This window comes from Streptomyces sp. NBC_00210 (assembly GCF_045160975.1).
Lineage (GTDB): Bacteria > Actinomycetota > Actinomycetes > Streptomycetales > Streptomycetaceae > Streptomyces.
This window is the reverse complement of record NZ_CP108120.1, coordinates 3058877-3113687: the sequence shown is the minus strand read 5'-3', so window position 1 is coordinate 3113687 and position 54811 is coordinate 3058877. Positions and strand designations below refer to the sequence as shown.

The 54811-nt window shown below is 69.4% G+C and carries 59 protein-coding genes and 1 pseudogene (1 of these 60 only partly in view); 33 read left to right on the top strand and 27 right to left on the bottom strand.

What is annotated here, in order from left to right:
• Both OG729_RS13985 and OG729_RS13980 read left to right on the top strand, forming a co-directional pair.
• Positions 1 to 455: the 3' portion of an RICIN domain-containing protein gene (locus OG729_RS13985; RefSeq protein WP_405806301.1), read on the top strand. The gene continues 34 nt to the left of window position 1, outside the view; only the last 455 of its 489 coding nucleotides appear in the window; its start codon lies beyond the left edge, outside the window; its stop codon occupies positions 453 to 455.
• A 180-nt stretch (positions 456 to 635) separates the two neighbouring features.
• Positions 636 to 1205 (top strand): TlpA family protein disulfide reductase, encoded by a 570-nt coding sequence (locus OG729_RS13980; RefSeq protein WP_405806299.1) that lies wholly within the window; start codon positions 636 to 638, stop codon positions 1203 to 1205.
• Positions 1206 to 1307: 102 nt separating this feature from the next.
• Here OG729_RS13980 and OG729_RS13975 read toward each other — a convergent pair whose 3' ends face one another.
• Both OG729_RS13975 and OG729_RS13970 read right to left on the bottom strand, forming a co-directional pair.
• Positions 1308 to 1670 carry a helix-turn-helix transcriptional regulator gene (locus tag OG729_RS13975; protein WP_405806298.1) on the bottom strand — a complete coding sequence of 121 codons (363 nt, stop codon included), beginning with the start codon at positions 1668 to 1670 and terminating at the stop codon, positions 1308 to 1310.
• Between the two features lie 76 nt (positions 1671 to 1746).
• Positions 1747 to 2115 (bottom strand): hypothetical protein, encoded by a 369-nt coding sequence (locus tag OG729_RS13970; RefSeq protein WP_405806297.1) that lies wholly within the window; start codon positions 2113 to 2115, stop codon positions 1747 to 1749.
• Between the two features lie 321 nt (positions 2116 to 2436).
• On the opposite strand from OG729_RS13970, the gene OG729_RS13965 reads away from it, so the two are divergent.
• A complete protein-coding gene (locus OG729_RS13965) occupies positions 2437 to 3144 on the top strand; it encodes a hypothetical protein (protein WP_360882582.1) in 708 nt (235 codons plus the stop codon).
• Positions 3145 to 3398: 254 nt separating this feature from the next.
• On the opposite strand, the gene OG729_RS13960 is transcribed toward OG729_RS13965, so the two are convergent.
• From OG729_RS13960 to OG729_RS13945, 4 genes are all read right to left on the bottom strand, one after another.
• Positions 3399 to 4580 carry a hypothetical protein gene (locus tag OG729_RS13960; protein ID WP_405806295.1) on the bottom strand — a complete coding sequence of 394 codons (1182 nt, stop codon included), beginning with the start codon at positions 4578 to 4580 and terminating at the stop codon, positions 3399 to 3401.
• A 643-nt stretch (positions 4581 to 5223) separates the two neighbouring features.
• Positions 5224 to 5484: a hypothetical protein gene (locus OG729_RS13955; protein ID WP_360873677.1), complete on the bottom strand. Its 261-nt coding sequence runs from the start codon at positions 5482 to 5484 to the stop codon at positions 5224 to 5226.
• Positions 5485 to 5747: 263 nt separating this feature from the next.
• On the bottom strand, positions 5748 to 6611 hold the full coding sequence (locus OG729_RS13950) for a transglutaminase-like domain-containing protein (protein WP_360873674.1): 864 nt from the start codon (positions 6609 to 6611) through the stop codon (positions 5748 to 5750).
• 17 nt (positions 6612 to 6628) lie between these two features.
• The gene (locus tag OG729_RS13945) at positions 6629 to 7624 is read right to left on the bottom strand and encodes a GNAT family N-acetyltransferase (RefSeq protein ID WP_405806294.1); all 996 of its coding nucleotides are present in this window, start codon (positions 7622 to 7624) and stop codon (positions 6629 to 6631) included.
• A 114-nt stretch (positions 7625 to 7738) separates the two neighbouring features.
• Here OG729_RS13945 and fdxA point away from each other — a divergent pair, with 114 nt between their 5' ends.
• Together fdxA and OG729_RS13935 are read left to right on the top strand one after the other, a co-directional pair.
• Positions 7739 to 8059, top strand: a complete 321-nt coding sequence (fdxA, locus tag OG729_RS13940) for a ferredoxin (protein WP_018089397.1) — start codon at positions 7739 to 7741, stop codon at positions 8057 to 8059.
• 100 nt (positions 8060 to 8159) lie between these two features.
• Positions 8160 to 9254: a bifunctional succinyldiaminopimelate transaminase/glutamate-prephenate aminotransferase gene (locus OG729_RS13935; RefSeq protein WP_360873668.1), complete on the top strand. Its 1095-nt coding sequence runs from the start codon at positions 8160 to 8162 to the stop codon at positions 9252 to 9254.
• A 66-nt stretch (positions 9255 to 9320) separates the two neighbouring features.
• On the opposite strand, the gene OG729_RS13930 is transcribed toward OG729_RS13935, so the two are convergent.
• The 3 genes and pseudogenes from OG729_RS13930 to OG729_RS13920 form a co-directional block, all read right to left on the bottom strand.
• Complete coding sequence (locus OG729_RS13930; protein WP_405803418.1) at positions 9321 to 10535, bottom strand: IS30 family transposase; 1215 nt, start codon at positions 10533 to 10535, stop codon at positions 9321 to 9323.
• A gap of 99 nt (positions 10536 to 10634) precedes the next feature.
• Positions 10635 to 11117 carry an ATP-binding protein gene (locus tag OG729_RS13925; protein WP_405806293.1) on the bottom strand — a complete coding sequence of 161 codons (483 nt, stop codon included), beginning with the start codon at positions 11115 to 11117 and terminating at the stop codon, positions 10635 to 10637.
• Positions 11118 to 11721: 604 nt separating this feature from the next.
• A pseudogene (locus OG729_RS13920) lies at positions 11722 to 12612 on the bottom strand (hypothetical protein); the annotation flags it as partial.
• A gap of 39 nt (positions 12613 to 12651) precedes the next feature.
• Between OG729_RS13920 and dapE the strand changes: the two are divergent.
• On the top strand, positions 12652 to 13731 hold the full coding sequence (gene dapE, locus OG729_RS13915; protein WP_405806292.1) for a succinyl-diaminopimelate desuccinylase: 1080 nt from the start codon (positions 12652 to 12654) through the stop codon (positions 13729 to 13731).
• Between the two features lie 119 nt (positions 13732 to 13850).
• Positions 13851 to 14609 (top strand): TIGR00730 family Rossman fold protein, encoded by a 759-nt coding sequence (locus OG729_RS13910; protein WP_360873660.1) that lies wholly within the window; start codon positions 13851 to 13853, stop codon positions 14607 to 14609.
• A 205-nt stretch (positions 14610 to 14814) separates the two neighbouring features.
• Here the strand turns inward: OG729_RS13910 and folP are convergent, their stop codons facing one another.
• Positions 14815 to 15675, bottom strand: a complete 861-nt coding sequence (gene folP, locus OG729_RS13905; RefSeq protein ID WP_405806290.1) for a dihydropteroate synthase — start codon at positions 15673 to 15675, stop codon at positions 14815 to 14817.
• A gap of 100 nt (positions 15676 to 15775) precedes the next feature.
• Here folP and OG729_RS13900 point away from each other — a divergent pair, with 100 nt between their 5' ends.
• Positions 15776 to 16129, top strand: coding sequence for a DivIVA domain-containing protein (locus OG729_RS13900; protein ID WP_360873654.1), 354 nt, complete (start codon positions 15776 to 15778; stop codon positions 16127 to 16129).
• Positions 16126 to 16713, top strand: coding sequence for a DNA-3-methyladenine glycosylase I (locus OG729_RS13895; RefSeq protein ID WP_405806289.1), 588 nt, complete (start codon positions 16126 to 16128; stop codon positions 16711 to 16713). Before OG729_RS13900 ends, OG729_RS13895 begins: the two co-directional genes overlap by 4 nt.
• Here the strand turns inward: OG729_RS13895 and OG729_RS13890 are convergent.
• Positions 16710 to 17510, bottom strand: a complete 801-nt coding sequence (locus OG729_RS13890; RefSeq protein WP_360873648.1) for an enoyl-CoA hydratase-related protein — start codon at positions 17508 to 17510, stop codon at positions 16710 to 16712. The two genes, OG729_RS13895 and OG729_RS13890, sit on opposite strands and share 4 nt — an antisense overlap.
• A gap of 45 nt (positions 17511 to 17555) precedes the next feature.
• On the opposite strand from OG729_RS13890, the gene OG729_RS13885 reads away from it, so the two are divergent.
• Together OG729_RS13885 and OG729_RS13880 are read left to right on the top strand one after the other, a co-directional pair.
• The gene (locus tag OG729_RS13885; protein ID WP_360873645.1) at positions 17556 to 17699 is read left to right on the top strand and encodes a hypothetical protein; all 144 of its coding nucleotides are present in this window, start codon (positions 17556 to 17558) and stop codon (positions 17697 to 17699) included.
• 123 nt (positions 17700 to 17822) lie between these two features.
• Complete coding sequence (locus tag OG729_RS13880) at positions 17823 to 17990, top strand: DUF3117 domain-containing protein (RefSeq protein ID WP_003966491.1); 168 nt, start codon at positions 17823 to 17825, stop codon at positions 17988 to 17990.
• Positions 17991 to 18113: 123 nt separating this feature from the next.
• Here the strand turns inward: OG729_RS13880 and OG729_RS13875 are convergent, their stop codons facing one another.
• Positions 18114 to 18815, bottom strand: a complete 702-nt coding sequence (locus OG729_RS13875) for an O-methyltransferase (protein ID WP_360873696.1) — start codon at positions 18813 to 18815, stop codon at positions 18114 to 18116.
• 107 nt (positions 18816 to 18922) lie between these two features.
• On the opposite strand from OG729_RS13875, the gene sigE reads away from it, so the two are divergent.
• The 5 genes from sigE to OG729_RS13850 all read left to right on the top strand — a co-directional run bounded on the left by sigE (position 18923) and on the right by OG729_RS13850 (position 23936).
• Entirely contained in the window at positions 18923 to 19723 is an 801-nt protein-coding gene (gene sigE / locus OG729_RS13870; RefSeq protein WP_360873642.1) for an RNA polymerase sigma factor SigE, read from the top strand.
• Positions 19720 to 20676: a zf-HC2 domain-containing protein gene (locus OG729_RS13865; protein ID WP_405806286.1), complete on the top strand. Its 957-nt coding sequence runs from the start codon at positions 19720 to 19722 to the stop codon at positions 20674 to 20676. The genes sigE and OG729_RS13865 overlap by 4 nt, the downstream gene beginning before the upstream one ends.
• Positions 20677 to 20769: 93 nt before the next feature.
• Positions 20770 to 22539, top strand: a complete 1770-nt coding sequence (locus tag OG729_RS13860) for a trypsin-like peptidase domain-containing protein (RefSeq protein WP_405806285.1) — start codon at positions 20770 to 20772, stop codon at positions 22537 to 22539.
• Between the two features lie 136 nt (positions 22540 to 22675).
• Entirely contained in the window at positions 22676 to 23122 is a 447-nt protein-coding gene (locus tag OG729_RS13855) for a sec-independent translocase (RefSeq protein ID WP_404724246.1), read from the top strand.
• A 121-nt stretch (positions 23123 to 23243) separates the two neighbouring features.
• Complete coding sequence (locus OG729_RS13850; RefSeq protein ID WP_360873628.1) at positions 23244 to 23936, top strand: hypothetical protein; 693 nt, start codon at positions 23244 to 23246, stop codon at positions 23934 to 23936.
• A gap of 139 nt (positions 23937 to 24075) precedes the next feature.
• Here OG729_RS13850 and OG729_RS13845 read toward each other — a convergent pair whose 3' ends face one another.
• The 3 genes from OG729_RS13845 to OG729_RS13835 are packed head-to-tail and all read right to left on the bottom strand — an operon-like array spanning position 24076 to position 27055.
• Positions 24076 to 25209 (bottom strand): Mrp/NBP35 family ATP-binding protein, encoded by a 1134-nt coding sequence (locus OG729_RS13845; RefSeq protein ID WP_360873625.1) that lies wholly within the window; start codon positions 25207 to 25209, stop codon positions 24076 to 24078.
• 42 nt (positions 25210 to 25251) lie between these two features.
• Complete coding sequence (locus OG729_RS13840) at positions 25252 to 25794, bottom strand: DUF1003 domain-containing protein (protein ID WP_360873622.1); 543 nt, start codon at positions 25792 to 25794, stop codon at positions 25252 to 25254.
• Positions 25784 to 27055 carry a magnesium transporter MgtE N-terminal domain-containing protein gene (locus tag OG729_RS13835; RefSeq protein ID WP_405806283.1) on the bottom strand — a complete coding sequence of 424 codons (1272 nt, stop codon included), beginning with the start codon at positions 27053 to 27055 and terminating at the stop codon, positions 25784 to 25786. The genes OG729_RS13840 and OG729_RS13835 overlap by 11 nt, the downstream gene beginning before the upstream one ends.
• Before the next feature lie 185 nt (positions 27056 to 27240).
• Here OG729_RS13835 and OG729_RS13830 point away from each other — a divergent pair, with 185 nt between their 5' ends.
• The gene (locus tag OG729_RS13830; RefSeq protein ID WP_360873616.1) at positions 27241 to 28011 is read left to right on the top strand and encodes a hypothetical protein; all 771 of its coding nucleotides are present in this window, start codon (positions 27241 to 27243) and stop codon (positions 28009 to 28011) included.
• Between the two features lie 147 nt (positions 28012 to 28158).
• On the opposite strand, the gene OG729_RS13825 is transcribed toward OG729_RS13830, so the two are convergent.
• Both OG729_RS13825 and OG729_RS13820 read right to left on the bottom strand, forming a co-directional pair.
• Complete coding sequence (locus OG729_RS13825; RefSeq protein ID WP_405806281.1) at positions 28159 to 28677, bottom strand: hypothetical protein; 519 nt, start codon at positions 28675 to 28677, stop codon at positions 28159 to 28161.
• Positions 28678 to 28701: 24 nt separating this feature from the next.
• A complete protein-coding gene (locus tag OG729_RS13820) occupies positions 28702 to 29817 on the bottom strand; it encodes a magnesium and cobalt transport protein CorA (RefSeq protein ID WP_360873610.1) in 1116 nt (371 codons plus the stop codon).
• A gap of 452 nt (positions 29818 to 30269) precedes the next feature.
• Between OG729_RS13820 and OG729_RS13815 the strand changes: the two genes are divergently transcribed.
• Positions 30270 to 30866, top strand: coding sequence for a suppressor of fused domain protein (locus OG729_RS13815; RefSeq protein ID WP_405806280.1), 597 nt, complete (start codon positions 30270 to 30272; stop codon positions 30864 to 30866).
• 6 nt (positions 30867 to 30872) lie between these two features.
• On the opposite strand, the gene OG729_RS13810 is transcribed toward OG729_RS13815, so the two are convergent.
• Positions 30873 to 31022, bottom strand: a complete 150-nt coding sequence (locus OG729_RS13810; protein WP_405806278.1) for a hypothetical protein — start codon at positions 31020 to 31022, stop codon at positions 30873 to 30875.
• Between the two features lie 81 nt (positions 31023 to 31103).
• Here OG729_RS13810 and OG729_RS13805 point away from each other — a divergent pair, with 81 nt between their 5' ends.
• The 3 genes from OG729_RS13805 (at position 31104) to OG729_RS13795 (ending at position 33481) form a co-directional block, all read left to right on the top strand.
• On the top strand, positions 31104 to 31742 hold the full coding sequence (locus OG729_RS13805) for a DUF6758 family protein (protein WP_360873605.1): 639 nt from the start codon (positions 31104 to 31106) through the stop codon (positions 31740 to 31742).
• Between the two features lie 224 nt (positions 31743 to 31966).
• Complete coding sequence (locus OG729_RS13800; RefSeq protein WP_405806276.1) at positions 31967 to 32830, top strand: PHP domain-containing protein; 864 nt, start codon at positions 31967 to 31969, stop codon at positions 32828 to 32830.
• Between the two features lie 45 nt (positions 32831 to 32875).
• Positions 32876 to 33481 (top strand): MarC family protein, encoded by a 606-nt coding sequence (locus OG729_RS13795; protein ID WP_360873599.1) that lies wholly within the window; start codon positions 32876 to 32878, stop codon positions 33479 to 33481.
• A gap of 101 nt (positions 33482 to 33582) precedes the next feature.
• On the opposite strand, the gene OG729_RS13790 is transcribed toward OG729_RS13795, so the two are convergent.
• Complete coding sequence (locus OG729_RS13790) at positions 33583 to 33735, bottom strand: hypothetical protein (RefSeq protein WP_360873596.1); 153 nt, start codon at positions 33733 to 33735, stop codon at positions 33583 to 33585.
• 180 nt (positions 33736 to 33915) lie between these two features.
• Here OG729_RS13790 and OG729_RS13785 point away from each other — a divergent pair, with 180 nt between their 5' ends.
• Positions 33916 to 34815, top strand: a complete 900-nt coding sequence (locus tag OG729_RS13785) for an NYN domain-containing protein (protein ID WP_360873593.1) — start codon at positions 33916 to 33918, stop codon at positions 34813 to 34815.
• Here OG729_RS13785 and OG729_RS13780 read toward each other — a convergent pair.
• On the bottom strand, positions 34806 to 35687 hold the full coding sequence (locus OG729_RS13780) for an alpha/beta fold hydrolase (protein ID WP_405806275.1): 882 nt from the start codon (positions 35685 to 35687) through the stop codon (positions 34806 to 34808). The genes OG729_RS13785 and OG729_RS13780 overlap by 10 nt on opposite strands.
• Before the next feature lie 107 nt (positions 35688 to 35794).
• Positions 35795 to 37666, bottom strand: a complete 1872-nt coding sequence (locus OG729_RS13775) for a DEAD/DEAH box helicase (RefSeq protein WP_405806274.1) — start codon at positions 37664 to 37666, stop codon at positions 35795 to 35797.
• A gap of 526 nt (positions 37667 to 38192) precedes the next feature.
• On the opposite strand from OG729_RS13775, the gene OG729_RS13770 reads away from it, so the two are divergent.
• Positions 38193 to 38918, top strand: coding sequence for a ferritin-like fold-containing protein (locus OG729_RS13770; RefSeq protein ID WP_405806273.1), 726 nt, complete (start codon positions 38193 to 38195; stop codon positions 38916 to 38918).
• Between the two features lie 70 nt (positions 38919 to 38988).
• Here OG729_RS13770 and OG729_RS13765 read toward each other — a convergent pair whose 3' ends face one another.
• From OG729_RS13765 to OG729_RS13750, 4 genes are all read right to left on the bottom strand, one after another.
• On the bottom strand, positions 38989 to 39258 hold the full coding sequence (locus OG729_RS13765; RefSeq protein ID WP_360873582.1) for a hypothetical protein: 270 nt from the start codon (positions 39256 to 39258) through the stop codon (positions 38989 to 38991).
• A gap of 160 nt (positions 39259 to 39418) precedes the next feature.
• The gene (locus OG729_RS13760; RefSeq protein WP_360873579.1) at positions 39419 to 39646 is read right to left on the bottom strand and encodes a DUF3107 domain-containing protein; all 228 of its coding nucleotides are present in this window, start codon (positions 39644 to 39646) and stop codon (positions 39419 to 39421) included.
• Between the two features lie 142 nt (positions 39647 to 39788).
• On the bottom strand, positions 39789 to 40430 hold the full coding sequence (locus OG729_RS13755; RefSeq protein ID WP_360873576.1) for a TetR/AcrR family transcriptional regulator: 642 nt from the start codon (positions 40428 to 40430) through the stop codon (positions 39789 to 39791).
• A 147-nt stretch (positions 40431 to 40577) separates the two neighbouring features.
• Positions 40578 to 40811 carry a hypothetical protein gene (locus tag OG729_RS13750; protein ID WP_360873573.1) on the bottom strand — a complete coding sequence of 78 codons (234 nt, stop codon included), beginning with the start codon at positions 40809 to 40811 and terminating at the stop codon, positions 40578 to 40580.
• Between the two features lie 123 nt (positions 40812 to 40934).
• On the opposite strand from OG729_RS13750, the gene OG729_RS13745 reads away from it, so the two are divergent.
• The 7 genes from OG729_RS13745 to moeZ all read left to right on the top strand — a co-directional run bounded on the left by OG729_RS13745 (position 40935) and on the right by moeZ (position 49623).
• Entirely contained in the window at positions 40935 to 41897 is a 963-nt protein-coding gene (locus tag OG729_RS13745) for an alpha/beta fold hydrolase (protein WP_405806270.1), read from the top strand.
• Positions 41898 to 41905: 8 nt separating this feature from the next.
• Positions 41906 to 43210 (top strand): DUF3152 domain-containing protein, encoded by a 1305-nt coding sequence (locus OG729_RS13740; protein ID WP_360873567.1) that lies wholly within the window; start codon positions 41906 to 41908, stop codon positions 43208 to 43210.
• Positions 43211 to 43462: 252 nt separating this feature from the next.
• Complete coding sequence (locus OG729_RS13735; RefSeq protein ID WP_360873564.1) at positions 43463 to 45148, top strand: DUF3492 domain-containing protein; 1686 nt, start codon at positions 43463 to 43465, stop codon at positions 45146 to 45148.
• A complete protein-coding gene (locus OG729_RS13730; RefSeq protein ID WP_405806268.1) occupies positions 45145 to 46521 on the top strand; it encodes a hypothetical protein in 1377 nt (458 codons plus the stop codon). The genes OG729_RS13735 and OG729_RS13730 overlap by 4 nt, the downstream gene beginning before the upstream one ends.
• A gap of 142 nt (positions 46522 to 46663) precedes the next feature.
• Complete coding sequence (locus OG729_RS13725) at positions 46664 to 47623, top strand: NAD-dependent epimerase/dehydratase family protein (RefSeq protein WP_360873559.1); 960 nt, start codon at positions 46664 to 46666, stop codon at positions 47621 to 47623.
• Positions 47611 to 48381, top strand: coding sequence for a spherulation-specific family 4 protein (locus OG729_RS13720; protein ID WP_405806266.1), 771 nt, complete (start codon positions 47611 to 47613; stop codon positions 48379 to 48381). The genes OG729_RS13725 and OG729_RS13720 overlap by 13 nt, the downstream gene beginning before the upstream one ends.
• A gap of 63 nt (positions 48382 to 48444) precedes the next feature.
• The gene (moeZ, locus tag OG729_RS13715; RefSeq protein ID WP_405806265.1) at positions 48445 to 49623 is read left to right on the top strand and encodes an adenylyltransferase/sulfurtransferase MoeZ; all 1179 of its coding nucleotides are present in this window, start codon (positions 48445 to 48447) and stop codon (positions 49621 to 49623) included.
• A gap of 166 nt (positions 49624 to 49789) precedes the next feature.
• Here moeZ and OG729_RS13710 read toward each other — a convergent pair whose 3' ends face one another.
• Together OG729_RS13710 and OG729_RS13705 are read right to left on the bottom strand one after the other, a co-directional pair.
• Positions 49790 to 50008, bottom strand: coding sequence for a hypothetical protein (locus tag OG729_RS13710; protein ID WP_405806263.1), 219 nt, complete (start codon positions 50006 to 50008; stop codon positions 49790 to 49792).
• A gap of 440 nt (positions 50009 to 50448) precedes the next feature.
• Positions 50449 to 51219 carry a hypothetical protein gene (locus OG729_RS13705; protein ID WP_405806261.1) on the bottom strand — a complete coding sequence of 257 codons (771 nt, stop codon included), beginning with the start codon at positions 51217 to 51219 and terminating at the stop codon, positions 50449 to 50451.
• Between the two features lie 267 nt (positions 51220 to 51486).
• On the opposite strand from OG729_RS13705, the gene istA reads away from it, so the two are divergent.
• From istA to OG729_RS13690, 3 genes are all read left to right on the top strand, one after another.
• Positions 51487 to 52902, top strand: a complete 1416-nt coding sequence (istA, locus tag OG729_RS13700) for an IS21 family transposase (RefSeq protein ID WP_405811003.1) — start codon at positions 51487 to 51489, stop codon at positions 52900 to 52902.
• On the top strand, positions 52899 to 53669 hold the full coding sequence (gene istB / locus OG729_RS13695) for an IS21-like element helper ATPase IstB (protein ID WP_405803643.1): 771 nt from the start codon (positions 52899 to 52901) through the stop codon (positions 53667 to 53669). The genes istA and istB overlap by 4 nt, the downstream gene beginning before the upstream one ends.
• A 277-nt stretch (positions 53670 to 53946) precedes the next feature.
• Positions 53947 to 54585 carry a hypothetical protein gene (locus OG729_RS13690; protein ID WP_405806260.1) on the top strand — a complete coding sequence of 213 codons (639 nt, stop codon included), beginning with the start codon at positions 53947 to 53949 and terminating at the stop codon, positions 54583 to 54585.
• Positions 54586 to 54811: the final 226 nt, after the last annotated feature.

Genomic DNA, 54811 nt, shown 5'->3' with positions numbered 1-54811 from the left:
GCGCGGCCGTGTCCCTGTTCGCCGTCTCCGCAGCGCCGGCGAACGCTGGAACCGCCGCCTACAACAACGTGCGCCTTCAGAAGGTCTGGAGCGCGAAGAATCTGTGCCTGTCGGTGAACGGGAAGACCAGCAACAACGCGCCGGTCATGCAGAAGGGCTGTTCCACGGCCACCGATCAGAAGTGGACGCTCAAGGGCAACTCCCACGGTATCTACACGATCAAGAACAAGCGGTCGGGCAAGTGCATGGGCATATCGAGCACGAGCAACGGGACGGCCGTCACACAGCGGCCGTGCAACGCCTCCTCGAAGACCCAGCAGTGGGCCCTTTCCGGCAGCCGGATCATCAGCAAGTGGGCGGGCAAGTGCCTGATCTCCCGTAACGACACGAGCGGTACGAAGTCCGTCATCTCCAAGTGCGGCAACCGCAAGGCCGAGGAGTGGGGCATCTCCTGAGCACCTGAACGAGGAGGGGCCCGCCGCGCAGTGTGTGCAGCGGGCCCCTTCGTCGCGCTGCCGCCGCGGCAGCGTGCCCCGGGGAGGCGCATCCCGGGGTATTCGCCATTCAGCCGGAATCAGTCCAAGCGAGCGTGGGGCAACTGCGCCGTCTGGTGAGCAAGTTGGGATACTTCCGGCATGAGAGTGAAACGTGCTGTGGCGTGGGCCGGGGCGCTGTGCGCGCTGTTGTCGGGGTGTGCTGCCGGGAAGGGGCCGGAGATTGATCCGGAGACCGGGGCGGCGCGGAAGTTCCCGGTGAACGAGCGTCCGGCGCTGGCGGATCTTTCGGGAAAGTCGCTGGACGGGGCCGCGGTGCGGCTGTCGGACTACCGGGGGAAGGTCGTGATCCTGAACACCTGGTCGTTCACGTGCGGGCCATGCCGGGCGGAGGCGCCGGGGCTGGAGAGGTTCCGCACTGCGATGAAGGACAAGGGCGTGGAGGTGCTGGGGATCACCCGGGATTCGAACCTGGGGAGCGCGCGGGCTTTCGAGAAGGAGTACGGGCTGTCGTATCCGAGCATCGTCGACCCGACAGGGAAGCAGCTTCTGCGGCTTCCCCGAGGGCTGCTGAACACCCAGTTCATTCCCTTCAGCGTGATCATCGACCGCAAGGGGCGGGCGGCAGCCGTGGTGCCGGGCGCGGTGACGGAGGAAGAGTTCCGGAAGCTCACCTCGCCCCTGCTGAAGGAAGGGAATCGGCCCACATGAGGTCGGTGCGCTGGTCCCACTGGCGCCGCCTGCCAACAGCACCAATCCCGACTCGGCCACTGCAAACGAGGTCACAGCCCTACGGGCTGTGACCTCGTCACCTCAAGCGCAATTGCTGTACTGGGCCGCGCGAGAGGGCACCGCATGGGGTTGGGTGGGGATCAGCGGCAGGTGTCTGGTGCACCGCGGGTCCGGGCACAGCCGGTCGTGCGCCAGGACGGAGATCACCGCAGCTTGCAGGCGTGACGTCTGGCCGAGTTTGGCCAGTATCCGCGAGATGTGCGCCTTGACGGTACGTTCAGCTATCCCGAGCTTCAGGGACAGCTCACGGTTGGACAGGCCACCGCCGAGGAGCAGCAGGACCTGCCTTTCCCGGTCAGTGAGCCGGCCGATGTCCCAGGGAGCATCGAACGGCCCGGTCCGGGGGCTCCCGTAGGGGCACAGCGCGATGTCCTCTCGATTCACTCGCTTTTTCAACATTTCCCCCTAGAAATGGGCGACCCGCACCACCGGTCAGCCGACGCGGGTCGCGGCGTACAGGTCAGAGAGCGAAGCGAGGGGTGGTCCCGTGGCCCTTGATCTGGACGTGGATCGTCGTTCCGTTGGGGAACTTCTGCGGCTTCTTCAGCCCCCAGCTGGCGCGGTAGACGTGGCTGATCTCACCGACGTACTTCGCCTTCTTCCAGCCAGTGAACGCCCTCGGGGCCTTCTTCGGCTCGTCGACGATCACGCGCATCTCGTAGGTGCCGCCCTTCTTGGGGGCGGTGTAGTCACCGGAGAGGCTGTGGAGGAGGTCCTTCTCCCGGTCCGCGACGACCAGGGTCGCCCGGGTGTGGTTCTTGTTGTGGACGTCGTAGAACTTCTCTGTCGCATACGCCTGCGGGCCGACGAGAAGGGTGACTGTAGTCATGGCCAGGGTGAGAAGGACGCTTGCAGTAGTGCGGTTGGTGCGCATGTGCGAATTCGTCTCCCTGATGCCGCTCGTCCCAGCGAAGCCCCGTGCCCCGAGTGCGGCGGCAATCGTGATCCAATCTAACCGATCGCTCTGACACATACACGACAGTAACTTGCGGTCCGACGAGGGCGGTTGGCCATCAGGGAGGTGGCCGTCAGGGCAGCACCCGAAGAGTCAATACCGGTCAACTGCACGAATTCGTAGGGTCGTTGTGCACGGAGCACACCCGTACGAAGAGGAGAAGCAGTAGTGAACACCGGTCCCACCATGCGTCGTATGTCCACCGCCGTCGTCGCCGGCGCCGCAGCGGTCGCGGTTCTCGCCCCGGCTGCCTCCGCGGCCACCGCTGCCCCGTCCGCCCCGGCCGCTGTTGCGGGCGTCCAGGCTGAGGCCGCGGCGAAGAAGCTGACCGTGAGCGGCTATGTCAGCTACCTCAAGACGTCGAAGAAGCCCGAGGCGAAGCAGACCCTGGCGCAGTTCAACAAGCTGCCGCAGGCCAAGAAGGTCAAGTTCGTCAACTACCTGCAGAACCGCGGCGTCTACACGGCGCTGACCGCGTCGATGAAGGGCACGGTCAACCGTGACCTGCGGGTGGTGACCCCGTACAACGCGGACGTCAACTTCCTCAAGACCGTCAGGACGGTCCAGGGCAAGGACAAGCAGCGAACCACCAAGGTCACCTTCACCGTGACCGAGCGGATCTACGGCATCCCGGTCACCAGCGAGCAGGTCTCGGTGAAGTACCAGGCCAAGCCCGTCAAGCCGGGCGGCTTCGTGCGCGGTGAGGCGAAGGTGACCAACGTCAACGCGGCGATCGGGATCCTCGCCGGCAAGATCGAGGCCCGCAAGGTCATCGGCGGCTACCTCGCGGGCACCAGGTGGACCGCGACGCCGAACTACCAGTCGTTCGGCAAGAAGGTCATCAAGGAACAGAACGTCACCAGCGGCTCCGGCTACTGGAAGGCGATCCTGGCCAACCGCTGACCACATGGTTACCGATCAGCCGGCTAAGTGGCTGGTCACCGGTCAGCTCCCTCTGGCGGCGCGGCTCATCTCCCCCGAGCCGCGCCGCCACTCCCTTTTCCGGCGCCGGCGGTTCGACGGCGTCCGGTCGTCATATCTCGTAGCCGTTGCGGAGGCGCTTGAATCACTCCCGCTCCGGGGCCAAAGACGACAGGGTGCGTGCCAGGCGTACAAGACGCCCGGCACGCACCCTGCAAGGAAACCTGTCGCTGAGGTCAGAACTTGCCGTAGCGGCCGGTCAGGTCAGCCTCGGGGCAGGTGATCGAACCGATCAGGCAGGCGACGCTGGCGTACTTCCGCGTGTAGACGTTGGTGACCTTGCCGCCGTCGTAGATGTAGATGTGGTGGTTCGGGAACAGCCGGTGCTTGCCGGAGCGGATGGTGTAGTTCCCGCTCGTGGTCAGGTTGATGGTGAAGGCCCCGTCGGCAGCGCCCTTGACTCCGCCCAGGCCCTTGCAGAACGGGTTGGTGGCGTGCACGACCATCCGCAGGTCCACGTAGTTCTTGCCCGACCCCAGCTTCTTGGCGTACGTGTCCTTGGCGCTGGCGGTCTTCTTGGTGACGTACTTGCCGGTCTTCTTCACGTACACGTGGGTGGGCTGGATGTGCTTGTTGCCCACCACCGCCTTGGACTTCCACGTGACGGTCGCGTGCAGGGCGAAGCGGTACTTGCTCGACTTCCAGTTGAAGTCGGAGTGCCCGTCGCCGCCGAACTGGAAGTTCTTGCCGTACGAACAGCCCGCCACGGGAGCGTCGACCTTCTTCTGCGGGATGAAGCCGACCCAGGACAACGTGGACGTCTTGGCCACGCCCGCTGCAGCCGCCCGCTCGACCGCCTCCTCGCGCAGACCCGTCAGTGATCCGGAGGCGGGGACGGACACCTTCATGCCGTACAGCCGGGACTCCGGGCTGCCGCTCTTCGGCAGCAGCGGCACGACCTGGTAGTTGTAATCGGCGCCCGGCTTCACGTTCGTGTCGCGGAAGGACGTCACCCCCGCGGCCAGGGTGGCCACATCCTGGCCGCCCCGGGTGATCACGTAGCGGGCGTCCTTCGCGTAGCCCTTCCACGACAGCTCCACGAAGCCCTTGCCGGCCGCCGCGGTGATCCCCTCGCGGGCCATGGAACTGTCGACGACGGCGGTCTCACCCGAAGCCGCCCGCATGACGCCGAACCCCTGCGTCTGAAGGGCCTTGCCCTCGGCGCTGTTCGCACTGACGCCGGACACGTCCTTCAGTCCGTCGGAGGACAGTGCGGATACGGAGAACGCCGCAGCGCCCGGCCGCAGGGCCTGGTCGGAGGGGGAGTTGGTGGAGGCGAACGCCTGGAACCCGCCCGCGACAAGCATGAGCGGAGCCGCGGACAGCGCCGTCACTTTGGCAACACGAGAAAGCTGCATTATTTGTTTCCTTTCATCCTTCTTCAATGCCACTGACGACGTGGGGGAGCGGATATCGCCGCTCCTCCCTGCCCGGCCTCTGCCGCGCCACCGCTTCCGGGCGGGCAGCAGCCGGTGGACGACCGTCTCGCCGTGGGGGCGTCGTCTACGTTCTGCGAAGGGCGTGAGCTGGAGAGATGTGCCGGCGGGACGGATCTGCCGCAGTTGGGGTCCGGCCCGGTCTGCACCAGGCACTGCTGACCGAACTGCGCAGAGCGGGCCCGCTGGAGCTGGACGCCGCTGCCATCGACGCCTCATGCATCAGGGCCCTGAAAAGGGGGCTCACACCGGCCCTTCGCCTCCTTCTGTCAGGGCTGCGTCAACGACCCTAGGGAGGAGGAGGGGTGGGGCGTAAGTGTCTCCTGGGGCAGTGCCCGAAAGGGCAGCGGCTTTTCGTGTGGCCTTGACGGACCGACCGGCTGAGTGGGGCAGCAGACGCCGTTGCAGTTCGCGGTGCAAAAAAAGGGGGGCCCGCCACGCGCATCGCGTGGCGGGCCCCTTCTCCTTACGGCGGTCCGGCTTTCCATGGCGCCACGACGTAGCGCCGCAAGACAGGAAGAACGGCCAGGGTCGGGTGTCCTCCCCGTTCCATGGGGAGGACGCGTCAGGCGCTGGAGGCAGCGACGAGGAGGACCGGGTAGAGCACGCCGAGGGATCCGGCGGCCAGGCCGATGGCGCACTGGCCTCGGTTGAGCTTGTTGGCCAGGCCGAGGAGGGCGAAGGTGACGGCGAGGCTGCCGGCCAGGAGCGGGATCGCGATTCCGACGAAGCCGGAGAGCACTGCGGCGATCAGCGCGACGGTGCCGAGGACGAGGGAGACCGGCCCGTAGAGGGTCGCAGGGCTGTCGGTCGCTCCGGTGGCCATGTCGGGTTCCTTGCTGTTGGGCGTCGGCGTCGTCCGACGCGCAGGTAAAGGCATCCTGGACACTTCATGATGGCACTTTCCGCACATGCCCCGGATATGCACGCAGCGTACGGACGTCTCTGAGATCAACCTCACGCTCGCGCGTGGTGCTGTCATGTCACCAGCCCGCCGGCAGGGTCCGACCTCTTGCATCTGAGAGTCGCGACGCCGTGCGCGTGTGACACCGGGACACCCGGGGCGCACCAGAACCGGAACCCCGGGACTCAGTTCAGCATCGCCCGCGCCGCCCGCGCCCTCTCCTTGATCACGTCCGCCGTCGCCGGGTCCACCGCCGCCACCACCTCCGCGTACGCGTCGAGTTCTGCCGCACCCGTCAGGAACTCCCCGCGCTGTACAAGCAGTTGTGCGCGCTCGTACCGCAGCCGCGCGGGATGCGAGGGCAGCAGCAACGACAGGTCGAGCGCCCACAGCGCGACCTCCGACTGTTCCGGCCGGGCCGCCGCCCACGCGCGGATGTTGTTCAGGATGCGCAGTACGAGGTCGAGCGGATCCGCGGGCGTCAGCATCGACGGGTCCAGCGGCGCCCCCGTCGCCCCCGCGACCAGCAGGTCCGCGTCGGAGCCCGTCAGCAGCCGGCCGCCGTCGAAGGGGTCGACCAGGACTTGGTCGTCCGGAGCGGCCGGGTCGCCGAAGCCGACCACGAAATGGCCGGGCAGGGCGACTCCGTACACCGGTGCGCCCGCCCGGCGCGCCACCTCGATCCACACCACCGAGAGCAGGATGGGCAGGCCACGGTGGCGCCGCAGCACCTCGTGCAGCAGCGACGACTCAAGGCGCTGATAGTCGCCGGGGCTGCCCCTGAAGTCGTAGTGACCGCCCAGCAGGTCGGCCAGGGCCGTGGCCCAGGCGCGGGGGCCGGTCAGGCCGAAGGGGAGCATGCCCGCGAGGCGGTCCAGTTCGATCTGGGCCGCGTCCAGGCCGGCGTCGTCCAGCGCCGGATCCGCCACCGTGCCCACCAGCAGGCACAGCAGCGAGAGGTCGGGCCGCTCGCAGCGGGCCTCCTCGGCGAACTGCCGCCGCCGGTCGGGCCGCCGGTCGACAGGCATGTCGGGGGGTTCGTCGTACATACGCGATTTGTACCCGCCTACGCAGCTCGGAAGTGGTGATAGCGGTGGTGGGCCGCGAAGCCCATCCCCTCGTACAGCGCACGCGCCCCTTCATTGTCGGACTCCACCTGGAGCCACGCCGCCGATGCGCCCTCCTCCAGCGCGCGCCGCGCGAGCGCGGTCATCACCGTGGTCGCGATGCCCTGACGCCGCAGCGCCGGGTCCACCTCCACCGCCATGAAGCCCGCCCAGCGTCCGTCGACCACGCACCGCCCGATCGCCGCGGGCACACCACCCTCGCCGGGCACCGAGGCGAACCACACCGAAGGGCCGCTGCTCAGTACCTTCAGCACATGTGGGCCGGGCACACCGAACCGCTGGTAGCGCTGGAGCCAGGCCTCGTCGAAGGAGCGCGCGAGCCGCACCCGCGCCACGTCCGTGTCCAGGTCGCCGATGGCGGCGAGCGAGCCGATCCGCACCTCCGCCGAGACCTCGCGCCGCCAGCCGCGCGCCTCCAGCTCGGCGCAGAGCTCCTCCTGTGTCCCCGCCGCCCCGGTCGCGGTCTGTATGTACGCGGGCAGGCCACGCTTCTCGTACCACGTCCGGACCTGTGCCAGGGCCCGGTCCAGCGGCAGACCCGGGTCACCGAGCGGCAGCACGGAGTTCGCGCGCCGTGTGAACCCGGAGGACGCCCGCATCTCCCAGTCGCCGAGCCGCTCGCTCTCCACCGGCTGCCAGGCGCGCGCGGTGACCCTGGCAAGCTCTTCGAAGTCCGCCGCCGGACCCCTTCGCCGGGCCGGTGCGGCAGGCACGACCTTGCCCGCGACCAGGGAGGATTCCGGGATACGGACGCTCTCTCCGGTCCGTCGTGTGATCAGCAGCACACCTTCGTTCCAGGATGTGAGAACGCCGACCGTGTCCGTGAACTTCTCGGGCCCCCCGCCGGAGTCGCTCAGACGCCTCACTGATACACGTTTTCCCACGTCAGCGGGCGTAATACGGACTTCGAGCCGTCCGCCGCCGGTGAATTCCACAGCTCTGTTAGCCCCTCCTGTTCGGATCGTCCCCAAGAACGGAGATACTAGGGGCGGGCATCGACGACGCCGCGCTCCCGCGCAATGCCAGCCCTACCGAGGAGGAACGACAGCGTGACCTACGTCATCGCGCAGCCTTGTGTCGACGTCAAGGACAAGGCGTGCATCGAGGAGTGCCCCGTCGACTGCATCTACGAGGGCTCCCGGTCCTTGTACATCCACCCGGACGAATGCGTCGACTGTGGTGCTTGTGAGCCGGTCTGCCCGGTCGAGGCGATCTTCTACGAGGACGACACCCCGGAGGAGTGGAAGGACTACTACAAGGCGAATGTCGAGTTCTTCGACGAGCTCGGTTCGCCCGGTGGTGCTTCCAAGCTCGGCCTGATCGAGCGCGACCACCCCTTCATCGCTGCACTGCCGCCGCAGAACCAGTAAGCCGGCAAGTGCTCCGCCCCCGGTCCCGTACGGTTCGTCGTCCGTACGGGACCGAGGCGTTTGCCGCCGCCACCGCTCCACGTACGAGAAAGAGAAACCTGTGTCCGCAGTCTCTTCGCGCCTTCCCGTCTTCCCCTGGGACAAGCTCGAGCCGTACAAGGCGACGGCCGCGGCCCACCCCGACGGCATCGTGGACCTCTCCGTCGGCACGCCCGTCGACCCCGTCCCCGAGCTGATCCAGAAGGCTCTCGTCGAGGCCGCGGACTCGCCCGGCTATCCGACGGTGTGGGGGACGGCCGAGCTGCGGAACGCGCTCACCGGGTGGGTCGAGCTGAGGCTCGGCGCGGTCGACGTCGCGCACACGAACGTCCTGCCCGTCGTCGGCTCCAAGGAGCTGGTGGCCTGGCTGCCGACCCAGCTGGGTCTCGGCCCCGGCGACAAGGTCGGCTATCCGCGGCTTGCCTACCCGACGTACGAGGTGGGCGCGCGGCTGGCGCGCGCGGAGGCCGTCGTCTACGACGACCCCACGGACCTCGACCCGGCCGGTCTGAAGCTGCTCTGGCTCAACTCGCCCTCCAACCCCACCGGCCGTGTGCTGGCCAAGGAGGAGCTGATCCGCATCGTCGCGTGGGCGCGCGAGCACGGCGTGCTGGTCTTCAGCGACGAGTGCTACCTGGAGCTGGGCTGGGAGGCGGAGCCGGTCTCCGTCCTGCACCCGGATGTCTGCGGCGGTACGTACGAGGGCGTCGTCGCCGTCCACTCCCTGTCCAAGAGGTCCAACCTGGCCGGCTACCGCGCCGCGTTCATCGCCGGTGACGAGGCCGTGCTGGGCGAGCTGCTCCAGATCCGTAAGCACGGCGGGATGATGACCCCCGCGCCGGTGCAGGCCGCCACAGTCGCGGCGCTGGGCGACGACGCGCATGTCACGGAGCAGCGGGCGCGGTACGCGGCCCGGCGCGCCGCACTGCGCACGGCGCTGGAGGGGCATGGCTTCCGGATCGAGCACAGCGAGGCCAGCCTGTATCTGTGGGCGACGCGCGACGAGCCGTGCTGGGACACGGTGGCGCACCTGGCGGAGCTCGGGATTCTGGTGGCGCCCGGCGACTTCTACGGAACGGCCGGTGAGCGTTTCGTACGGGTGGCGTTCACCGCGACCGACGAGCGTGTCGAGGCGGCGGTCAAGCGCCTGGGCTGAGCATGACGAAGGGCCCCGGGAGCACACGGCGGTTTCTAGGGGTCGTTGCAACACGTGGTCGGTTGTTCAGGCCGCGAGGAGTTTATGCAGGCGCTCGGCTGGGGTTTCCCAGCCGAGCGTTTTGCGTGGCCGGCCGTTGAGCTGGGCGGCGACGACGTCGAGGTGGTCGCGGGTGTGGACGGACAGGTCGGTGCCCTTGGGGAAGTACTGCCGCAGCAGGCCGTTGGTGTTCTCGTTCGATCCGCGCTGCCAGGGACTGGCCGGGTCGCAGAAGTAGACGGGGACGTCGGTAGCGAGCGTGAAGCTCTTGTGGGCGGCCATCTCGCTGCCCTGGTCCCAGGTCAGGGACCGCTTCAGGTGGGCAGGCAGCCGCTGCACGGTCTCTTGGAGGGCGTCGCGGACCTGCTCGGCGCCGCGCCCGTCGGGCAGGTGCAGCAGCATCACGTAGCGGGTGGCTCGCTCGACGAGGGTGCCGATCGCTGAGGCGCTGTCCTTGCCGATGATCAGGTCGCCCTCCCAGTGGCCGGGCACCGCCCGGTCTTCCGCCTCGGCCGGGCGGTCGCTGATCATGACCATCGGGTCGGTGAAGCGGGGCTGGCGGCAGTTGGCCTGCCGGTGGGGCTTGCGGCGGGCGCGGCCACTGCGCAGGGCGCCGGCGAGCTGTCTGCGTAGTTCTCCGCGTCCTTGGACGTAGAGGGCCTGGTAGACGGTTTCGTGGACCACGTGCATCTCCGGCCGGTCGGGGAAGTACCTGCGCAGAGCGTGGCAGATCTGCTCCGGGCTCCACCGTTCGTCCAGGCCGGCCTGGATCGCGGCCCGCAGTTCGGGGTTCTGGCCGATCTTGCCCGGCTTGGGGCGGGGCCGGCGGCCATCGGCGCGGGCCTGGGCGGCGAAGGGCCGGTACTGCCCGTTTCCCGGGTGCCGGTTGCGGCGGATCTCCCGGCTGATGGTTGAGGGGCTGCGTCCCAGTTCGACGGCGATCGCGCGGATCGTGGCCTTCTCCCGCAGCCGGTCGGCGATGTGGATCCGCTCGGCCTCGCGCAGGTACCGCGAGGGTACGGAAGGCGGCACCACCGAACGGATCGGTGGTGCCGCCTTGTTCCCGCCGGACGGGTTGCGTCCGTATCGCCAGCGCTTCCCGGTCCGCCGGTTGATCCCGACGATCCGGCACGCTTCCGTATTGCTTACGCCCTGCTGCACGAGCCGGAAGTATGCCGCCCGCTCACGAGTGAGCTTCTTGCGTCCCTGCGGCTGCCGGTCCTCGCGGATCTCGAAGTCCATCGCACCCCTTGAACTGGGGTGTTGCAACGACTCCTAGAACCCAAGCACGCTCCCGGGGCCCTTCCTATGTGGGACTACCTCATGTGCGGGGGCTAGGAACTAGCCGAGCGGCAGCGACTTCACGGGCAGCTGGTCGGTGGCGGGGAGGCCGCCACCGGCGAGCCCGTCGGTCGGCAGGCCGCCGCCGAGCGACCCGGTCGGCAGGCCACTGCCGCCGAGCGACTCGGTCGCGGTGCCGGCGGTCTCGCCGACGACCTTGCCCGCGCTGCCCGCCGTGTCACCGGCGGCCTTCTGCGCGGCGGGGGTCGCGGTCTTGCCCGCCTGGCCAACGGTCTTGGCCGCGGCCGGGAGGGTCTGCTTGACCGCCTCGCCGCCGGTGTCGCCCGCCAGGTTGGAGGTCTTCTGGGTGGCACCGTCGACCGTGCCGCTGAGGCCGTCGGCGTCGAGCGCGGTGAGGCCGCCGACCGGGGCCTGCGGGAGTTCGACGGCGCTTGCGGAGCCGGCCGCACCGACCACGGGGGCTGCGCCCGCCGCGATGAGCAGCGCGGCACGGGCGATCCGACGGGTCAGGGGGAGGGACATGATGCTCCTTGAGACGAGAAGGACGTTGGAATGGTGCCTGCCCGGTGCCGGTCCCGGTGCGGTCTCCGGCGTTCGGACGCAGTGACAACCCCTCGGAGGGCGGGGGAAGTTGCGGTACACCGAGGTAAAGAGTTGGTAATGCATCGCATTATCGGCTTCGGATAAAAACGGGCAAACATTGCATTGCGCAAGGGCCTGCTGAACCGTCACTTCCCTTTGTTTTCAAGGGGATTGGGCGATCAGCGGCTATCGGCCCAAACGGCCTCGAGAGTTCTCGCCGAAAGCTGGGTGGCGTGGCTCGTTCGGGGGAGTGCTCGGATCAGCGTGCGAGTCGAATTCGTACGTTGCCGGCAGCGGAATCGAGGCCGGCGCCGGAATCCGAGCCGGCGCCGGAATCGGAATCGGTGCCGGATTCGGTGCCGGAGCCGTCGTTCGCAGCAGCGGATTCGGTGCCGGTGCCGGAGTCTTCGTTCGCGGCGGAGTCGGAGTCGGAGTCGGTGCGGCCGTCCGCGTCGGAATCGGTGCCGGAATCGGTGCCGGAATCGGGGTCGGCGCCCGAATCGGTACCGGTGCCGGAATCTGCGTCCGCAGCGGAGTCGGTGCCCGCGGCGGAGTCGGGGCCCGTGGTGCGCCAGCCCTGCTCGGACTTCTTCGAGCTCCACACCCGGCCCCCGTACGAGACCTCCTCGATGCGCAGCCCGTCCGCCCGCGCCACCGCCCAGTGCGCCAGCTCCCAGCCCCGCTGGGACGCCCCGCCGCCGTCCGTCCCGACCGTCGACGGCACCGGTACGGACACCTCGCGTGCTCCGGGTGCCCCCGCCGCCCGGCCCGACGTGGTCGCCCTCGGCAGCACCTCGGGACCGAAGGCGCGGACCAGTTCCTGACGCACCTTCGCCGGGTCGCCCGCCTCGCGGCTCTTAACCGACTCACAGGTCAGAGCCCCGGTCGCGCGCCCGGTGAGAGCAGCCGCCAGGAGCGTCGCGTCCGGCTCGTGCTTCGCGTACGCCTGCGGGAAGCCGCTGCGCTGGACGCGCTGCGCGGCGACGGTCAGCGGGAGACGCGAGTAGCCCGGGACCTCGGCGAGATGCTCGTAGAACTTCCCGGCGGCGTAGACGGGGTCGAGGATCTGCTGTCTCGTGCCCCACCCCTTGGAGGGGCGCTGCTGGAAGAGTCCGAGCGAGTCGCGGTCGCCGTGGTGAATGTTGCGCAGGCCCGATTCCTGGAGGGCGGTCGCGAGCGCGATCGTGACTGCGCGCTCCGGCATGCCGCGGGTGGTGCCGACGGCGGAGATTGTCGCGGCGTTCGCGGCCTGCTCGGCACTGAGCTCGTACGTGGGGCCGCCCGCGCCCTCGGCCGTACGGACCGTGCAGCGCGGAGTTCCGCCGCCGGTGACGTACTGCATGACGACATAGCCGATGAGTGCCAGAAGCACGGCGAACGCGGCCGCGATACGCAGAAGGCGGCCGCGCCGGAGGGGGGAGGCGGTCTCGGACACGGTGCCCACCGTACTGGAGCCCGCGTTAGGGTCGGAGCCATGCCTGACACCGTGCTTGACCTCACTCTTGACGCCCCGGCGCTCACCGCTGCACTCGTCGACTTCCCGTCGGTCAGCGGCACGGAGAAGCCCCTCGCCGACGCGATCGAGCAGGCGCTGCGCGCCGTGCCGCACCTCACCGTGGACCGGCACGGCAACAACGTCGTGGCCCGTACGTACCTCGGGCGCAGCGAGCGGGTCATCCTGGCCGGGCACATCGACACGGTCCCGATCGCCGACAACGTGCCGTCCCGGCTGGACGAGGAGGGCGTGCTGTGGGGCTGCGGCACGAGCGACATGAAGTCGGGCGTCGCGCTGCAGCTGCGGATCGCCGCGACCGTCCCCGAGCCCAACCGCGACCTCACTTTCGTCTTCTACGACAACGAAGAGGTTGCCGCACACCTCAACGGTCTCGGGCATGTGGCCGATGCCCATCCCGACTGGCTGGAGGGCGACTTCGCGATCCTGCTGGAGCCGTCGGACGCGCAGGTCGAGGGCGGCTGCCAGGGCACGCTGCGGGTCCATCTCCGTACGACGGGGGAGCGGGCACACTCCGCGCGCAGCTGGATGGGGTCCAACGCCATTCACGCCGCGGCGCCGATCCTGGCGCGGCTGGCCGCGTACGAACCGCGACGACCGGTGATCGACGGGCTCGAGTACCGGGAGGGGCTCAACGCCGTGGCGATGGAGGCGGGCGTCGCCAACAACGTCATCCCCGACGAGTGCACCGTGGTGGTCAACTACCGCTACGCACCCGACCTGAGCGAGGCGGAGGCGCTGGCGCACGTCCACGAGGTCTTCGCGGACTGCGGGGTCGCCGAATTCGTCGTGGACGACCACTCGGGGGGCGCCCTGCCGGGGCTCTCACACCCGGCCGCGGCCGCGTTCATGGAGGCGGTCGGCGGCACCGCGCAGCCCAAGTTCGGCTGGACGGACGTCTCCCGGTTCAGCGCGCTGGGCGTGCCCGCGGTCAACTACGGACCCGGTGACCCTATCTACGCACACAAGCGGGACGAGCATGTCGAGGTGGACAAGATCACGCACTGCGAGGGGCGGCTGCGCGACTGGCTCACTGCCTGACCGCTGGGATTTCACATCTTGTAACGTTCGCCGACCTACCCTGACCCAAAGCAACGATGTTCTGCAGTGCACGGCATTGCGTGGCAGAGTGCGGCAGAGTTCGGCGGAGGGAGCAGGTCATGGGCAACCCCGAGGGATCCGAGGGTTTGCGGGCGCTGGAGGAGCAGCGACTGGGACCGGTACTGCGCCGAAGGGAACAGGTGCAGTCCGGCACCACCGACCAGCGGCTGCTGGACACCGAGGGCGACTCCCAATGGGTGCACACAGACCCGTGGCGGGTCATGCGCATCCAGTCGGAGTTCGTGGAGGGCTTCGGCGCGCTCGCCGAACTTCCCAGCGCGATCAGTGTCTTCGGCTCCGCCCGCACGGCGCCGGGAACCCCCGAGTACGACACGGGTGTCCGGATCGGCAGGGCCCTGGTTGAGGCCGGCTTCGCGGTGATCACGGGCGGCGGCCCGGGCGTCATGGAGGCGGCGAACCGGGGCGCGCGCGAGGCGAAGGGCATCTCGGTCGGCCTGGGCATCGAGCTCCCCTTCGAACAGGGCCTCAACGCGCACGTCGACATCGGAGTGAACTTCCGCTACTTCTTCGTCCGCAAGACGATGTTCGTGAAGTACGCACAGGGTTTTGTGGTGCTCCCGGGCGGCCTCGGCACGCTGGACGAACTGTTCGAGGCGCTGACCCTGGTCCAGACCCGCAAGGTGACACGCTTCCCGATCGTGCTGTTCGGCACGGAGTACTGGAGCGGCCTGGTGGACTGGCTGCGCAACACGGTGGTGGCGCAGGGGAAGGCGTCGGCGAAGGATCTGCTGCTCTTCCATGTGACGGACGAGGTGGATGAGGCGGTCGCGATGGTGACAAAGGAGACGGGCCACTAGGCGCGGCCGCGGGTTCCCCTACCGGGGCTCCGCCCCGGGCCCCGCGCCTCAATCGCCGGCGGGGCTGAATTTTCCGCCGGTCCGCCTGAATCTTCAGGCCGACCGGCGGAAATCAAGCCCGTCCGGGGGTCCCTCGGACGAAGTCTGGGGGAGATCGAGGACCCGCCCGAAGGGCGAACCCCCAGTTCGGAGGCGCGCCGCACCCTTACGCCAGCCCCCGCCGCGCCACCGCCGGCCCCCGCCGCCCCGCAATCGTCGCCACCATGTCCAGCACCTGCTTCGTCTCCGCCACCTCATGCACCCGGTACACCTGCGCCCCCAGCCACGCCGACACCGCCGTCGTCGCCAGTGTCCCGATCAACCGTTCCTTCACCGGCTTGTCCAGCGTCTCCCCGACGAAGTCCTTGTTCGACAACGAGACGAGCACCGGCCACCCCGTCTCCACCAGCTCGCCCAGCCGTCGCGTCGCCTCCAGCGAGTGCCGCGTGTTCTTCCCGAAGTCATGGCCCGGGTCGATCATGATCCCGTCACGACGGACGCCCAGCTCCACCGCGCGTTCCGCCAGGGAGACCGTCACCCGCAGAATGTCGGCCACCACGTCGTCGTACGCGATCCGGTGCGGCCGCGTCCGCGGCTCCGCGCCGCCCGCGTGCGTGCACACCAGCCCCGCCCCGTACCGCGCGGCGACCTCCGCCAGCCGCGGGTCGACGCCGCCCCACGCGTCGTTCAGCAGATCCGCGCCCGCCTCGCAGACCGCCTCGCCCACATCGTGCCGCCAGGTGTCGACGCTGATGACCACGTCCGGGTGCCTTCTGCGGACCTCGGCCACGAAGCCGACCGTGCGCCGCGCCTCCTCGTCGGCCGTGACCTCCTCCCCGGGACCGGCCTTCACCCCACCGATGTCGATGATGGCGGCGCCCTCCGACACCGCCTGCTCGACGCGGGAGAGCGCGGGCTCGTCGCGGAACGTCGCGCCCTGGTCGTAGAAGGAGTCAGGCGTACGGTTCACGATCGCCATGATCACCGGCTCGTGCGCGTCGAATTCGCGCCGTCCCAGCCGCAGCATCAGCGGTTTCCTCCTCAGGTCGTTCGCCTGCGACCCTAACTGTCAGAGGGTCGTGGCACGATCAGCACCGGACAGTTTCCGTTCGGGGAGAGGGTCGCTCGTGTTCTTGTTCTTGCTGATCGCGATGGTCGTGGTGGTCGCCGCGGTCACGCTCGCCGTCGTCGGCGGCGGCGACAGCGCGGCCCTTCCGGAGGTCGCGCCCGAGCAGCTCGTCGACCCACTGCCGGGCACCCGCCCCGTCGGCCGCGCGGATGTCGAGGCGCTTCGCCTGCCCGTCGCCCCGCGCGGCTACCGGATGGCGGACGTCGACGACGTGCTCGGCCGCCTCGGCGCCGAGCTGGCCGAGCGGGACGCCCGCATCGCCGAACTGCAGACGGCTCTGGCCGGCGCGCAGGCCACCGCGAGGGGCCGCGGCGACCTGTTCACCAAGCCCGGCAAGGAGCCCGAGCAGTGAGCGCCGGCGCCGTGGCCGGTCCCGACGGGAAGCTGCGCTGCCCCTGGGGCCTGTCCACCGACGACTATGTGACGTACCACGACGAGGAGTGGGGCCGCCCGGTCCACGGCGACGACGCGCTGTTCGAGCGCCTTTGCCTGGAGGCCTTCCAGTCCGGTCTGTCCTGGATCACCATTCTGCGCCGCCGGGAAGGTTTCCGTACCGCCTTCGACGACTTCAAGATCGCAGCCGTGGCGGAGTACACCGACGCCGACCGGGACCGCCTCCTCGCCGACGAGGGGATCATCCGCAACCGCGCCAAGATCGAGGCGACCCTCGCCAACGCGCGCGTGCTCGCCGGCTGGTCCGCCGGCGAGCTGGACAAGCTGATCTGGTCGTACGCCCCTGACGCGGCGACGCGGCCGGCGCCGCGCACGCTCGCCGACGTACCTCCGGTGAGCGACGAGTCCACTGCGCTGGCGAAGGCACTCAAGAAGCGCGGACTGCGCTTCATCGGGCCCACCACGGCGTATGCGCTGATGCAGGCGTGCGGCCTCGTGGACGACCATCTGAGCGACTGCATCGCCCGCGGGAAGGGCCGCTAGCGGCCCAGGTACTTCGGCTGCTCCTTGCCGACGAACGCCTGGACCGCGATCGCGTGGTCCGCAGAAGCACCCGCCCTCGTCTGCAGCTCGTCCTCCTTCTCAAGGGTCTCGCCGAGCGTGTGACCCGCGCCGTAGGCCAGGGACTCCTTGATCGCCGCATAGGCGACGGTCGGCCCCTCGGCCAGGGCGCGGGCGACCGCGGCGGCCTCGGCGGCCAGCTCGTCGGCGGGGACCAGCTTGTTCGCGATGCCCAGCTCGAACGCCTCCTGCGCGGAGAACGAGCGCGGGAAGAGCAGCAGGTCCGCGGCCCGGCTCTGGCCGATCAGCCGGGGCAGCGTCCACGACACCCCGGAGTCCGCGGTCAGCGCGACGCCCGCGAAGGACGTCGTGAACTTGGCGGTATCGGCGACGACCCGGTAGTCCGCGGCGAGGGCGAAGCCGAGGCCCGCGCCGGCGGCGACGCCGTTGACCCCGGCCACGACCGGCTTCGGCATCTCGGTCAGCGCCCGCACGATGGGGTTGTAGTGCTCCCGCACGGTGTTCATGGTGTCGCCGCTGCCGGACTCGCGGGCGGCGGCGAGGATGCCGATGTGCTCCTTGAGGTCCTGGCCCACACAGAAGGCGCGCCCGGACGCGGTGAGCAGTACGGCTCGTACGGAGGGGTCGGCGGCTGCCGCCCGTGCCGAGTCCCGGAGGGCGACCTTGGCCTCGGTGTTCATCGCGTTCATGGCCTCGGGCCGGTTGATCGTGATCGTCGCGAGTCCGTCGCTCACCTCGTACAGCACGGAGTCGGCCATGTCAGAGTCCCCTTTGCGGCTCGGGCGGTGGTGTGCAGGCCCAGCATGTCGGAGATCGACGAGGGCGAACATGTGACCTGCGTCAAACAATATTCGCCGCCGCTCCTGCGCGCGGCGGCGAAGTATCGCAGGCGGATCGCCGAATTGAGTGGTTTTGCGAGAGCGCGTTGCGCAAGCGATGCCGACTGATGTTGGTCATCGGGTCCCGCCATGCGGGATAATGACCTGGAAGCAATGTGTTCGATGCCGGGACGCGTGCCTATCCATGGGCCGTCGGCTGACGATGAGCTGGTTTCAGGAAGGGGAACGAGCATGGCGGCCATGAAGCCGCGGACGGGCGACGGCCCGCTCGAGGTGACCAAGGAGGGGCGGGGCATCGTCATGCGCGTTCCGCTCGAAGGCGGCGGTCGGCTTGTCGTCGAGCTGACTCCGGACGAAGCCGATGCCCTCGGCGACGCCCTGAAGAAGGTCGTCGGCTGACGCGGAAGCGCCCTGATTTCTCATTGCCCCGGTACCGCGACGTGCCGGGGCGATGTGTTTTTCGGGAGGCCCGCGGCGGGGCGCCCCGGGCGAGCCGTACGCCGTCCGCCGAGCGCGGCGGCGTCAGCCGCGGCGGACCGCGCAGAGGAGGCCGTCGCCCACCGGGAGCAGGGAGGGGAGCAGTTCCTGGCTCTCCCGGACCGCGCGCAGCAGTTCACGCAGGCGCAGCACCTCCGCCGGCTGGGCCGCCGAGTCGACCGTGCGGCCGTCCGCGAAAACGCCCTCGAAGCAGACCAGGCCCCCAGGTCGCAGCAGGCGCAACGATTCAGCGAGATAGTCCAGCGACTCCATCCGGTCGCCGTCGCAGAAGACGAGGTCGTACCCGCCGTCCGCCAAGCGCGGAAGTACGTCGAGGGCGCGGCCGGGGATGAACCGCGCCCGGTTCGCCGCGAAGCCCGCCGCCCGGAAGGCCTCCTTCGCGAACTGCTGCCGCTCCGGCTCCGGGTCCACCGTGGTCAGTACGCCGTCGGGCCGCATGCCGTGCAGCAGATAGATCCCGGAGACACCCGTACCCGTACCGATTTCGGCCACTGCTTTCGCGTCAGCCGTGGCGGCCAGCAGTCGCAGCGCGGCGCCCGTGCCTGGTGACACCGAGGGGAGCCCTGACTCCCGGGCCCGGTCCCGGGCCCAGCGCAGCGCATCGTCCTCGGCGACAAAGGCGTCGGCGAACGCCCAGCTCGTCTGCCGGTTGGCTGTAATGGCCCTCTCCTGTCCCCCTAGGTTGCCGAGGCTGACTGTATCCGCTGCACCCGGGAACCCGCCGATGGGACCAGGCGTTATGGAAGGACGGGGGGAAGCGCATGGATCAAGACCGGAAGCAGCACCCAAATTCGCGTAAAGATTCTTATCCGGAGCTAACGGGCGAGGTGGCTATGGTAGGGGCTCCGCTGGACACCACCAGAGCCGACAGGGGAGGTGCGGCTGCACCTGCGGATCGGAGAGGAGCGCTGAAGCGCTTCCTCAGGTCGGTGGGTGAGCCGAGATCCGTGACCTACATTGCTGACCAGTCCCTCTCCCACGGCCCCAAGGGCGTGGGAGGTGCCTCCTACGACGACTCGGCAGCTACCGCGACCTTCGCATCGGATGCGGACTCGCCGGCGTGGACGCCTCCCACCTGGGAGGAGATCGTCAGCACGCACAGCGGCCGGGTCTACCGACTCGCCTATCGACTGACGGGCAATCAGCACGACGCCGAGGACCTCACCCAGGAAGTCTTCGTACGCGTCTTCCGCTCCCTGTCGACGTACACACCCGGCACCTTCGAGGGCTGGCTGCACCGCATCACCACGAACCTCTTCCTGGACATGGTCCGGCGCAAGCAGCGCATCCGCTTCGACGCTCTCGGCGACGACGCGGCCGAGCGGCTGCCCAGCCGTGAGCCGTCTCCGCAGCAGGTCTTCAACGACACCCACTTCGACGCCGATGTGCAGCAGGCGCTGGACACGCTCGCGCCCGAGTTCCGTGCCGCCGTGGTGCTCTGCGACATCGAGGGCCTTTCGTACGAGGAGATCGCCGCCACCCTGGGCGTCAAGCTCGGTACCGTCCGCAGCCGCATCCACCGCGGCCGGTCCCACCTGCGCAAGGCCCTGCAGCACCGTTCCCCGGAGGCCCGCGCCGAGCAGCGCACACTGACGGGTGCGGTCGGCCTGGCACTGGAGGGCGGACCGGCGTGAGCGGCTCAGGCCCGACCCCTGCGGAGCAGCACTTGGGGGACCGGCTCGCTGCGCTTATCGACGGCGAGCTCAAACACGATGCCCGGGACCGGGTGCTGGCTCATCTGGCGACCTGTCCCAAGTGCAAGGCCGAGGCCGACGCACAGCGCCGGGTGAAGAGCGTCTTCGCGCAGACCGCGCCGCCGCCCCCGTCCGAGGGGCTGCTCGCGCGGCTCCAGGGGCTGCCCGCGGGACCCGGAGGTGACGATGACGGCAGGGGTGAACCTTTCGGCGGGGGGCGAACCGCCGACGGCGTCTTCGGAGCGCTGAGCCCATCCGCGGGACGAGGCCGCGACCCCCGCACGGGGACGTTCGGGTACGTACCGGCGGGGGCGCACGCGGGAATGCTTCCCGGCGGTCCGGGCAGTGGCTACCGGATCCATGACGTGGGGCGTGCGGAAGCGGAGCGCTCCCCCTGGCGCGGGCGGAGGTTCGCTTTCGCCGCGGCCAGCGCGGTCTCCTTCGCCGCGATCGCCCTCGGCGCGCTGCCGCTGGACACATCGGTCCAGGCCGGCCCCAGAAGCGAGGGGTCGCGGAACAGCGTCACGCCACTGCGCGCGGCCGCCCCGACCACGGGTGTCGGCGGCTCCAACTCCGGATCGGGCAACGGCGCGACGGGCCTCCGGAGCGCGGATGTCGAGCGCCGCCGCAGCGGGGGGAGCGGCCTGGCCAGGTCGGACAACCGCCCAGTGATCGCCGGGGCGCCCGGACTGCTGGCTCCGGCGGTGCCGCCGAACCATCCCTTCGTCGCTCCGCTGCTGACCAACGCCTCCTTCTCCCCGCCGCTGATACGTCCCACGAGCGCGGCGTTCCAGCTTGCGACCGCCCCCGTGTCCGCCCCCGCCGCCACTCCGGTCCCCTCATATCTCGCTGCCCCGGCCAAGCCTGGTGCGTCCCGCTCGCCCCAGCGCTGAGAGGGACCCTGCACGGAGATTCAGGGACCTGGTTGAATCCTCTGAGGGGTGCCCCGCGGGGGTACGCAGTGGTCGGCAGTTTGCGGGGAGAGCATGGACGACGGGAAGCCCACCGGACCGAAGGCGAAGTGGTGGAGCCGGCCCAGTGCGGGACGTGCCCCACACTCCGAGCCGGAGGTGCAGGAGCCGGTGGCGGCCGCCGTGGCCGAACCTTCGCCGGAGCCTGCGCCGGTGCCCGTTCCGGCGCAGGCGGATGCCGCGGAGTCCGAGGAGTCCGCGACATCCGAGGTGACGGCGGAGCTGCCGCCCACGCCCGCCTCGACGTCTGCGCAGGCCACGTCAGCCTTGACCGCGGCGGCCACCTCTGCGCCGGCCACCTCTGCGCCGGTCACGTCTACGCCGGTCACGTCTGCGCCGGCAAGGCCGCAGCCGTTGCATGAGCCGGACGAGTACAGCACCCCGCCGTACGGCGGACCCGGGCCGTGGGCGCCCGCGCCGCCCGTACAGCGACCGATGGCGACCCCGGCGCACGGCACTGTCGTACCGCCGCAGTACCCGGCGCCCCACGGCACGGCGCCGGGTGCGGATGCCACCGGCGGCGGTTACGCCCCGCCGCCCCAGCCCCAGCCGGTCGGCGCGGCTCCGGCCCAGCCCGCGGCTCCGGTCCAGCCGCAGTCCTCGCTCTGGATGCAGTACGACCCCTGGAGCACACCCGGCCAGGTGCTGACCCACCCCGGCGAGCCCGGCAAGAAGCCGCGCCGGCGAGGCTCGCTGCTGGTCGGAGGGGTCCTGCTGGCCCTCGTGGCGGGCAGCGTCGGCGGCGGCATAGGCGCGTACATCGAACGCAACGGCGGCATCACCCAAGTCGAACTCCCCCAGGCATCCAAGGACGACGGCAATCGCGCGCCCGACAGCGTCGCGGGCATCGCCGCCAGCGCGCTGCCGAGCGTCGTCACCCTCCATGTCAGTGGCAGCGGCGAACAGGGCACCGGCACCGGCTTCGTCCTGGACCACCAGGGCCACATCCTGACCAACAACCATGTCGTCGACCCCGCAGGTTCCTCCGGCGACATCTCGGTCACCTTCAGCGGCGGCGAGACCGCCAAGGCGACGCTCGTCGGCAAGGACAGCGGCTACGACCTCGCCGTGGTCAAGGTCTCCGGTGTCTCGGGCCTCAAGCCGCTGCCGCTCGGCAACTCCGACAGCGTCCAGGTGGGCGACCCGGTGGTGGCCATCGGCGCGCCCTTCGACCTCCAGAACACCGTGACCTCCGGCATCATCAGCGCCAAGGAGCGCCCCATCACCGCGGGCGGCGAGAAGGGTGACGGCAGCGATGTCAGCTATGTCGACGCGCTGCAGACCGACGCACCGATAAACCCCGGCAATTCGGGCGGCCCGCTGGTGGACACCAAGGCCCGCGTCATCGGCATCAACAGCGCGATCCGCGCCGCGGACACCGGCTCGGGCACCGAGGGCGGCCAGGCCGGCTCCATCGGACTCGGCTTCGCCATCCCCATCAACCAGGGCAAGCGCGTTGCCGAAGAGCTGATCAACACCGGTAAGGCCACCCACCCGGTGATCGGCGTCAGCCTCGACATGAAGTACAGGGGCGACGGCGCCCGCGTGGGTGACAAGGGCAAGGACGGCGCCCCGTCCGTCACCCGGGGCGGCCCCGGCGCGAAGGCCGGTATCAAGCCGGGCGACATCATCACCAAGGTCGACGGCCAGCGTGTGCACAGCGGCGAGGAGCTCATCGTCAAGATCCGCTCGCACCGCCCCGGCGACCGTCTCGAGCTGACCCTGGTCCGCGGCGGCAAGGAGCGGAAGATGACGCTCACGCTCGGTTCCGCGAACGGCACATGACGCGCAAGCGGCACCTGACGCAGGTCCCGGCCCCCGGGCGGGGGAAGGTACCGCACGGACAGTGTCGGCGGGTACCGTGGATCGGGCCCGGACCCCATCCGACCTGCGGGCCGCAGAGAACACGAGGAGCAGCAGGGTGTTCAATGACATAGGCGCACTTGAGCTGGTGGCGCTCGTGGTGCTCGCCGTGCTCATCTTCGGCCCGGAGAAACTGCCGAAGCTCATCCAGGACGTCACCCGCACGATCCGGAAGATCCGCGAGTTCTCCGAGAGCGCGAAGCAGGACATCCGCAGCGAACTGGGGCCGGAGTTCAAGGATTTCGAGTTCGAGGACCTCAATCCCAAGGCGTTCATCCGCAAGCAGCTGAACGAGAACGACGACCTCAAGGAACTCAAGGACCTGCGCAGCAGCTTCGACCTCAAGAAGGAGATCAACGAGGTCGCGGACGCGGTGCACAGCAGGGAATCGGACACGTCCGTGCCCGCCGCCGTGAACGGCTCGCCGGGCACCCCCGACCTGCTCAAGAAGCGCGAAAAGCTCGATCAGGACGAGCGCCCGCCCTTCGACGCAGACGCCACCTGATTACCGTCAATCCCTGCGAGACGGGACAGGGTGGCTATTCTCTCCATCTGTCAGGACGCGAGGACGCCCGAGGGGGGCGGGTCCGCTCCGGACCTCGGACACAGAGGAGGCGGCCGGGTAGATGGAGACGAGAAGTCGACTAGCGGCTCAGAGCACGGTCAGCGATTCCCCCGCGCCCGGCGGGCAGCGCACGATCGCAGCGGCACGGACGGGGACGGCGGCCCAGCGCGCGCTCGAGGGATATCTGCGTGCGAGTTTCCCCTGGTACGGCCTTGACGAGGCCTTCACCGGCCCGCGTTGGCTGATGCAGGTCGGCGCCGCGGCGGACGGCACGGTGCAGCACGGCGCGATGGGCCACGGCGAAGAGCCGTCGATACGGTCGGAAGCCGGCGGAGCGGAGAAGGAGCGCTTCGCGGCGGTCATCACCGTGGCGTCCGGCCCGGTGCGCAGCAGCGGCGACGGCACGGGCGTCCTGGACGCCATCACGGTCTCCTCCGCGGCCTGGCTGGCCGGCTCGGGGCTGCTGGCCCACACCTGGCCCGCCCAGCTGGACCACTCACTGCGTGATCACTGGTTGAACCAGCAGACGGAGACCGCGTTCGAGCTCGCCGACGATCTGGCCGGGCCGGCCTGGTCGACGCTCTCGCTGCCGGTCGACGGTGTGCCGACGTCGTTCCACTACCGCGAGTCGGAGTTCGGCTGGGTGCTGGCGGGGTCGACGCGTGGCGGGCTGCACATTGGCGCCTACGGGCGTGGGATGAGCGCGTACGGTCTCGGCTTCTCGGTGGTGGAGGACCTCGGCGCGTACGCCTGAGGACCCTGCCCGGAGCCCCGCGCCCCTTCGCGGACCGAGACTTCGCCCCAGACCCCGTTCGCCCGCCGGGCGTCCCCCACGTGGGGGAGGGTCTGGGGCCGAGCCCAGTCAGAACTTGGCGCGCGTCACCCAGTGAGCGTCAGAACTTGTTGCGCGGGGTGATCCCCAGGGACATGCCCGACAGACCGCGCTGGCGCCCGCCGAGCTTGCCCGCGATCGCCCGCAGTGCCGCGCCCGCCGGTGAGTCCGGATCGGTCAGCACGACCGGCTTGCCCTCGTCGCCGCCTTCCCGCAGCCGTACGTCGATCGGGATGGAGCCCAGCACCGGCACATTCGCGCCGGTCGTCTTCGTCAGCCCCTCGGCGACCCGCTGGCCGCCACCCGTGCCGAAGACATCGACCATCTCGTCGCAGTGCGGGCACGGCAGACCCGCCATGTTCTCGACGACGCCCACGATCTTCTGGTGGGTCTGTACGGCGATCGAGCCGGCCCGTTCGGCGACCTCGGCAGCGGCCTGCTGCGGGGTCGTGACCACCAGGATCTCCGCGTTCGGCACGAGCTGCGCCACCGAGATCGCGATGTCGCCGGTCCCCGGCGGCAGGTCGAGCAGCAGCACGTCCAGGTCGCCCCAGTACACATCCGCGAGGAACTGCTGGAGCGCGCGGTGCAGCATCGGCCCGCGCCACACCACCGGGGCGTTGCCCGGGGTGAACATCCCGATCGAGATGACCTTCACGCCGTGCGCCGACGGCGGCATGATCATGTTCTCGACCTGGGTCGGCCGGCCGTCCGCGCCGAGCATGCGCGGCACGCTGTGCCCGTAGATGTCCGCGTCGACGACGCCGACCTTCAGGCCGTCGGCCGCCATCGCCGCCGCCAGGTTCACCGTGACAGAGGACTTGCCGACGCCGCCCTTGCCCGAGGCCACCGCGTACACCCTGGTCAGCGAGCCGGGCTTGGCGAACGGCACCTCGCGCTCGGCGGTCCCGCCGCGCAGTGAGGCCGCCAGCTCGCGCCGCTGCTCGTCGCCCATCACGTCCAGTGAGACGTCCACGCGCGTGACGCCGTCGACGCGCGCGACCGCATCCGTCACATTCTTGGTGATCGTCTCGCGCATCGGGCAGCCGGAGACGGTGAGATACACCGTGACGGCGACCGCACCGTCCGCACCGATCTCGACCGATTTGACCATGCCGAGGTCGGTGATCGGTCGGTTGATCTCGGGGTCGTTCACCGTCGCCAGTGCTTCAAGCACCGCGTCTTCCGTAGCCATACGGAGATGGTACGGCGCTGCCTCCCGCCCCCGGTAAGCCCGTCAGCGGTCGCCTTCGTCACTTCCGTACGGATGCCCGTTCGGGAATACGGTGCGCTGCTCCTCCATCTCCCTGACCAGGTCTTGGAGCTCCGAGCGGATCCAGTCGCGGGTGGCGACCTCGCCGAGGCGCATCCGCACTGCCGCGATCTCCCGGGTCAGGTACTCGGTGTCGGCGATGGAACGCTCGTTCTGCTTGCGGTCCTGTTCGAGATTGACCCGGTCCCGGTCGGCCTGGCGGTTCTGCGCCAGCAGGATCAGCGGGGCTGCGTACGAGGCCTGCAGCGACAGCATCAGGGTGAGAAAGATGAACGGGTACTGGTCGAAGCGCAGCTTCTCGGGGGCGGAGACATTCCAGACGACCCACATGATGATGACGATCGTCATCCAGACGATGAACCGCCCGGTACCCAGGAAGCGGGCGATCCGCTCGGACAGCCGCCCGAAGGCCTCGGGGTCGTACTCCGGCAGCAGCCTCGGCCGCGGCGCGCGCGGCTGGTCGAGACGGGTCCGCGGAGGACGTTCCACCGTGCGGTCAATGGCCATGGCGGGCACCCTCCTCGTGGAACTCCGTCTCGCGCCAGTCCGGCGGCAGCAGATGGTCGAGTACGTCGTCGACGGTCACCGCCCCCAGCAGCGAACCGCTCTCGTCGACGACGGGTGCCGCGACCATGTTGTACGCCGCGAGATAGCTGGTGACCGCGGGCAGCGCGTTGCCCGGCGCGAGCGGCGGCAGATCGCTGTCCACGATTGAGCTGCACAGCGTGTACGGCGGGTCCCGCAGCAGCCGCTGGAAGTGCACGGTGCCCAGATACTTGCCCGTCGGCGTCTCGTCCGGCGGCCGGCACACATAGACCTGCGCGGCGAGCGCGGGGGAGAGGTCCTGCTGGCGTACGCGCGCCAGCGCGTCGGCGACCGTGGCGTCCGGGCGAAGCACGATCGGCTCGGTGGTCATCATGCCGCCCGCCGTGTTGTCCTCGTACGCCAACAGCCGCCGTACGTCCGCGGCGTCGTCCGGGCGCATCAGTGCGAGCAGCCTTTCCTTGTCATCCTCGGGCAGCTCGGACAGCAGGTCGGCCGCGTCGTCCGGGTCCATGGCCTCCAGGACGTCCGCCGCGCGCTCCTCCTTGAGCTTGCCGAGGATCTCGATCTGGTCGTCGTCCGGCAGTTCCTCCAGTACGTCGGCGAGCCGGTCGTCGTCGAGAGCCGCCGCGACCTCGGCGCGGCGCTTGGGGGAGAGGTGGTGCAGCACATTGGCGAGGTCGGCGGGGCGCAGCTGCTCGAAGGTGGCAAGCAGGCTCTCGGCGCCCTGCCCGTGCTCCTCCAGCGAGAAGCCGGTCACCGCGGACCACTCGACGGTCAGCGTCTCGCCCTTGCGACGCAGCGCCCCCGGCTTGCCCTTGCGTACGAAGACCTTGTCGATCTCCCATTCGCGGCGCGCGGGCAGCTGCTGGATCGAGACATCAAGGACCGTGACCTCCTCGCCGCTCTCCACCAGGCGTACCCGCCGGTCCAGCAGCTCGCCGAGGACGAGCCGTTCGGTCGGGCGCTGTTCGAAGCGGCGCATATTGACCACGCCGGTGGTGATGACCTGTCCGGACTCGACGCCCGTGATCCGGGTCATGGGCAGGAAGATCCGGCGGCGGCTGACCACCTCGACGACCATGCCGAGCAGCCGGGGCGGACGGCGGCCGACCCGGAGCATCGCGACGAGGTCGCGGACCCGGCCGACCTGGTCGCCGTTGGGGTCGAAGACGGGGATGCCGGCGAGGTGCGAGACAAAGATTCGGGGGGCGCCTGCAACCATGCTCCGCACCTCCTCTTCGCCGGGAAATTTGACAGGAAATACCGCCGTTTGACGGCTTCAGGCTAGCCCGTACCCTTCCGGCCCGCCCCTGGCTGGCGTCCGTACGGCTCCCTGCAGATCGTTGCGCGCCACACGGGTACGCTGCGGTCTGCCACCTGATCACGCAGACGAGAGGCAGTGCGCTTGTGACTCCCCTCCCCCCGGCTTCCCGCGCCCGCAGGACCGCGCTCTCCATGGCGCTGTGCGCCGGGCTGACCGTGGCGCTCACGGCTTGCGGCGAGGACCCGGACGCGGGGACCAACGGCGTCGGCAAGCTCTCCGCCGTCGAGATCGAGACGAAGGCGCGTGCGGCGGCGGACGCGGCCTCCTCGGTACGGCTCTCCGGGACGCTGGTCAGCAAGGGCGGCACGTACAAGCTGAACATGCGGCTCAAGCACGACGGCGGCACCGGCTCCGTCACCTCGAAGGACAACACCTTCGAGCTGCTGCGGGTCGGGAACGTGCTCTATCTGAAGGCCGACGCGGGCTTCTGGAGCCATGCGGACGGCAAGGGCGAACAGAAGCCGAGCAAGACGGACGCGGAAGTGGCGGGCAAGCTCGCCGCCAAGTATGTGAAGGTGCCGGAGGGGGACCCGGCGTACAAGCAGTTCCGGGGCTTCACGGACATGGATGTGCTGCTGGACGGCCTGCTGGGCATGCAGGGCGAGTTGAGCAAGGGCGACCGGACGCAGGTGGGCGGCGTCCGCACGATCAAGGTCAGGGCGGGCGAGGGGGCGGGCGGCACGCTGGACGTCTCGCTGGAGGGCAAGCCGTTTCCGCTGCAGTTCGCCCGTGCGGGGGGCGCGGGGGTCCTGACGCTGGGCGACTGGGACAAGGACTTCGCGCTGGCGGCGCCGTCGAAGGGGGAGACGGTGGATTATGGCCGTGCGCTTCCTAAGACCAGCGACGACGACTGAGGGGCCGGGGGCGTCCGGCGGCCGGGTTTTGTTTTCAAGCGCCGGACGGGCTGAGTGTGCGGGTCGTCCCGCCGATGGGCTTGTCCTCAAACGCCGGACGGGCTGGTTGTGCCGCGGACGGCTGGGTAGTGCGGGCCGGCTGGATTTCTATTTCTGGGCGCGCTTCTTCTTGCGCGCAAGGAGAAGCCGCGGCAGCGCCGCCGGTACCGCGTGGCGCGTTGTCGCCGGGGTCGGCAGCGGCGCGGCCGCCAGTGACCCGTCCGGCAGGGACGTGATCGCGTCCTTCGGCTCGAGGCGCAGCACCCGGCACTCGCGCGCCCATCGCTCCGTCATCTGCTCCGCGTCCGGCGCGTTCAGTCGCTTGCCCTTCAGTTCGGCGACCACCGACTCCCACGCCTCGGAGTGCGGCTCCAGCTCGCTCACGGCCGCCGTCCAGCTGATCAGCCGGCCGCCCTTGTCCTTGCTGCGCACGGTGACTTCCGCCGTAGTGCCGCTCACCAGCTGCGGCAGCGGCTGCTCGCCGGGGCAGTCGCCGACGACATGCGCCGCGCCCTCGTGCCACACGTGCCACAGCGGCCGCGAGGGACCGTCCCCGCGCACCCAGATGAGGCCGGACTTCTTCGTGGCCTCCTCGATGAGCGCCTGCGAGAGCACCTGATCTGTCATGCGCGCAGCCTATCGCCCGCCCGGCTACAGCCAGCCGTTGCGCTTGAGTGAGCGATGGATCACGAGGCAGACGCCGATGATGCTGGTGAGCACCAGGGGATAGCCGTACTTCCAGTGCAGCTCCGGCATGTACGTGAAGTTCATGCCGTACACCCCGCAGACCGCCGTCGGCACCGCGATGATCGCCGCCCAGGACGTGATCTTGCGCATGTCCTCGTTCTGCGCGACCGTCGCCTGCGCCAGATTTGCCTGGAGGATGGAGTTCAGCAGCTCGTCGAAGCCGATGACCTGCTCGTGCACACGCGCAAGGTGGTCGGCCACATCACGGAAGTACTTCTGGATGTCCGGGTCGACCAGCCGCATCGGCCGCTCGCTGAGCAGCTGCATCGGCCGCAGCAGCGGGGACACGGCCCGCTTGAACTCCAGCACCTCGCGCTTGAGCTGGTAGATCCGGCCCGCGTCACTGCCGCGCGGGCTGCCCTTCGCCGGTGCGGAGAAGACGTCGATCTCGACTTCGTCGATGTCGTCCTGCACCGCCGCGGCCACCGCGATGTACCCGTCGACCACATGGTCCGCGATGGCGTGCAGCACCGACGAGGGCCCCTTGGCGAGCAACTCCGCGTCCTTCTGCAGGCTGTGCCGCAGCGCACGCAGTGAACCCTTGCCGCCGTGCCGGACCGTGATGACGAAGTCCCGTCCGGTGAAGCACATCACTTCGCCGGTCTCGACGACCTCACTGGTGGCCGTGAGCTCCGTGTGCTCGACGTAATGGATCGTCTTGAAGACGGTGAACAGCGTGTCGTCGTACCGCTCCAGCTTGGGCCGCTGGTGGGCGTGGACCGCGTCCTCCACGGCCAGCGGGTGCAGCCCGAACTCCGCCGCGATTCCCGCGAACTCCGCCTCCGTCGGCTCATGCAGCCCGATCCATGCGAAGCCGCCGCCCTCGCGCACCCGCAGCATGGCCTCGTGCGGCGTCTGGCAGGACTCGCTCTCCACCCGCTGCCCGTCGCGGTAAACCGCGCAGTCGACGACGGCGCTGGAGGCGGAGGGGTCTCGGGTGGTGTCGTACGTGCTGTACGGGGCGTTGCTCTTGCGCAGTGCGGGACGGACCGCTGCGCGCAGGTCACGGATCATCGACATGGCTGGCTCCTTCACGGAGAGGCCGTCGGCGAGTGGCGTGGCACAGCCCGGAATGAGGACGTGATGCATACGTCCGCAAAGCGGGCGGCACCGCGGGATCGCGGTGACGGGGTTCGCTACAGACAGGCAAAAACGAAGTGCTCTTCCGTAGTGCGAAAAGCCGTGGGCCCCGTGCGGGAAGGCCTCAGACGCCTCGGGTCACAGAGGAAAGGTGCCGTGCGGAAGAGCGGTTGGTACTGCACGGTCGACTTCGATCCACCGCAGCCCCACCTCCTCCGGCCGGTCCCCCGTGGGGGATGACGTGTCGTCGGGACTTGAGAGCAACTCCCCCAGAGCTCCGCCAGGGGGTACCCCCCACCTGCGTGCCTGTCCCGACCAGCGGCCAAGACTATCAGCCGACAGAGGGTCAATCCCTTGTTTTGCCCGTTCCATACGCGCTTTATGCTCGCGACATGGAAGATGTTCTTGCTCTGGTCGAGGCCCGGTTGCGTACGGCGCTCGGCGAACCGGATGCGCGCGCCGCGGTGACCTTCCTCGGCACGGACCGTATCGAGGTGCTCCGGTTCCTCGACCGGGGCGGCGACGGTGACATCGTCCGCTACGCCACTCTGGGCATGTCCGCTCAGCCGATGACGGACCCCAACGCGGCTCTCGCCGACCCCGTCAAGGGGCCGCGCTCCGAGCTGGTCCTTTCCGTACGGGCCGGGCTCGCCGACACCGACAAGGTGCTGCGACCACTGGCCGTACTCGCCGCGTCCCCGCAGGTCGAGGGCGTCGTCGTGACGCCCGGCGCCTCGCTGGACGTGGGCGATCCGCTGTGGCCCGGCGCGCCGTTCAGCTCCGTCCTCGTCGCCGAACCGGGCGGTCTTGTCGAAGACCTGGAGCTGGACGAGCCGATGGACCCGGTGCGCTTTCTGCCACTGCTGCCGATGACGTCGAACGAGGCGGCCTGGAAGCGGGTGCACGGGGCGCAGGAGCTTCAGGAGCGCTGGCTGACGCACGGCACGGACCTGCGCGATCCGCTGCGCAGGTCCGTAACTCTGGACTGAATCAGGTCAGTTGGCGAACACCGAGACGCTGTCCTGGGTGGCGTGCACGGGCTGATGCTCCGTTGCCTCGTGGCTCAGCGAGGCGCGCCCCGCCCGGGCGATGCCCGCGCCGATCGGCGGCAACGATTTAGGCGGCCTAATGAATGTAAGTCGCATCTAGTTTTGGGTGGTGAGGGCACACGCCGGAAGGGTGATCGTCCTTGACGCGACGACGGCCGGGGAGGACCGTGGGGCGCTATGAGGGGCGAACCCAGTTGCCCGAAGTGCGGTGGCCGGGTCAGGGCGCCCGGTCTCTTTGCCGACTCCTGGCAGTGCGATGTGCACGGCGCCGTGCACCCGCTGCAGCCGGTGATCCCGCCCAGCGTTGAGGCCCTCAGCGTGGTCGTGCACCGCGCGAAAGTCCCTGTCTGGATGCCCTGGCCACTGCCGGTCGGCTGGCTCTTCACCGGTGTCGCGTACGCGGGGGACGACCGCAGCGGCGGTCGCGCGACCGCCGTCGCCTGCTCGGGACCGGGGCCGCTCGGCGGCATAGGTGAACTGCTGCTGGTCGCCGAGGAGTTGGGGGTCGGCCTCGGAGCGCGCTACGCAGGAATCGACGGGCCCGATCCGGGCCCGCACATCTGCGTCGACAAGCCGCCGCAGGCAAAGGTGCTCGCCGCCGGCCGCCCGACCCCGCTGTGGCATGTGGCCGATGCGCCCGACGACCGCGCGGTGTTTGCAGGGGAGGCGAGGGGACTGTGGCTGTGGGCGATCGTCTGGCCCGAGCAGTCCGGGCTGCTGATGTACGACGAGTTGGTGCTGACGGATCTGCGGGACGCGGGCGCGGAGGTCGAACTGGTGCCGTGCGGGGCGCTGTCGCCGCGGCTGCTGTCGTGAGCGGAGCGACGAGCCGGGGCTGCTGTCGTGAGCGGAGCGACCGAGCCGGGGCTGCGCCCGAACTGAGCCGAGGCGGAACCGGAAGCGGGTCGGGGCCGCGCCCGCGGTGATCCGGCGTCGGGCTCGGGCGGGCGCGCGGCGCGACGATGCCGAACCGGGGCTGTTCGAATCCCCGATACACTTGACCGTCCCCTGTCCGTCCCTCGTCCCTGGAGTCACGCGTCGTGCGCATCGATCTGCACACCCACTCCACGGCCTCGGACGGCACGGACACCCCCGCCGAGCTGGTGCGGAACGCCGCCGCGGCCGGACTCGACGTCGTAGCGCTCACCGACCACGACACCACCCGCGGCCACGCCGAGGCGATCGCCGCGCTCCCGGAGTCCCTCACCCTCGTCACGGGCGCCGAGCTCTCCTGCCGTCTCGACGGGGTGAGCCTTCATCTGCTCGCCTATCTCTTCGACGCGGACGAGCCCGAGCTGCTGCGCGAGCGCGAACTCGTACGGGACGACCGGGTGCCGCGCGCCCAGGCAATGGTGGCCAAGCTCCAGGAGCTGGGCGTCCCCATCGAGTGGGCGCAGGTCGCCCGGATCGCCGGGGACGGCTCGGTCGGCCGCCCGCACATCGCGTCCGCGCTCGTCGAGCTCGGCGTCGTGCCGACCGTCTCCGACGCCTTCACGCCGGAGTGGATCGCCGACGGCGGCCGTGCCCATATCGTCAAGCACGAGCTCGACCCCTTCACCGCGCTCCGGCTGGTCAAGGCGGCCGGCGGGGTGACCGTCTTCGCGCATCCGCTCGCCGTCCAGCGGGGCCGCACCGTGCCCGAGACCGCGATAGCCGAGCTCGCCGCCGCGGGCCTCGACGGCATCGAGGTCGACCACATGGACCACGACGAGCCGACGCGGGCCCGGCTGCGCGGCCTCGCCGCCGACCTCGGGCTGCTGGCCACCGGTTCCAGCGACTACCACGGCAGCCGCAAGACCTGCCGGCTCGGCGAGTACACCACCGACCCGGAGATCTACGGCGAGATCACGCGACGCGCGGCCGGCGCGTTCCCGGTGCCGGGCGCGGGCGGACGTCGCCCGTAACCCCTCGTCCGTCCGCCCGACCCTTCCTCCCGCTAGGCCCTCACTGTGTTTGACGCTGCCGTTTTCGGCTCTCTGTTTCTGACCCTTTTCGTCATCATGGATCCCCCGGGGATCACTCCGATCTTCCTCGCCCTCACCTCCGGGCGGCCCGCCAAGGTGCAGCGCCGGATGGCCTGGCAGGCGGTGGCCGTCGCCTTCGGTGTGATCACCGTCTTCGGCATTCTCGGCCAGCAGATCCTGGACTATCTGCACATCTCCGTGCCCGCGCTGATGATCGCCGGCGGTCTGCTCCTGCTGCTCATCGCGCTCGACCTGCTGACCGGCAAGACGGACGAGCCGCAGCAGACGAAGGACGTCAATGTCGCGCTCGTACCGCTGGGCATGCCGCTGCTCGCCGGGCCCGGAGCGATCGTTTCGGTCATCCTCGCCGTGCAGCATGCGGACAGCGTCAAGGAGCAGGTCTCGGTGTGGGCCGCGATCGTGGCCATGCATCTGGTGCTCTGGCTGACCATGCGCAACTCGCTGCTGATCATCCGGCTGATCAAGGACGGTGGTGTGGTGCTGGTGACCAGGCTCGCGGGCATGATGCTCTCCGCGATCGCCGTGCAGCAGATCATCAACGGCGTCACCCAGGTGATCAAGGCTTCCTGAGCGGGCTTGTTCGCGCTGCTGGAGCGAGCGCCCGACGCAGCGCGCCCCCGTACGGATCGTCCGTACGGGGGCGCGCTGCGCGTAACAAGCGGCGTCAAGCTTTACGAGGCGGTCGTTTCGGCCGGTCGGATCAAGATGCGCTGGCCGATCGAAGCGGCCTGCTGCACGATCCGGTTGACGGAGGCGGCGTCTACGACGGTGCTGTCCACGGCGGTGCCGTCGACGTCGTCGAGTCGCATGATTTCGAAGCGCAAGGCTTCTCCCTTCGTCTGATCCTCCTGCTGGAGAACTGGTGGCGACGGATGTCCGTCAGTCTTCTGCGTTCTATAGCTGTTCAACAGGACGCACCCTGCAAACATTCCCTACGCTAAGGAAATTTTTTGGATGCCTAACTACTGGCAGGTGACGGCGCGGCCGCGGAGAATGAGCACCGTATGAACGATGCAGAGATCAACGAGATCGGCGCCCGCCTGGAGCGCACCAACGAGCTGCTCCATCGCATGCTCGCCGAGGTGGCCAAGACACCTTCCACCCATGCCATCTTCGTCGACGCGGGTTACGTCTATGCTGCGGCCGGGTTGCTTGTGGCGGGCACCGAGGACCGGCGCTCCTTCGATCTGGACGCGGAGGGGCTGATCGAGGCCTTCATCGACAAGGCCCGGACGATCTTCGCGGACAGCAGGCTGCTGCGGGTGTACTGGTACGACGGCGCCCGCCGCCGTATCCACACCCCGGAGCAGCAGTCCATCGCCGAGCTGCCGGACGTCAAGGTGCGGCTCGGCAACCTCAACGCGAACAACCAGCAGAAGGGCGTCGACTCACTCATCCGTACGGATCTGGAGTCGCTCGCCCGGCATCGCGCGATCAGCGACGCGGCGCTGGTGGGCGGCGACGAGGACCTGGTCTCGGCGGTCGAGGCGGCGCAGGGGTACGGGGCCCGGGTCCATCTGTGGGGCATAGAGGCGGCGGACGGGCGCAATCAGGCGGAGCCGCTGCTGTGGGAGGTCGACAGCCAGCGGACCTTCGACCTCGACTTCTGCCGTCCGTACATCACACGCCGCCCGGTCACGACGTACGAGAACGAGGGCGCGCCTCCGCCCTCGCGGGACGAGGTGCGCTTTGTGGGGGCGCAGATCGCGGCGACCTGGCTGGCGGAGCGGGGCCGGGACGCGATGGCCGAGCTGCTGCCCGGCCATCCGTACCTGCCCGGTCCGGTGGACCAGGACCTGCTGATCGAGGCGGAGAGGGTGCTGCAGCGTTCGCTGCGGGGGCACGCGGTGCTGCGGCGGGCGCTGCGGGACGGCTTCTGGCAGCACCTGCAGTCTCAGTACTGACCCTGCGGGGAGCGACCCTGCCGGTCCCAGAAGGCCGTGACCGCTGCCGCCGTCTCGGCGGGGCGGTCGGTGTTGGGGGAGTGCTCGGCTCCGGCGATCACGGTCCGGTCGGCGCCGAGCCGCTGCGCCATCGCGTCGAGGAGCGGCACCGGCCAGGTGTCGTCGCGCTCGCCGGAGATCACATGCTTGGGCAGTGGCTGTACGGCGGCGAGTTCGTCGACCCGGTCGGGCTCGACGGTCAGCTGGCGGCCGGTGGCGATCAGCTGGGCGGGATTGTGGCGCAGCCAGCGGCGGCGGAGGTCCTCGCCGTCGTCCTTGGGCGCGTCGGCGTCCTCGGGTGGATCGAGTGCCCTCATGGCTTCCCAGACCCGGTCCATGCTCATCGTCGCGAGTGCGTCGCTGAGCAGTTTGACCTTCCGTTGCTGGGCGGGGGAGATCTGGGCGGGCCCCGAGGACATGAGGGTGATCGTGCGGAAGGGGGCGGGGTCGAGGAGCACGGCGGCGCGGGCGATCTGTCCGCCGAGGGAGTGCCCGAGGAGATGCACGGATCCCTGGATCGCCGCGGCCTGAGCGAGCACGTCCTGGGCCAACTCGGCCTGGGCGTAAGCCTGTTGGTCGTCGGGGCCGACGGTCTCGTACTGCCCGCGCCCGTCGACGGCGACCGCGCGGTAGCCGGCGGCGGCGAGGGGCTCGAGCAGCGCGATGAAGTCCTCCTTGCTCCCGGTGTACCCGGGGAGGAGGAGCGCGGTGCCCTTGGGAGCGCGGCCGTCGTCGGTGGGCTGCGCGTCGAGCACGGCGAAGTCGCCGCGGGCGGTGGGGAGAGTGCGGGCGCGGGCGGAGGGGGGCGGCGTGAAGGTGGGCGGGCGACTCATGCGACGAGGCTAACGGGGGTGGGCCTGCGCCGGGACTGCGCCCCCGGGCCCGGAAAGGCCGATGGCCCGGTCCCCATCCCGCGGGGGCCGGGCCATCTGGTCGGGCGTCAGCTTTCCGGCTGGACTGCCTTACGCGTGCGCGTGCGGCGGCGCGGCGCGGTCTCCGACGTTTCCGTGGCAACCGCTTCGACCGTCTCGACCGGCGCGGCGGCCTTGACCGTGCGCGTGCGGCGGCGGGGCTTGGTCTCGGCCGTTTCCGTGGCGACTGCCTCGACCGCTTCGACCGTCTCCACGGCCTTCACCGCACGGGTGCGGCGGCGGGGCTTGGTCTCGACCGTTTCCGTGGCGACGGCCTCGACAACCTCGACTGCCTCGACCGGCGCGGCGGCCTTGACCGTGCGCGTGCGGCGGCGGGGCTTCGTTTCGGCCGTTTCCGTGGCGACTGCCTCGACCGCTTCGACCGTCTCCACGGCCTTCACCGCACGGGTGCGGCGGCGCGGCTTCGGCTCGGCCTCGGGAGCCGACATCTCGACAACAGCCTCGGCCGCCTCGATCACCGCGACCGCCTCAGCCGTCGATGCTCCCGCTCCCGCACGAGTGCGGCGGCGGCGCCGCGGGGTGCGCGGCTCCGACGGCTCAGTCGACTGGGTCGACTCCGACTCCACCGGAGCGTCCGCGTCCGGCGTCAGGAGGGACGAGCCGGCGCGGGTGCGGCGGCGCTGGCGCGGGGTCCGGGTGCGCGGGGCGCGCTCCTCGGTCGGCGCGGCGGACTTGCGACCGCGGCCGCCCGTCTCGCCGAGGTCCTCCACCGCCTCCGCCGCCAGACCGGCGCGGGTGCGCTCGGCGCGGGGCAGAACGCCCTTCGTGCCCGCCGGGATGCTCAGCTCCTCGAACAGGTGCGGCGACGTGGAGTACGTCTCGACCGGGTCGCCGAAGCCGAGGTCCAGCGCCTTGTTGATCAGCTGCCAGCGCGGGATGTCGTCCCAGTCCACCAGCGTCACGGCGGTGCCGGACGCGCCCGCACGGCCGGTACGGCCGACGCGGTGGAGGTAGGTCTTCTCGTCCTCGGGCGACTGGTAGTTGATGACATGCGTCACGCCCTCGACGTCGATGCCGCGCGCCGCGACATCGGTGCAGACGAGGACGTCCACCTTGCCGTTGCGGAAGGCCCGAAGGGCCTGCTCGCGGGCGCCCTGGCCCAGGTCGCCGTGGACCGCGCCGGAAGCGAAGCCGCGCGTGGCCAGCTGCTCGGCGATATCCGCCGCCGTCCGCTTCGTACGGCAGAAGATCATCGCGAGCCCGCGGCCGTCGGCCTGCAGGATGCGGGAGACCAGCTCCGGCTTGTCCATGGAGTGCGCGCGGTACACGCGCTGCGTGATGTTCGCGACGGTCGCGCCCTCGTCGTCCGGCGCGGTCGCGCGGATGTGCGTGGGCTGCGACATGTAGCGGCGGGCGAGGCCGATGACCGCACCCGGCATGGTCGCCGAGAAAAGCATGGTCTGGCGCTTGGCCGGAAGCATGTTGATGATCTTCTCGACGTCGGGCAGGAAGCCCAGGTCGAGCATCTCGTCGGCCTCGTCGAGAACGAGCGCGCGCACATGCGACAGGTCCAGCTTGCGCTGGCCGGCCAGGTCGAGCAGTCGGCCCGGGGTGCCGACGATCACGTCGACGCCCTTCCTGAGCGCCTCGACCTGCGGCTCGTACGCACGGCCGCCGTAGATCGCGAGCACGCGGACATTGCGCACCTTGCCGGCGGTCAGCAGGTCATTGGTGACCTGCGTGCAGAGCTCGCGGGTGGGGACGACCACAAGCGCCTGCGGGGCGTCGGTCAGCTGCTCGGGCTTCGCCCGGCCGGCCTCGACGTCCGCGGGGACGGTGACGCGCTCCAGCAGCGGCAGACCGAAACCGAGTGTCTTGCCGGTGCCGGTCTTGGCCTGGCCGATGACATCGGTGCCGGAGAGCGCGACGGGGAGCGTCATCTCCTGGATGGGGAACGGGGACAGAATGCCGACGGCTTCGAGGGCCTCGGCGGTCTCGGGAAGGATCCCAAGATCACGGAAAGTCGTAGGCTGCGTAGTCAGGGTGTTGCCTCTTCTGTGAGACGCGGCGCGAGGCGAACGATGGGGGGTCGTACCGCGCCTGGGTACTGGGCCGGCCGTGGATTGGCCGGATGGCGCGGGACCACTGCCGTCGCTCGAGCGCTCGTGCCGCTGAGGGGCCCCTCATCTGCGGTTGTACGCAACTGAAGCGCACGGGCCCGCGTGGAGGGCGGTCGGTTTGGAGCCGATCGTGCCACCGACCGGGCATCCTCATGGGGGGTCTGAGGAAGCAAATCCCTCAGTCAAACACTGCGATCGCCCGCCGAGTAACCAAAACGCTCGACAGGCGCATTACCACTGTACCCCGGATTCGCGCATGTGTGTTGGGCGAATTCGTAGGAGCGGCGGTTCGGGCGTGGCTGACCAGGCCCTTCCGCCCTGCGATGAGCGGGCTATTGTGCGCTTCATGGAGACGCCTGACAACGCCACTGAACTCACCGGAATCGCCGCCCAGGACTGGGCCACGGCATCCGCCGACCCCCAGTACCGCGCCGCCGTCGTGGATCTGCTGGGTGCGCTCGCGTACGGCGAGCTGGCGGCCTTCGAGCGGCTCGCCGAGGACGCCAAGCTCGCGCCGACGCTGGCCGACAAGGCGGAGCTGGCGAAGATGGCCTCCGCGGAGTTCCACCACTTCGAGCAGCTGCGGGACCGGCTGACCGCCATCGACGCCGAGCCGACCGCCGCGATGGAGCCGTTCGCCCAGGCGCTGGACGACTTCCACCGCCAGACAGCGCCGTCCGACTGGCTGGAAGGCCTGGTCAAGGCGTATGTGGGCGACTCGATCGCCAGTGACTTCTACCGCGAGGTGGCGGCCCGGCTGGACACCGACACCCGAGGGCTGGTGCTCGCGGTGCTCGACGACACGGGCCACGGCAATTTCGCGGTCGAGAAGGTACGCGCCGCTATCGAGGCCGAGCCGCGCGTCGGCGGACGGCTGGCGCTGTGGGCGCGGCGGCTGATGGGCGAGGCGCTTTCCCAGGCGCAGCGCGTGGTGGCGGAGCGCGACGCGCTCTCCACGATGCTCGTGGGCGGTGTGGCGGACGGTTTCGACCTGGCCGAGGTGGGCCGGATGTTCTCCCGGATCACCGAGGCGCACACCAAGCGGATGGCCGCGCTCGGCCTCGCGGCATAGGGCGTGGGCTGACCGGCAGTCCTGGGGTGCTGGACGGGTCAAACCCGTCCGGCGCCCCAAGCACCTGTGCTCAGAAGGGGAACGCGCGACGCAGGCGGTGCGCTGACGGCCGGATCAGCAGCGAGAGCACTACGGCTCCGATCGCCACCGCGCCCACCAGCACCGCCAGGATGTGTCCCGGACCGAGCGCCGCATGCGTCACATAGGCGCCGAAGAGCGCACCGACCGGGCCTGTGGTGAACACCACTCGGCGGGACGGCATACGGTCGGGCAGATGACGGGCGGCGGCCCAGGCGAGGGCGAGTCCGAGCAGGACTGAACCGAGCGCTTCCAGCAGCACTGCTGATCACCTCACGACGCCGGTGCGGGCAAATCGGTCGTAGCCCGTACTACCCGGCGGCCGCGGAATACAACCCTTCGCCAAGCAGCGGAAGAGGGCCCGGCGGGAAATTCCGCCGGGCCCTCTTCTTCACATACGCCCTCAAGGGGCTCGCGTCGCCCTACAGAGCGCCGAAGCCCACGCGCCGGGTGGCCGGCTCGCCGATCTCGATGTACGCGATCCGGTCGGCCGGTACCAGGACCTTGCGGCCCTTGTCGTCCGTGAGGCTGAGCAGCTGTGCCTTGCCGGCCAGCGCGTCGGCCACCGCGCGCTCGACCTCCTCGGCGGACTGCCCGCTCTCCAGAACGATCTCCCGGGGCGCGTGCTGCACGCCGATCTTGACCTCCACGGCTATGTCCCTCCGAACGGTCAGTGCGTTGCGCGGTCAGCCGCGCCGTACGCAGCACACATTAGCCCGGCGGGCGGGCACGGCAGACGTCCGTCAAGAACGCCAGGAGCGAACACCGGGCGCGGCAGCGGCCCCTCGCGCGTCAGTGCTGCTCGCTGCCGTGCAGCGGGAAGCCCGCGATGCCCCGCCATGCCAGCGACGTCAGCAGCTGAACCGCCTTGTCGCGCGGGATGCCGGAGCCGCTGGAGAGCCAGTACCTGGCCACCACCTGGGAGACCCCGCCGAGGCCCACGGCCAGCAGCATGGACTCCTCCTTGGACAGGCCGGTGTCCTCGGCGATCACGTCGGAGATGGCCTCGGCGCACTGCAGCGAGACCCGGTCGACGCGCTCGCGCACCGCGGGCTCGTTCGTCAGGTCCGACTCGAAGACCAGCCGGAAAGCCCCGCCCTCGTCCTCGACGTACGCGAAATAGGCGTCCATCGTGGCGGCGACGCGCAGTTTGTTGTCGGTCGTCGACGCGAGGGCCGTACGGACGGCCAGCAGCAGCGACTCGCAGTGCTGGTCGAGCAGGGCGAGATAGAGCTCGAGTTTGCCCGGGAAGTGCTGGTAGAGCACGGGCTTGCTGACGCCGGCCCGCTCGGCGATGTCGTCCATGGCGGCCGAGTGGTAGCCCTGGGCCACGAAAACCTCCTGGGCAGCGCCCAGAAGCTGGTTCCTGCGGGCTCGGCGTGGCAGGCGCGTGCCCCGCGGGCGCGCTGCCTCTGTCTGCTCGATGGCTGTCACGCCGCCTCCCAAAAAATCGTTCTGTGCGCGCTGTGCGCCGCGCCGCCATCGTACTTTTGGGTAACCCGGCTGTGCGTGCTGCGGACGCAGAATTTCACGGACCGGACAGTCGCGGTAGCTCCCGATTCGGGGGCAAAGAGGGGCAGGTCACCGATAGTCGTCCTCGTCGAGGGCGACGACGCGGGCCTGTTCCACGGCGTCCGCCTCGTTCGCCGCGTCCGGATAGACGCGGGTCAGAGGCTCATCGTGCACTGGCCGTACGACTGTGTGCTGCTCCGCCGCGTCGGCCTCGGGGACCTCCTCGTCGAGCTCGGAAGCCTGATCGTCGTCTTCTTCTTCAAAATCTTCAAAGGTGTCGGGGTCGCTGGGATCGACAGGCATGAGGCACCGCTTTCCATGGAGAGCGCCTTTCCTACGAGCGTAGGAGCTCCTGATTCACAGCGCTATGCGATGTGTGATGCCGAACACACGAACCACGGTGTGATCGTCTCGTAACATTGCCGCATGTCTTCGACAGAGCTGCCGGGAGTCCGCGCTGTCACCGCCGCCGCGGCCCCCAAGGTCGCGGCCGTGCGGGTCGCGGAGGGTGAGGAACTGCGCTCCGTGGCGCTGCCAGGACTGACCCTCACGGTCAGATCCCGGCCCCCGGCGCGCGCCGGACTGCCGCCCGCGCTGTACGTCCACGGGCTCGGCGGCTCCTCGCTCAACTGGTCCTCGCTGATGCTGCTGCTCGAGGACGTCGTGGACGGTGAGGCGATCGACCTGCCCGGCTTCGGGGACTCCCCGCCGCCGGACGACGGCAACTACTCGGTCACCGCCCATGCACGGGCGGTGATCCGGCATCTCGACGCCGCCGGGCGCGGGCCCGTGCATCTGCTCGGGAACTCTCTGGGCGGCGCGGTCTCCACCCGGGTCGCGGCCGTCCGGCCCGATCTGGTGCGCACGCTCACCCTTGTCTCACCCGCGCTGCCCGAGCTGCGCGTCCAGCGCTCGGCCGTGCCGACGGCACTGCTCGCGGTGCCCGGCGTGACCTCGCTCTTCACCAGGCTCACCAAGGACTGGTCGGCCGAGCAGCGCACCAGAGGAGCGCTGGCGCTCTGTTACGGAGACCCCGCGCGCGTCAGCGACGAGGCGCTGCGCAATGCTGTGGAGGAGATGGAGCGGCGCACACAACTCCCGTACTTCTGGGACGCGATGGCCCGCTCGGCCCGGGGAATCGTCGATGCGTACACCCTGGGCGGCCAGCACGGACTGTGGCGGCAGGCGGAGCGGGTGCTCGCGCCGACGCTGCTCGTCTACGGAGGGCGGGACCAGCTCGTGTCGTACCGTATGGCGCGCAAGGCGGCGGCGGCCTTCAGGGACTCCCGGCTGCTGACGCTCCCGGACGCGGGGCATGTCGCCATGATGGAGTACCCGGAGACGGTCGCCCTGGCCTTCCGTGAACTGCTCGTCGACCGTAGGAGCTGATCCGGGGCGTGGGACGACACAGCCGCAAAGGCCCCGCACCCAAGGGCTCGGATTCGGACAGCACGTCCGGCATAGGGACCACGGACTCCGGCGGTGGGCGGCGCAGACACTCAGCCGCACCGGGATCCGAACAGCACGCCCCCGCCGGATACGGCACACCGCAGACCAGGGGCGGACACCCCGAGCAGCGTGAGCAGGGCGGCGGCTGGGGCGTACCGCAGCAGTACCAGAACTGGCAGGGTGCCCCGGGCGGTCAGCGGGCGCAGGCGCCTCCCGCGCCGCGGACGGTCGCCGGCGGGGCGCGAATACCCGGCCCGCGACGGGAGTTCGTCGAGGCCTTCGACCAGCCGCAGTCCCGGCCGCAGCCCCCGTCGCAGTCCCGGCAGGACAGAGCGCCGGACTCCGATCCGTACACCTCCGTCACTTCCTGGACCGATGAGCCGGGCGGGCCCGACGCGCTCGACGATCAGGACGGCGGGCCGCAGGAGCGGCCCGCCAAGGCGGGCAAGGGACGCACCTTCACCGGGATCGCAGCCGCCGCTGTGACCACCGTTCTCGCCGTCGTCGTGGCCGGCCAGGTGGCCGCCGACGATCCCGGCCACCCCACCGCCCAGTCCGCGGGCGACGACCGGGGCGCGGCCGAGAGCCCGGCGTCCCGGTCCGAGGACCGGAAGGCGCCGCCGAAGGACCAGCAGGCCGCCGCGCCGGGAGTCTCGTACCAGCAGCTGATGGCGACTCAGTTCCCCATCGACGCCAAGCTGAAGGCGAGCGGGAAGTTCGAGACGGTACCCGGCTTCGAGAAGGCGCCCGGCAAGGGCCGCAAGATCCGCTACCGGGTGGATATCGAGCGGGGCCTCGCACTGGACGGCGCGCTCTTCGCCAAAGCGGTCCAGGAAACCCTCAATGACGACCGCAGCTGGGCGCACGGGGGTGAGATGACCTTCGAGCGGATCTCGTCCGGTGAGCCGGAATTCGTCATTACGCTGGCGTCTCCCGGGACCACGGCGGACTGGTGCGCCAAATCCGATCTGGACACCACGGTCGACAATGTCAGCTGCGACTCGGCGTCGACCGACCGCGTGATGATCAACGCGTACCGATGGGCGCAGGGCTCAACGACCTACGGCGACAAGGCGATGGTCAGCTACCGCCAGATGCTCATCAACCACGAGGTCGGACACCGGCTCGGGCACGGCCATGTGAGCTGCCGCACGCCAGGGGCGCTCGCGCCGGTGATGCAGCAGCAGACCAAGTCGCTGGACATCGACGGGATCAAGTGCAAGCCCAACCCCTGGGTGTATCCCAGTAGTTGAGTCCGGAATGCGGGACGGGTGTCTCACGCCCGATTCTCGGCGAGGAGCTGGCCGGTGCCTGACGCTCCGTAATGAAGTGGCACCTTAGCGCGACGGAACGCCACCGGCGCGCGAAAGTTACGTGCATTCACCCCTTCCGGTGGTGCGATGGACAACCGTCCGTCGCACCACCGGTACACCGGCTTAACGTCGTCCCGCTGTGAGCCGCCGGATCAACGGCGGCCGCCCACAAGGGAGATCGGGGGTGCGCTCGTGCGGATCGGACTGCTTACGGACGGTGGTTATCCGTATGCGACAGGTGAGTCCAGGCTGTGGTGCGACCGGCTTGTGCGTGGACTGGCACAGCACGAGTTCGACATCTATGCGCTGAGCCGGACCGCGCAGCAGGAGGACCACGGCTGGATCCGGCTCCCGCCGCAGGTGCAGTGCGTGCGCACCGCTCCGCTGTGGGCGCCCGAGGACGACGGACGCACCTATGGGCGCCGCGAACGGCGGCGCTTCGTCTGCCACTTCAAGGAACTCGCCGCAGCGCTGTGCGGGGAGAACGGCGACTTCGCCGCAGGTCTGTACGGCCTCGCCGAACTCGCCCGCGAACGCGGCGGCCTCTATGCCGCCCTCCGCTCCGAACTCGCCGTACGCGTCCTCGAATCCGCCTGCCGCGCCCCCGGCACACGCCGCGCCGTGCACGCCGCCACCGTGCTCGACTATCTCGCCTTCGTGGACCGTCTCGAGCGCGCACTTCGGCCGCTCTCGCTCGACTGGTACCGCGACGACGGCCTCGGTGCCGTCGACCTCTGCCATGCGGCGTCCGGCGGATCCGCGGCCCTGACCGGCCTGTTGGCCAAACGCTTCTTCGGGGTCCCACTGCTGGTCACGGAGTACGGCGTTCAGCTGCGCGCGCACTATCTGGCGGCCGACGACCGCGAGCTGACCGCGCCGGTACGGGCCCTGCTCGCCGCCTTCCAGGGCCGGCTCGCCGCCGAGGTGTACGCGCAGGCCGCCATCATCACGCCCGGCAACACGCACGCACGGCGCTGGCAGGAGAAGTGCGGCGCCGACCGGGCCAAACTGCGGACCGTCTACCCCGGCATGGAGTCGGACCGTTTCGCCGCGGTGGGCGAGGGTGACGACAGCGGCGATGAGCACACCCTCGTCTGGGTGGGCAGGATCGAGCCCGCCAAGGATCTCATCGCGCTGCTGCACGCGTTCGCGGAGGTGCGCAAGGAGGAGCCGGGGGCGCGGCTGAGGCTGTTCGGGGCGCCGGTGCATGGGCCGGAGGCCGCGACGTATCTCGCCCACTGCAAGGCGCTGGCCGCCCAGCTCTTCCCCGACGAGGCGGCCGACGCGCACGCCGTCGGCGACAACCCCGTCTCCTTCGAGGAGATCGGCGGACCCGAGGCCCCCGAGCTCGCCGACGCATACGCCGCAGGCGCCGTGGTCGTCCTGTCCAGCGTCATCGAGGGCTTTCCGATCAGCCTGGTGGAGGCGATGTTCTGCGGCCGCGCGACCGTCTCCACGGACGCCGGCGCGGTCGTCGAAGTCATCGGGGGCACGGGCCTGGTCGTGCCCCCGCGCAATCCGCGTGCGCTCGCGGACGCGTGCCTCGCTCTGCTGCGCGACCCCGAGCGCAGGGAACGGCTGGGCGCCGCCGCACGCGCCCGGGCGCTCGAACTGTTCACGATCGAGCAGAACCTGACGGCATTTCGTGCCCTGTACCTGGAGCTGATCTCGCACTCCCCGGTCCGGCGCGAGGCCGAGTCCATCGGCGCCGACGGCGAGCCGCTGCCCTTCGCCCACCCGGCCGAGGCGTATGTGCCCGGGAACTGGACGGGCGGCGGCACCGCGTCGGGCGGCCGCATCCCGCGCTGGGCGAACGGGCCGGGGCCGTTGCGCGGCCTGATCGGTGCGGCTGCGACCCGGAAGGAGGCACGCGCATGAGTACGCCGCGTATGCCGCGTATCACGGAGAGCGCGGCTGGAGAAGAACCGGCGGGCGTGCGCTCCATCGACAGCCTGGCCGGCATTCCGGTCGAGGCCCCGGTCGACATCCAGGTCGACGTTGCCGGTGCGCCCAGCAGCCCGGGCGGTTGGGACACCTGCTCGGACGCGCTGCTCGCCGACTCCCTCGCGACGGTCGACAGGGCGGCAGAGAGGGCGGCCGAGAGGGCGGCCGACAAGCGGCCCGACACAGCGGGCGGCAAGACGTCCGACCCGGCGTCCGGCAGGACGACCGGGCGTAAGCCCCCCGCCCCGCGCCGCGGCCCCGCCGACCCCGTCAGAGCGCTGATGCACCGCCACCGGGAGCTGTGCGAGCGTGCCGTCGACCCCCTGGAGATCGCCGCGGGCCTCGAGGCCCACGGCGTCACCGACCGGACCGCCGCCCGCTTCCGCCACCGGGATGTCTTCTCCCTCGCCGAGGAGCTCTACGCGCGCGTGCCACGAGGAGCCGAGTCGTCGGCGGCAGCCGACCGCCCGGCGCGCGTCGCAGCGACGCAAGAACGTCCGGGCGCGGGGCGTGCGCTCCTCGTGCTGCTGCCGGGCGCCGTCTGCGCGCTCTCCGTCGCCGGCATGGAGGCCATGGAAGGCGCTGCCCGGATCGCCGCCGGAGCCATCGGCACCGCATTGGCGGCCGCCGTGCTCACGCTCTGTCTGCGGCACGGCCCACTGCGCGCCCAACGGCGCACCGTCCCCGCCGTACGCCTGTGGACGCTCTGGCTGCTGGCCTACGCGGCCTACGGCGAAGGACTCCTCGACGAGATCATCGGCGGCGGGCCCGATGGACCCCTGCCCATGGCCCCCGCCCCGCTTGTCGCCCTCGCCGTCGCCGTCGCCCCCGCAGCCTGCTGTGCCTGGCTCTTCTCCGTACAGGCGCGGCGCAGGCTCGACGGCAGCCGGGGCCTCGAGGAGTTCGCATCCGGCGTGCGCCCCCTGCTGCTCGGAGTTGTCGCGCTGTATGTCTGCGCACTCACGGCGCTTGTCCTGCTGGCCGGCCTCGCCCTCCCGCACACGTCCGCCGCCCCCGCCGTCGCGCTCGGCGCGCTGCTCTTCCTGGCCCGGCTGCTCATCGTCCACGGCTTCCCCGAGTCGGCGGCCGCCGGACTCGCCGCCGCATGCGCGGCCGAAGCCACCGCGCCCGCGCTGCTGCTGGCCGGACGCCTGCCCGGCTGCAGCTTTCTGGCCGGCCCCGTCGAAGCAGTCGTCGGCGCCGGGGGCGCCGGATCCGTGCCGGCCATCGCCTGCGCAACCGCCGCACTCGGCCTGCTGGCCCACGCCACAGCGGCCCTGTCGCGGGCCTCGGCGCACACCGTCTGACCTCCCGCGGAGCCGACACCGCGGGCGTCCCCCGGCATCAGTACCGGCACCAGTTCCGGCACCGAAAGCAACATCCCTAAGGAGAAAGCGACATGACCCCTCAACCCCCAGCTCCGGCCCGTCGGCACCGAGGGGCCGCGCGATGAGGGTGCTGCTGCTCGGTGCCAATGGATTCCTCGGCCGCTTCGTCGCCGACCGGCTGCTCGCCGACCCGGCCGTGCACCTCACCGCCCTCGGGCGCGGCGACGACGCCGACGTACGCTTCGACCTCGCCGGAGGCAGCCCCGGAGCCCTCACCCGCTTCCTGGGCGCCGTCCACCCCGGCGTCGTCATCAACTGCGCCGGTGCCACCCGCGGCGGCGCCCGCGATCTGACCCGGCACAACACCGTCGCCGTCGCCACCGTCTGCGAGGCCCTGCGCCGCAGCGGCTGTGGCGCCCGGCTCGTCCAGCTCGGCTGCGCCTCCGAGTACGGTCCCTCCCAGCAGGGTTCGTCGACCGCGGAGGACGCGATCCCGCGCCCCGGCGGCCCGTACGGCGTGAGCAAGCTCGCCGCCACCGAGCTGGTGCTCGGCGCGGGCCTGGACGCCGTCGTGCTGCGGGTCTTCTCGCCCGTCGGGCCCGGCACCCCGGCCGGCTCCCCGCTCGGCCGTCTCGCCGAGGCGATGCGCCGCGCGATGCAGTCCGGCGACGGCGAGCTGAAGCTCAGCGGCCTGGGCGTGCAGCGCGACTTCGTCGACGTACGGGACGTGGCGCGCGCCGTCCACGCCGCCTCGCTCTCCGCGGCCCAGGGCATCGTCAACATCGGTACGGGACGTGCCGTACGGCTGCGGGACGCGGCCGCCGTCCTCGCCAGGGTCGCGGGGTACGCGGGCGCGCTGCACGAGCTGGACACCCCGGCCGGCCGCCCGCCCCTCGGCGGCCCGCGCTCCGAGTCCGTCCTGGAGCAGCTGTCCGCGACCCCGCTGCCCTACCCCGACGGCTGCGGCAGCTGGCAGCAGGCGGACGTCCGCACCGCCCGCGACCGGCTCGGCTGGCGGCCCCGTATCAACCTCGAAGAGTCCCTTGCCGATATCTGGATGGAGGCGGCATGCCGCATCTGACCACCACCGGCACCCAGCTCTCCGCGACCGGCGCGGAGAGGCTTGGCTTCGGCGTGCCCGGCTATGCCCACCCGCTGCTGGCGCCCGTCGAATGGGCGGAACTGACCCGGCCGGGGACGCCCCTGCACTGGGTCGTCCTCAATGTCGACGACGGCCCGGGCGCCCGCCCCGACCCGCACTGCCTGGAGGCCGTGGGCAAGCTGAGCAACGCGGGCGTACGCGTCCTCGGCCATCTCGACATGGCGCACGGCTCGCGCTCCTTCGGCGATCTCGTCGCCGATGCGCACCACTACCTCGAGTGGTACCGCGTGGCGGGCTTCCTGCTCGAGAGATGTCCCACGGACCGCGCGGACCTGCAGGAAGTGCGGCGTACGACGGCCACGCTGGAGGCGGTCCTCGACGGCGGCCACCTGGTGCTGGGGCACGGCTCGCACCCGTATCCCGGATATGCGGAGGTCGCCGACCAGCTGGTCAGCTTCTCCGGGCCGTGGACCGACTACCGCTGGTCGCAGGTGGCGGAGTGGACGGCGGACTACCCGCCGGAGCGCTTTGTGCACTTCGTACATGGGGTGCCGCGTACGCATCTGGAGGAGGCCACCCGCATCGCCCGCTGGCAGGGCGCCGGGACGATCTTCTTCACCGACCGCACTGATGGGACGGGGCCCGGGGGTCAAAGAGGGCATATTCGCCCATTCGAGACACTGCCCGGTTACTGGGACGAAATCGTCTCGCAGATCGGACGGGGTGTCTCGGAATGAGGAGGGCCGTGGCAGTGTTACCGAGAGAACAACCGTACTGACATACCGATCAACGGAGTCCCCGTGTCGCTGCCACCCCTGGTCGAGCCAGCTGCTGAGCTCACCGTCGACGAGGTCCGCAGGTACTCCCGCCACCTGATCATCCCCGACGTCGGGATGGACGGGCAGAAGCGGCTGAAGAACGCCAAGGTGCTGTGTGTGGGCGCAGGCGGTCTGGGTTCGCCGGCCCTGATGTACCTCGCCGCGGCCGGTGTCGGCACGCTCGGCATCGTGGAGTTCGACGAGGTCGACGAGTCGAACCTGCAGCGCCAGATCATCCACAGCCAGGCCGACATCGGCCGCTCCAAGGCCGAGTCCGCGAAGGACTCGGTGCTCGGCATCAACCCGTACGTGAACGTGGTCCTGCACGAAGAGCGGCTCGAGGCCGAGAACGTGATGGACATCTTCAGTCAGTACGACCTGATCGTCGACGGCACCGACAACTTCGCGACCCGCTACCTGGTCAACGACGCGTGCGTGCTGCTGAACAAGCCGTATGTCTGGGGCTCGATCTACCGCTTCGACGGCCAGGCCTCCGTCTTCTGGTCCGAGCACGGTCCCTGCTACCGCTGCCTCTACCCCGAGCCCCCGCCGCCGGGCATGGTCCCGAGCTGCGCCGAGGGCGGCGTGCTGGGCGTGCTGTGCGCGTCCATCGGTTCCATCCAGGTCAACGAGGCCATCAAGCTGCTGGCCGGCATCGGTGAGCCGCTGGTCGGCCGGCTGATGATCTACGACGCCCTGGAGATGCAGTACCGCCAGGTCAAGGTCCGCAAGGACCCGAACTGCGCCGTGTGCGGTGAGAACCCCACCGTCACCGAGCTCATCGACTACGAGGCCTTCTGCGGCGTCGTGTCCGAGGAGGCCCAGGAGGCGGCGGCCGGTTCGACGATCACTCCCAAGCAGCTCAAGGAGTGGATCGACGACGGCGAGAACATCGACATCATCGACGTCCGTGAGATCAACGAGTACGAGATCGTCTCGATCCCGGGCGCGCGGCTGATCCCGAAGAACGAGTTCCTGATGGGCACCGCCCTTGAGGCGCTGTCGCAGGACAAGAAGATCGTCCTGCACTGCAAGACGGGTGTCCGCAGTGCGGAAGTCCTCGCGGTGCTCAAGTCCGCGGGCTTCGCCGACGCGGTGCACGTGGGCGGCGGTGTGATCGGATGGGTCAACCAGATCGAGCCCGACAAGCCGATCTACTAATCAGCTCTTGGACTGACCAGCAAGGCTGAAGAAGCCCACGGCTCTGACCAGGTCAGGTGCCGTGGGCTTCTGTCGTTGTTGGTCGGCGTCGGGCGCCCTCGCACGGCCCAGAGACGGCCCGGACTTCCCCGTGTCCGTTTCCCCAGTGCCGGGGCAGCCCTACAGGTCAACACGGGTCTCGATGTCGCCCCGCCTGAGAACGACGTTTGCCGGCCGGAAGGGCATCGCCGTCGACCTCGCCGACACCGGCCTCCTCGGCCGCCACCGCCATCACATGCTCAGCCTCGTAGACCCGCTCTCGCTGGTCGGCGTCGCCAAAACCGCCAGCAGCAAGCATGAAGTGGGCGATGACGGCGTGCTCCTCATCCCCGATGTCAGGGGCCATGGGTATCTCCATGCCGGACACACTCTCATCGGGCTCTGACATCGCACTGCCTCAGCTCCGCCACTGCTCGAATCCGCCACGACCTCTTCGTCCCGAAGCAACTGGGATGACCGTGTGACAGGGGCGGCGTGCTGCTGAGCTGCTGCGATGTTCGTCGTCGTCCGTTGTTGTCCGTGGCTGTTCGCTGGCGTTGTCACGCATTTAGAACTCACCCAGGGCGCTCGATCTTGCGGCCAAGCGATTAGCTCGTCACCAACTTCGACACGCATTCGACTGCGGCGGCACCTTCGTCTGGAGTGTCTTGCCTGTAGTACGGAGGCCTGGCGAGCCGATCACTCCGTCGAAGGAAGCCCGCTGACCTGCGAATCTTCGCTGCCTGGCCCATTGATCGAGGAAGCGGCTCGCTCCCTTGCTTTATCAATCTCCGGCTCCCGGCGATTTTAGCGTTTTGCGCCTTGGTGACTAACTGGGTGCAGAAGCTCCCTGTGCGGGTCTGGAAAACGAATCGACTCTGGATCCAAGAAGTTGATCAGACCCATTAGTTTTTCTTGCAGCAGGACTAGCCTTGGATGCCGCACTGTCGGTCCCTGTGCAAACTGATCGACGTCGGCCGATAGGCGCGCGAACCAATTAGAGAATGAGGAGTCGTTTTCGAGCTTCGCGCAGAACTCTGCATATCCGATACAGGCACCGCCTTCGGCGCTAGCATCAATCATTATTTCTCCGATAGCGCGCTGCTCGCCACGGAAGACGCGGAAGAGCTGATTAGGGAAACCGTCAGTGTTCAGGGCAGCACTAATAGCCGACAAGTGATTGACAACTTTACGGTTATCTTCTTGGGTGCCTAGTTCTAGGAACTGGATTTGGCGCCGCAAGATCTCGACCCATCCCAGGTACTCTGCTACGACGAACAGGGTGTTGTTCCGGGCGTACGTCTGTTCCACCGGAGTGCCGCGTGACAGGTAGACGTCGAGGAATCTGTTAGCGACGATATTGTAGACGCGGCTCTGTAGATCGAATGCCGCCCACAGCAGAGGATCGCGGAAATGGCTCATCAGATCCTGCCGCTCTTCCTGCTTGAGGCTCGCGACACGTTGCCGTTCTAGCTGGTCCTGTAGTACAGCGCGCTGCTTGCCATCCTTAGCCCCTAGCCCTGCTGTCAGGGCTGCACTGGCAAGCGCGACAGCTGCGGAGATGATTGCTACCCACATACCCCGAATTTTGGCGTCCGCAGGGCCGATGAGTCGATCAGCCGCGCCGGTAACCGAAGCGGGGCGGGACCCTCCTCGGTCGGGCAGCTTCGCCGCCCCGGGTTCTTCAGGGGCCGCCAAGACTCACGTAGTGACGCTTGCGTGTCGGCGTACACGTGAACGTCCCCACCCGCGTACGGATGAAAAGGGACAGTTGTTGATGCGGTGAGACCTGTTGCCCGCCACTCTGCTGCTTGATCGATGTGGGATGGCGGAGGGCGGTTGACGGTGGTCTTGGATCCGCATCGCTGGCTGGAACTGCGGCGTTTCCGTGGCCTGTTGGAGTCCGGGGCGATAAGTCTGTCGGAGATCGCCAGGGAGACGGGGCTGGACAGGAAGACGGTCCGCAAGTACCTCTCTGCACCTGGTCCGGCGACTCCTCCGAGGCGGTCGGCGAACGGGCGGTCACGGGCGAGGGCAATCGACGAGTTCGCGCCGCTGGTCGACTCGATGCTGCGGGCCGAGGTCCTGATGAAAGCGGCGGTCATCCACGAACGGCTTGCCAGCGAGTACGGGTTCACCGGCAACTACCAGCGGACGAAGCTCTACGTCCAGGATGCCCGTCCCAGGATCGCCGAGGAACTCGGCATCACGCCGAAGGAACTGGCGGGCATGCACCGCCGCTTCGAGGTCATCCCGGGCGCCCAGGCCCAGGTGGACTGGGGCGACGAGGGAAGGACCCTCGCCCACATGGGCATCGGCAAGGTCTACTCCTTCCACATGACGCTGTCGTACTCCCGTGACCCGTTCTGCTGCTTCACCACCAGCCAAGACCTGCAGTCGTTCTTCGACTGCCACCGCCGGGCGTTTTCCCACTTCGGCGGGGTGCCCATGACGATCGTTTACGACCGCACCAAGACCGTCGTCCGCCGGCATGTCGCCCCCGGCGAGGCGGTCCCGCTGCATCCGGAGGCGGTCGGCTTCGCCGGCCACTACGACTTCGACATCGATGTCCTGGCCGCCTACCGGCCCACCGGCAAAGGCCGCGTCGAACGCCAGGTGCTGATCGTCCGAGATCACGTGCTGTCCGGCCGGGCTTTCTGCTCCGTCGAGGAGATGGACGCCGCGTTCGCCGCGTGGGTGCCGCTCCGGCGGGCTCAGATCCACAAGACACACCGGGAGGTCATCGGCGAGCGGGCGGCCCGCGACCACGCGGCCCTCAAACCGCTGCCGCCGACCCCCTATCTGGTGGCCGAGCGGCACCTGCGGCCGGTCGGCAAGGACTGCCTGGTCGCCTTCGGCGGCAACCTCTACTCGGTGCCCGCCCGGCGCGTCCGCCCGCGCCAGCTGGTGGAGATCCGGGCCACGAAGTCGCAGGTCATGCTGCACTCCACCGTCCCCGGCACCGACGGCGACACGCTGCTGGCCATGCATGCGCGGGTGGTCGGCCGCGGTGTCCGCGTTGTCGAGGAACAGCACTGGGACGGCCTGCCCACCGGCAAGGGACGCCGAACCACCACCGGCGACATCCCGCCCCGGCCCCGCCCGCAGCCCCGAGGTGAAGAAGCCGGCCCGTTGCAGGCCCTGCTGAACCGGGCCGCCGCCACCCGGATCGAGGTCGGCCGCCGTCCGCTGTCGGTCTATGACGAACTGACCGGCACCCGCCCCTTCACCACCAGCCGACCGACGAAGGAATCCTCTTGAGCGAGCTGACCGGCAACCGCATCCGCACCACGGCCGGCAAGCTCGGCCTGCCCCACCTGGCGGAAACCATCAACGAGTTCACCCGGCGCGCGGACGAGGCGAAGATGGGCTACCTCGACTTCCTCGACCTGGTCCTCTCCGAAGAACTCGCCGTCCGTGACGACCGCCGCTTCCGCACCTGCCTGCGGACCTCAAAGCTGCCGCACCACAAGACGCTCGACGAATACGACTTTTCCTTCCAGCCCGAACTCGACCCGCGCAAGGTCAAGGACTTGGCCACCTTGTCCTTCGTCGAGGCCAAGGCGAACGCGGCCCTGCTCGGTCCGCCCGGGGTCGGCAAGACGCATATCGCCGTCGCTCTCGCGGTCGCGGCCTGCCGGGCCGGCTACTCGATCTACTTCACCAGTCTCGACGACATGGTCCGCAACCTCAAAGCCGCCGAAGCGACGGGCCGGCTGACCAGCAAGCTCGGTTCCTACCTTCGGCCGAGCGTCCTGGTGGTCGATGAGGTCGGCTACCAGCCCCTCGAACGAGCGGAAGCGAACCTGGTCTTCCAGGTCATCTCCAAGCGCTACGAGAAGGGCTCGATCATCCTCACCTCGAACAAGACCTTCAGCGAATGGGGCCAGGTCTTCGGCGACGAAGTCCTCGCCACCGCCATCCTCGACCGCCTCCTGCACCACTGCGAAGTGATCGCCATCAACGGCCCCAGCTACCGACTCAAGAACCGACTCAAGGCCATCGAGCGAGAGAACGAAGTGGCCTGACAGCTGGGGACGTTCATCTGTACGCGGCTGGGGAGCTGAGGCCGTACGCCGACAGCTTGCGCTTGGCAGCACCGTCCAGCCGTCGCCAGAGGACACACTACTTCGGGGCCGTCTGCTGTGTCGGGCTCATCAGTCGGCCCACCGAGCGTTTATTAAGAAGGTAGAGCGTGGTCCCTGATGCGCCGCAAGTAACTATGCACGCGATCGTTAGCCCTTACGGTTGGCAATACCCGCAAAATCGGCGCGCCTCCACGGCTGGGTTAAAAAAGTGCGAATCATGAATCTGCTTACCTATAACGCGCGCATTATGGAGGGCGCCGTGGATCCGGATTCTTCCACAGAAGAGCAACAAAGGCCGATCTTCCCTTCTCGCGTTTGGGGCGTGATTAAACAACACACAAATACTGCCATTAATGCTGCGATCGTGGTGATTGTTGGCTTGCTGATTACATGGGCGGCTGGAGGTCTAAGATCGTGTTCTCCAAGGCATTCCCCTATCCGTTTTTCTGAGCCATTGGATGGTGCCTCGGTTCCCAGGTGTATTGACCTCATTAGGGGCACGGGCTCGCTGGATGGCCATCATCTGTGGATTGGGGCAGCAGATCCACAAGGACAGATCCGCATCGTGATGCAGGCAGAACAGACCTCGCCTAAAAATAGTGGCACATGGCACGCAGGGCCCATGAATATCGGAATTTCCGGAGACCGAGGAGTTCGGTTTCAGATTCTCGCTCTTGATCTTGACGGCAGGACGTCAGAAGCCTTCGAAAACTCTTACATCGACCTCACAGATACCGTTTCCAAGCGCGATGATGACGGGAAGTGGCGTCTCGTCTTCCGGGGATCTGTCCCGAGTGGCATTACAGAACTGAGTCGGGTCGATGTGGTGCGCACAAATAGCGATCGACACTGCTAAGGGGCCCCAAGTCGACAAGATTGCCAATCGTTGAGCGGATGCGTCGGCGTCGAGGGCGCCCTACGCAACACACGGCTCCGGAGGCCGCGTGTGTCCTACGCGCTTCTGCTGGTCAGCGCCGTCTGGGAGCTCGGTACAGCCTTCGCTGTCCACGAATAGGCCGCGGTTCATGGAAGTACTCAAGCAAAATCTCATCTGGCCAGCAGTTGGTGACGGCCGTCTCCTT

Bases quoted from the DNA above. Each gene is read 5' to 3' on its own strand.
- OG729_RS13960 (WP_405806295.1), bottom strand. From the start codon at position 4,580: ATGCAGCTTTCTCGTGTTGCCAAAGTGACGGCGCTGTCCGCGGCTCCG.
- OG729_RS13840 (WP_360873622.1), bottom strand. From the start codon at position 25,794: ATGGCCATTGACCGCACGGTGGAACGTCCTCCGCGGACCCGTCTCGAC.
- OG729_RS13725 (WP_360873559.1), top strand. From the start codon at position 46,664: ATGAGGGTGCTGCTGCTCGGTGCCAATGGATTCCTCGGCCGCTTCGTC.
- OG729_RS13825 (WP_405806281.1), bottom strand. From the start codon at position 28,677: ATGACAGATCAGGTGCTCTCGCAGGCGCTCATCGAGGAGGCCACGAAG.
- sigE (WP_360873642.1), top strand. From the start codon at position 18,923: ATGGTAGGGGCTCCGCTGGACACCACCAGAGCCGACAGGGGAGGTGCG.
- OG729_RS13705 (WP_405806261.1), bottom strand. From the start codon at position 51,219: ATGTGGGTAGCAATCATCTCCGCAGCTGTCGCGCTTGCCAGTGCAGCC.
- OG729_RS13860 (WP_405806285.1), top strand. From the start codon at position 20,770: ATGGACGACGGGAAGCCCACCGGACCGAAGGCGAAGTGGTGGAGCCGG.
- OG729_RS13805 (WP_360873605.1), top strand. From the start codon at position 31,104: ATGAGGGGCGAACCCAGTTGCCCGAAGTGCGGTGGCCGGGTCAGGGCG.
- dapE (WP_405806292.1), top strand. From the start codon at position 12,652: ATGCCTGACACCGTGCTTGACCTCACTCTTGACGCCCCGGCGCTCACC.
- OG729_RS13720 (WP_405806266.1), top strand. From the start codon at position 47,611: ATGCCGCATCTGACCACCACCGGCACCCAGCTCTCCGCGACCGGCGCG.
- OG729_RS13950 (WP_360873674.1), bottom strand. From the start codon at position 6,611: ATGTACGACGAACCCCCCGACATGCCTGTCGACCGGCGGCCCGACCGG.
- OG729_RS13885 (WP_360873645.1), top strand. From the start codon at position 17,556: ATGTCGGAGATCGACGAGGGCGAACATGTGACCTGCGTCAAACAATAT.
- OG729_RS13980 (WP_405806299.1), top strand. From the start codon at position 636: ATGAGAGTGAAACGTGCTGTGGCGTGGGCCGGGGCGCTGTGCGCGCTG.
- OG729_RS13750 (WP_360873573.1), bottom strand. From the start codon at position 40,811: ATGCCTGTCGATCCCAGCGACCCCGACACCTTTGAAGATTTTGAAGAA.
- OG729_RS13880 (WP_003966491.1), top strand. From the start codon at position 17,823: ATGGCGGCCATGAAGCCGCGGACGGGCGACGGCCCGCTCGAGGTGACC.
- OG729_RS13690 (WP_405806260.1), top strand. From the start codon at position 53,947: ATGAATCTGCTTACCTATAACGCGCGCATTATGGAGGGCGCCGTGGAT.
- OG729_RS13820 (WP_360873610.1), bottom strand. From the start codon at position 29,817: ATGTCGATGATCCGTGACCTGCGCGCAGCGGTCCGTCCCGCACTGCGC.
- OG729_RS13775 (WP_405806274.1), bottom strand. From the start codon at position 37,666: ATGACGCTCCCCGTCGCGCTCTCCGGCACCGATGTCATCGGCCAGGCC.
- OG729_RS13850 (WP_360873628.1), top strand. From the start codon at position 23,244: ATGGAGACGAGAAGTCGACTAGCGGCTCAGAGCACGGTCAGCGATTCC.
- OG729_RS13930 (WP_405803418.1), bottom strand. From the start codon at position 10,535: ATGGACTTCGAGATCCGCGAGGACCGGCAGCCGCAGGGACGCAAGAAG.
- OG729_RS13890 (WP_360873648.1), bottom strand. From the start codon at position 17,510: ATGGCCGACTCCGTGCTGTACGAGGTGAGCGACGGACTCGCGACGATC.
- OG729_RS13910 (WP_360873660.1), top strand. From the start codon at position 13,851: ATGGGCAACCCCGAGGGATCCGAGGGTTTGCGGGCGCTGGAGGAGCAG.
- OG729_RS13815 (WP_405806280.1), top strand. From the start codon at position 30,270: ATGGAAGATGTTCTTGCTCTGGTCGAGGCCCGGTTGCGTACGGCGCTC.
- OG729_RS13780 (WP_405806275.1), bottom strand. From the start codon at position 35,687: ATGAGTCGCCCGCCCACCTTCACGCCGCCCCCCTCCGCCCGCGCCCGC.
- OG729_RS13970 (WP_405806297.1), bottom strand. From the start codon at position 2,115: ATGACTACAGTCACCCTTCTCGTCGGCCCGCAGGCGTATGCGACAGAG.
- folP (WP_405806290.1), bottom strand. From the start codon at position 15,675: ATGCTGCGGCTGGGACGGCGCGAATTCGACGCGCACGAGCCGGTGATC.
- OG729_RS13925 (WP_405806293.1), bottom strand. From the start codon at position 11,117: ATGTCCCTCCCCCTGACCCGTCGGATCGCCCGTGCCGCGCTGCTCATC.
- OG729_RS13845 (WP_360873625.1), bottom strand. From the start codon at position 25,209: ATGGCTACGGAAGACGCGGTGCTTGAAGCACTGGCGACGGTGAACGAC.
- OG729_RS13835 (WP_405806283.1), bottom strand. From the start codon at position 27,055: ATGGTTGCAGGCGCCCCCCGAATCTTTGTCTCGCACCTCGCCGGCATC.
- OG729_RS13785 (WP_360873593.1), top strand. From the start codon at position 33,916: ATGAACGATGCAGAGATCAACGAGATCGGCGCCCGCCTGGAGCGCACC.
- OG729_RS13965 (WP_360882582.1), top strand. From the start codon at position 2,437: ATGTCCACCGCCGTCGTCGCCGGCGCCGCAGCGGTCGCGGTTCTCGCC.
- OG729_RS13810 (WP_405806278.1), bottom strand. From the start codon at position 31,022: ATGCGACTTACATTCATTAGGCCGCCTAAATCGTTGCCGCCGATCGGC.
- OG729_RS13730 (WP_405806268.1), top strand. From the start codon at position 45,145: ATGAGTACGCCGCGTATGCCGCGTATCACGGAGAGCGCGGCTGGAGAA.
- OG729_RS13745 (WP_405806270.1), top strand. From the start codon at position 40,935: ATGTCTTCGACAGAGCTGCCGGGAGTCCGCGCTGTCACCGCCGCCGCG.
- OG729_RS13770 (WP_405806273.1), top strand. From the start codon at position 38,193: ATGGAGACGCCTGACAACGCCACTGAACTCACCGGAATCGCCGCCCAG.
- OG729_RS13710 (WP_405806263.1), bottom strand. From the start codon at position 50,008: ATGGCCCCTGACATCGGGGATGAGGAGCACGCCGTCATCGCCCACTTC.
- OG729_RS13955 (WP_360873677.1), bottom strand. From the start codon at position 5,484: ATGGCCACCGGAGCGACCGACAGCCCTGCGACCCTCTACGGGCCGGTC.